This window comes from Polaromonas sp. C04, assembly GCF_002002705.1.
Classification (GTDB): Bacteria; Pseudomonadota; Gammaproteobacteria; order Burkholderiales; family Burkholderiaceae_C; genus Rhodoferax_A.
In genome coordinates, this window is record NZ_MUNS01000041.1 from 113333 (window position 1) to 167860 (window position 54528).

Annotated in this window: 60 protein-coding genes and 1 tRNA gene (2 of these 61 only partly in view); 40 read left to right on the forward strand and 21 right to left on the reverse strand. The window is 64.7% G+C overall.

Annotated elements, in window-relative coordinates; genetic code table 11:
* The 4 genes from B0E49_RS16950 to B0E49_RS16965 all read left to right on the forward strand — a co-directional run.
* Positions 1-224: the end of a YcnI family copper-binding membrane protein gene (locus B0E49_RS16950; RefSeq protein WP_077563559.1), read on the forward strand. Its footprint begins 325 nt before the window's first position; 224 of the gene's 549 nt are visible here — the last part of the coding sequence; its start codon lies beyond the left edge, outside the window; the stop codon is at positions 222-224.
* 43 nt (positions 225-267) lie between these two features.
* Positions 268-774 carry a copper chaperone PCu(A)C gene (locus tag B0E49_RS16955; protein WP_077563561.1) on the forward strand — a complete coding sequence of 169 codons (507 nt, stop codon included), beginning with the start codon at positions 268-270 and terminating at the stop codon, positions 772-774.
* Between the two features lie 84 nt (positions 775-858).
* Positions 859-1587, forward strand: coding sequence for a PhaM family polyhydroxyalkanoate granule multifunctional regulatory protein (locus B0E49_RS16960; RefSeq protein WP_077563563.1), 729 nt, complete (start codon positions 859-861; stop codon positions 1585-1587).
* Between the two features lie 20 nt (positions 1588-1607).
* On the forward strand, positions 1608-2858 hold the full coding sequence (locus B0E49_RS16965) for an FIST signal transduction protein (protein WP_077563565.1): 1251 nt from the start codon (positions 1608-1610) through the stop codon (positions 2856-2858).
* Positions 2859-2864: 6 nt separating this feature from the next.
* Here B0E49_RS16965 and B0E49_RS16970 read toward each other — a convergent pair whose 3' ends face one another.
* The 3 genes from B0E49_RS16970 to B0E49_RS16980 are packed head-to-tail and all read right to left on the reverse strand — an operon-like array spanning position 2865 to position 5676.
* On the reverse strand, positions 2865-3842 hold the full coding sequence (locus tag B0E49_RS16970; protein ID WP_077563567.1) for a Bug family tripartite tricarboxylate transporter substrate binding protein: 978 nt from the start codon (positions 3840-3842) through the stop codon (positions 2865-2867).
* A gap of 20 nt (positions 3843-3862) precedes the next feature.
* Positions 3863-4042: a hypothetical protein gene (locus B0E49_RS16975; RefSeq protein WP_077563569.1), complete on the reverse strand. Its 180-nt coding sequence runs from the start codon at positions 4040-4042 to the stop codon at positions 3863-3865.
* A complete protein-coding gene (locus B0E49_RS16980) occupies positions 4039-5676 on the reverse strand; it encodes an FAD-dependent oxidoreductase (protein ID WP_077563571.1) in 1638 nt (545 codons plus the stop codon). Before B0E49_RS16980 ends, B0E49_RS16975 begins: the two co-directional genes overlap by 4 nt.
* 108 nt (positions 5677-5784) lie before the next feature.
* On the opposite strand from B0E49_RS16980, the gene B0E49_RS16985 reads away from it, so the two are divergent.
* Complete coding sequence (locus tag B0E49_RS16985; RefSeq protein ID WP_077563573.1) at positions 5785-6099, forward strand: hypothetical protein; 315 nt, start codon at positions 5785-5787, stop codon at positions 6097-6099.
* A 90-nt stretch (positions 6100-6189) separates the two neighbouring features.
* Positions 6190-8358, forward strand: coding sequence for a TonB-dependent receptor (locus B0E49_RS16990; RefSeq protein ID WP_077563575.1), 2169 nt, complete (start codon positions 6190-6192; stop codon positions 8356-8358).
* A gap of 21 nt (positions 8359-8379) precedes the next feature.
* On the opposite strand, the gene fusA is transcribed toward B0E49_RS16990, so the two are convergent.
* Positions 8380-10488, reverse strand: coding sequence for an elongation factor G (fusA, locus tag B0E49_RS16995; protein ID WP_077563577.1), 2109 nt, complete (start codon positions 10486-10488; stop codon positions 8380-8382).
* Between the two features lie 124 nt (positions 10489-10612).
* Between fusA and B0E49_RS17000 the strand changes: the two genes are divergently transcribed.
* Positions 10613-11323: a haloacid dehalogenase type II gene (locus tag B0E49_RS17000; RefSeq protein WP_077563579.1), complete on the forward strand. Its 711-nt coding sequence runs from the start codon at positions 10613-10615 to the stop codon at positions 11321-11323.
* An 11-nt stretch (positions 11324-11334) separates the two neighbouring features.
* Here B0E49_RS17000 and B0E49_RS17005 read toward each other — a convergent pair whose 3' ends face one another.
* The 7 genes from B0E49_RS17005 to queA form a co-directional block, all read right to left on the reverse strand.
* Positions 11335-13365: a site-specific DNA-methyltransferase gene (locus B0E49_RS17005; RefSeq protein WP_077563581.1), complete on the reverse strand. Its 2031-nt coding sequence runs from the start codon at positions 13363-13365 to the stop codon at positions 11335-11337.
* 34 nt (positions 13366-13399) lie between these two features.
* Positions 13400-13816, reverse strand: coding sequence for a type II toxin-antitoxin system tRNA(fMet)-specific endonuclease VapC (gene vapC, locus B0E49_RS17010; protein WP_077563582.1), 417 nt, complete (start codon positions 13814-13816; stop codon positions 13400-13402).
* Between the two features lie 2 nt (positions 13817-13818).
* Complete coding sequence (locus B0E49_RS17015; RefSeq protein ID WP_077563584.1) at positions 13819-14049, reverse strand: antitoxin; 231 nt, start codon at positions 14047-14049, stop codon at positions 13819-13821.
* Between the two features lie 43 nt (positions 14050-14092).
* On the reverse strand, positions 14093-16570 hold the full coding sequence (locus B0E49_RS17020) for a DEAD/DEAH box helicase family protein (protein ID WP_217349261.1): 2478 nt from the start codon (positions 16568-16570) through the stop codon (positions 14093-14095).
* A 258-nt stretch (positions 16571-16828) separates the two neighbouring features.
* Positions 16829-17962: an ATP-binding protein gene (locus tag B0E49_RS17025; RefSeq protein ID WP_286138082.1), complete on the reverse strand. Its 1134-nt coding sequence runs from the start codon at positions 17960-17962 to the stop codon at positions 16829-16831.
* A 94-nt stretch (positions 17963-18056) separates the two neighbouring features.
* A complete protein-coding gene (gene tgt, locus B0E49_RS17030) occupies positions 18057-19247 on the reverse strand; it encodes a tRNA guanosine(34) transglycosylase Tgt (RefSeq protein WP_077563588.1) in 1191 nt (396 codons plus the stop codon).
* Complete coding sequence (gene queA / locus B0E49_RS17035) at positions 19234-20346, reverse strand: tRNA preQ1(34) S-adenosylmethionine ribosyltransferase-isomerase QueA (protein WP_077563590.1); 1113 nt, start codon at positions 20344-20346, stop codon at positions 19234-19236. The genes tgt and queA overlap by 14 nt, the downstream gene beginning before the upstream one ends.
* A gap of 68 nt (positions 20347-20414) precedes the next feature.
* Between queA and recG the strand changes: the two genes are divergently transcribed.
* From recG to ubiA, 7 genes are all read left to right on the forward strand, one after another.
* Positions 20415-22601 carry an ATP-dependent DNA helicase RecG gene (gene recG / locus B0E49_RS17040; RefSeq protein ID WP_144264610.1) on the forward strand — a complete coding sequence of 729 codons (2187 nt, stop codon included), beginning with the start codon at positions 20415-20417 and terminating at the stop codon, positions 22599-22601.
* A 108-nt stretch (positions 22602-22709) separates the two neighbouring features.
* Positions 22710-23168 carry a cupin domain-containing protein gene (locus tag B0E49_RS17045; RefSeq protein ID WP_077564176.1) on the forward strand — a complete coding sequence of 153 codons (459 nt, stop codon included), beginning with the start codon at positions 22710-22712 and terminating at the stop codon, positions 23166-23168.
* Positions 23169-23239: 71 nt separating this feature from the next.
* Complete coding sequence (locus B0E49_RS17050) at positions 23240-23782, forward strand: nucleotidyltransferase family protein (RefSeq protein ID WP_077564178.1); 543 nt, start codon at positions 23240-23242, stop codon at positions 23780-23782.
* Between the two features lie 144 nt (positions 23783-23926).
* Entirely contained in the window at positions 23927-24334 is a 408-nt protein-coding gene (locus tag B0E49_RS17055; RefSeq protein ID WP_077563593.1) for a GNAT family N-acetyltransferase, read from the forward strand.
* Between the two features lie 97 nt (positions 24335-24431).
* Positions 24432-24752 (forward strand): hypothetical protein, encoded by a 321-nt coding sequence (locus B0E49_RS17060; RefSeq protein ID WP_077563595.1) that lies wholly within the window; start codon positions 24432-24434, stop codon positions 24750-24752.
* A 156-nt stretch (positions 24753-24908) separates the two neighbouring features.
* The gene (locus B0E49_RS17065) at positions 24909-25862 is read left to right on the forward strand and encodes a LysR substrate-binding domain-containing protein (protein ID WP_077563596.1); all 954 of its coding nucleotides are present in this window, start codon (positions 24909-24911) and stop codon (positions 25860-25862) included.
* A 13-nt stretch (positions 25863-25875) separates the two neighbouring features.
* Positions 25876-26766 (forward strand): 4-hydroxybenzoate octaprenyltransferase, encoded by an 891-nt coding sequence (ubiA, locus tag B0E49_RS17070; protein WP_077563598.1) that lies wholly within the window; start codon positions 25876-25878, stop codon positions 26764-26766.
* On the opposite strand, the gene proC is transcribed toward ubiA, so the two are convergent.
* The gene (gene proC, locus B0E49_RS17075) at positions 26767-27606 is read right to left on the reverse strand and encodes a pyrroline-5-carboxylate reductase (RefSeq protein ID WP_077563600.1); all 840 of its coding nucleotides are present in this window, start codon (positions 27604-27606) and stop codon (positions 26767-26769) included. It abuts the gene before it with no gap.
* 125 nt (positions 27607-27731) lie between these two features.
* Here proC and glpK point away from each other — a divergent pair, with 125 nt between their 5' ends.
* The 24 genes from glpK to B0E49_RS17195 all read left to right on the forward strand — a co-directional run bounded on the left by glpK (position 27732) and on the right by B0E49_RS17195 (position 42446).
* Positions 27732-29306 carry a glycerol kinase GlpK gene (gene glpK / locus B0E49_RS17080; protein WP_077563601.1) on the forward strand — a complete coding sequence of 525 codons (1575 nt, stop codon included), beginning with the start codon at positions 27732-27734 and terminating at the stop codon, positions 29304-29306.
* A gap of 31 nt (positions 29307-29337) precedes the next feature.
* Positions 29338-30936, forward strand: coding sequence for a glycerol-3-phosphate dehydrogenase/oxidase (locus B0E49_RS17085; RefSeq protein ID WP_077563603.1), 1599 nt, complete (start codon positions 29338-29340; stop codon positions 30934-30936).
* 174 nt (positions 30937-31110) lie between these two features.
* On the forward strand, positions 31111-31479 hold the full coding sequence (gene rplN / locus B0E49_RS17090) for a 50S ribosomal protein L14 (RefSeq protein WP_048438475.1): 369 nt from the start codon (positions 31111-31113) through the stop codon (positions 31477-31479).
* Between the two features lie 9 nt (positions 31480-31488).
* Complete coding sequence (rplX, locus tag B0E49_RS17095; protein WP_077563604.1) at positions 31489-31809, forward strand: 50S ribosomal protein L24; 321 nt, start codon at positions 31489-31491, stop codon at positions 31807-31809.
* A gap of 2 nt (positions 31810-31811) precedes the next feature.
* A complete protein-coding gene (gene rplE / locus B0E49_RS17100) occupies positions 31812-32351 on the forward strand; it encodes a 50S ribosomal protein L5 (RefSeq protein ID WP_077564180.1) in 540 nt (179 codons plus the stop codon).
* Between the two features lie 8 nt (positions 32352-32359).
* Positions 32360-32665, forward strand: a complete 306-nt coding sequence (gene rpsN, locus B0E49_RS17105) for a 30S ribosomal protein S14 (protein WP_077563606.1) — start codon at positions 32360-32362, stop codon at positions 32663-32665.
* Positions 32666-32684: 19 nt separating this feature from the next.
* Positions 32685-33080: a 30S ribosomal protein S8 gene (gene rpsH, locus B0E49_RS17110; protein WP_077563607.1), complete on the forward strand. Its 396-nt coding sequence runs from the start codon at positions 32685-32687 to the stop codon at positions 33078-33080.
* 24 nt (positions 33081-33104) lie between these two features.
* Positions 33105-33638: a 50S ribosomal protein L6 gene (rplF, locus tag B0E49_RS17115; protein WP_077563608.1), complete on the forward strand. Its 534-nt coding sequence runs from the start codon at positions 33105-33107 to the stop codon at positions 33636-33638.
* A gap of 11 nt (positions 33639-33649) precedes the next feature.
* Complete coding sequence (rplR, locus tag B0E49_RS17120; RefSeq protein WP_077563611.1) at positions 33650-34015, forward strand: 50S ribosomal protein L18; 366 nt, start codon at positions 33650-33652, stop codon at positions 34013-34015.
* 17 nt (positions 34016-34032) lie between these two features.
* Positions 34033-34563, forward strand: a complete 531-nt coding sequence (rpsE, locus tag B0E49_RS17125) for a 30S ribosomal protein S5 (protein WP_077563613.1) — start codon at positions 34033-34035, stop codon at positions 34561-34563.
* 14 nt (positions 34564-34577) lie between these two features.
* Positions 34578-34760 (forward strand): 50S ribosomal protein L30, encoded by a 183-nt coding sequence (gene rpmD / locus B0E49_RS17130; protein WP_077563615.1) that lies wholly within the window; start codon positions 34578-34580, stop codon positions 34758-34760.
* Positions 34761-34771: 11 nt separating this feature from the next.
* Positions 34772-35203 (forward strand): 50S ribosomal protein L15, encoded by a 432-nt coding sequence (rplO, locus tag B0E49_RS17135; protein ID WP_077563617.1) that lies wholly within the window; start codon positions 34772-34774, stop codon positions 35201-35203.
* 24 nt (positions 35204-35227) lie between these two features.
* The gene (gene secY / locus B0E49_RS17140) at positions 35228-36547 is read left to right on the forward strand and encodes a preprotein translocase subunit SecY (protein ID WP_077563619.1); all 1320 of its coding nucleotides are present in this window, start codon (positions 35228-35230) and stop codon (positions 36545-36547) included.
* A 5-nt stretch (positions 36548-36552) separates the two neighbouring features.
* A complete protein-coding gene (gene infA / locus B0E49_RS17145) occupies positions 36553-36771 on the forward strand; it encodes a translation initiation factor IF-1 (RefSeq protein WP_077563621.1) in 219 nt (72 codons plus the stop codon).
* Between the two features lie 35 nt (positions 36772-36806).
* On the forward strand, positions 36807-36920 hold the full coding sequence (gene rpmJ / locus B0E49_RS17150) for a 50S ribosomal protein L36 (RefSeq protein ID WP_077563623.1): 114 nt from the start codon (positions 36807-36809) through the stop codon (positions 36918-36920).
* Between the two features lie 23 nt (positions 36921-36943).
* On the forward strand, positions 36944-37309 hold the full coding sequence (gene rpsM / locus B0E49_RS17155; protein WP_077563625.1) for a 30S ribosomal protein S13: 366 nt from the start codon (positions 36944-36946) through the stop codon (positions 37307-37309).
* Between the two features lie 19 nt (positions 37310-37328).
* Positions 37329-37733: a 30S ribosomal protein S11 gene (gene rpsK, locus B0E49_RS17160; RefSeq protein WP_077563626.1), complete on the forward strand. Its 405-nt coding sequence runs from the start codon at positions 37329-37331 to the stop codon at positions 37731-37733.
* Between the two features lie 80 nt (positions 37734-37813).
* On the forward strand, positions 37814-38437 hold the full coding sequence (gene rpsD / locus B0E49_RS17165) for a 30S ribosomal protein S4 (protein ID WP_077563628.1): 624 nt from the start codon (positions 37814-37816) through the stop codon (positions 38435-38437).
* A gap of 109 nt (positions 38438-38546) precedes the next feature.
* Positions 38547-39536: a DNA-directed RNA polymerase subunit alpha gene (locus tag B0E49_RS17170; protein WP_077563630.1), complete on the forward strand. Its 990-nt coding sequence runs from the start codon at positions 38547-38549 to the stop codon at positions 39534-39536.
* 86 nt (positions 39537-39622) lie between these two features.
* Positions 39623-40015: a 50S ribosomal protein L17 gene (gene rplQ / locus B0E49_RS17175; RefSeq protein WP_077563632.1), complete on the forward strand. Its 393-nt coding sequence runs from the start codon at positions 39623-39625 to the stop codon at positions 40013-40015.
* A 22-nt stretch (positions 40016-40037) separates the two neighbouring features.
* Positions 40038-40114: transfer RNA gene (locus tag B0E49_RS17180), tRNA-Met, on the forward strand.
* 101 nt (positions 40115-40215) lie between these two features.
* A complete protein-coding gene (locus B0E49_RS17185) occupies positions 40216-40605 on the forward strand; it encodes a DUF2946 family protein (protein ID WP_077563634.1) in 390 nt (129 codons plus the stop codon).
* 130 nt (positions 40606-40735) lie between these two features.
* On the forward strand, positions 40736-41770 hold the full coding sequence (locus B0E49_RS17190) for a hypothetical protein (protein ID WP_077563636.1): 1035 nt from the start codon (positions 40736-40738) through the stop codon (positions 41768-41770).
* Between the two features lie 85 nt (positions 41771-41855).
* Entirely contained in the window at positions 41856-42446 is a 591-nt protein-coding gene (locus B0E49_RS17195; RefSeq protein ID WP_077563638.1) for a TlpA disulfide reductase family protein, read from the forward strand.
* A 7-nt stretch (positions 42447-42453) separates the two neighbouring features.
* On the opposite strand, the gene B0E49_RS17200 is transcribed toward B0E49_RS17195, so the two are convergent.
* The 6 genes from B0E49_RS17200 to B0E49_RS17225 all read right to left on the reverse strand — a co-directional run bounded on the left by B0E49_RS17200 (position 42454) and on the right by B0E49_RS17225 (position 49677).
* A complete protein-coding gene (locus B0E49_RS17200; protein ID WP_077563640.1) occupies positions 42454-42849 on the reverse strand; it encodes a RidA family protein in 396 nt (131 codons plus the stop codon).
* 43 nt (positions 42850-42892) lie between these two features.
* Positions 42893-44527, reverse strand: coding sequence for an AMP-binding protein (locus B0E49_RS17205; protein ID WP_077563641.1), 1635 nt, complete (start codon positions 44525-44527; stop codon positions 42893-42895).
* Positions 44528-44530: 3 nt separating this feature from the next.
* Positions 44531-45721: an acyl-CoA dehydrogenase family protein gene (locus B0E49_RS17210; protein ID WP_077563643.1), complete on the reverse strand. Its 1191-nt coding sequence runs from the start codon at positions 45719-45721 to the stop codon at positions 44531-44533.
* A 149-nt stretch (positions 45722-45870) separates the two neighbouring features.
* A complete protein-coding gene (locus B0E49_RS17215) occupies positions 45871-46725 on the reverse strand; it encodes an enoyl-CoA hydratase family protein (RefSeq protein ID WP_077563645.1) in 855 nt (284 codons plus the stop codon).
* On the reverse strand, positions 46722-47198 hold the full coding sequence (locus B0E49_RS17220; RefSeq protein ID WP_077563646.1) for a MarR family winged helix-turn-helix transcriptional regulator: 477 nt from the start codon (positions 47196-47198) through the stop codon (positions 46722-46724). Before B0E49_RS17220 ends, B0E49_RS17215 begins: the two co-directional genes overlap by 4 nt.
* A gap of 40 nt (positions 47199-47238) precedes the next feature.
* Entirely contained in the window at positions 47239-49677 is a 2439-nt protein-coding gene (locus B0E49_RS17225; protein WP_077563648.1) for a bifunctional salicylyl-CoA 5-hydroxylase/oxidoreductase, read from the reverse strand.
* Positions 49678-49793: 116 nt separating this feature from the next.
* On the opposite strand from B0E49_RS17225, the gene B0E49_RS17230 reads away from it, so the two are divergent.
* Positions 49794-51092, forward strand: coding sequence for a class I SAM-dependent methyltransferase (locus B0E49_RS17230; protein WP_077563650.1), 1299 nt, complete (start codon positions 49794-49796; stop codon positions 51090-51092).
* Entirely contained in the window at positions 51058-51381 is a 324-nt protein-coding gene (locus B0E49_RS17235; RefSeq protein ID WP_077563651.1) for a DUF1840 domain-containing protein, read from the forward strand. Before B0E49_RS17230 ends, B0E49_RS17235 begins: the two co-directional genes overlap by 35 nt.
* A gap of 33 nt (positions 51382-51414) precedes the next feature.
* Here the strand turns inward: B0E49_RS17235 and B0E49_RS17240 are convergent, their stop codons facing one another.
* The 3 genes from B0E49_RS17240 to B0E49_RS17250 all read right to left on the reverse strand — a co-directional run.
* Positions 51415-52668, reverse strand: coding sequence for a phenylacetate--CoA ligase family protein (locus tag B0E49_RS17240; RefSeq protein ID WP_077563653.1), 1254 nt, complete (start codon positions 52666-52668; stop codon positions 51415-51417).
* 133 nt (positions 52669-52801) lie between these two features.
* Positions 52802-53611 carry an ABC transporter ATP-binding protein gene (locus tag B0E49_RS17245; RefSeq protein ID WP_077563654.1) on the reverse strand — a complete coding sequence of 270 codons (810 nt, stop codon included), beginning with the start codon at positions 53609-53611 and terminating at the stop codon, positions 52802-52804.
* 153 nt (positions 53612-53764) lie between these two features.
* Positions 53765-54528: the 3' portion of an ABC transporter substrate-binding protein gene (locus B0E49_RS17250; protein WP_077563656.1), read on the reverse strand. Its footprint extends 565 nt past the window's final position; the window shows 764 of its 1329 coding nt (coding positions 566-1329); its start codon lies off the right edge, out of view; it ends in the stop codon at positions 53765-53767.

Here is a 54528-nt window from a genome sequence, read left to right on the forward strand (position 1 = left end):
GCCAGAATGAGGCGCTGCCCAACGACTGGTACGACGAGTTCGTGCTGCGCGGCGCCCTCCCCGGCGAGGCGGGTGCCATGTGGTTCAAGGTGCTGCAAACCTGCGAAAAGGGCAGCATCGACTGGGTTCAGATTCCTGCCAGCGGCACCTCGACCCACGGCCTGCAGGCGCCTGCTGCCCTGCTCGAGATCATCCCCTCCGAGCATGTCGGGCATCGGCATTGAACGCATTTCTTGCTATCTTTCATCTTCCACAGGAGCCATCCCCATGAAATCCAGCATCCTTTCCCGCATCCTTGCCGCCAGCCTCGCGCTGGCGTGCGGTGCCCTGTACGCCCAGACCATCGATATCAAGGACGCCTGGGTCCGCACCTCGGTGCAGGGCCAGAAGGCGACCGGGGCCTTCATGAAAATCACCGCCAAAGAAAATGAGCGTCTGGTGGCGGTGGCCTCGCCCGTGGCGGGCGTGGCCGAAGTGCACCAGATGATGATGGAGGGCGACGTGATGAAGATGCGCGCCGTCGAAGGCGGGCTCGAGCTGCCCGCGGGCAAGACGGTGGCGCTCACGCCCGGCGGCTACCACGTGATGCTGATGGACCTGAAGGCGCCTTTGATGAAAGACAGCACGGTGCCGCTGACGCTGGTGTTCAAGAACGACAAGGGCGTGCAGAGCCGCGTCGAGCTCAAGGTGCCGGTGAGCACCGTCGAGCCCGGCGTGGCCAACGGCATGGGCGCGGACGGTGGCGGCACGATGATGGGCGGGCAGAAACACTGATAACTCCCATCGCCATCCATGGCGCGTTGGGGTAAGCTGGCACTGCCTTTCAGCCTTCCACCAACAACCCCAAGAGGAGAAGACATGAGCAGCCTGTTGCAGAACCCCAGTTTCGGCAAGTTGATCCCCGGTTTCGACTTTTTGCAGACCCTGGCCAAGGGCGCCACGCAAAGCATTCCGCAGTTGCCGAACCTGGGCAACTGGGTGGCGCCCACGCTCAATGTCGATGAGCTCGAAAAGCGCATCGACGAGCTCAAGGCGGTGCAGTTCTGGCTGGACCAGAACGCGATGGCGCTGAAGGCCACCATCCAGGCCCTCGAAGTGCAAAAAATGACGCTGGCCACGCTCAAGGGCATGAACTTCAACATGGGCGACGTGGCCAACGCCTTCAAGCTCAAGGCCGCCGACACGGTGATGTCGGGGGTGCAGAAGGCGGCGGAGAAGGTCGCCGAGAAGGCGGCGGAGAGCGCCAGGACCGTGGACACGGCGCCCGAAAAGACGACCGGAAAGGTGGCAGGCAAGGCGGACGCGAAGGCGGCGCCCGGCGTGGTGGACCCGGTGGCATGGTGGGGCTCGCTGACGCAGCAGTTCCAGCAGATTGCGGCCAATGCCATGAAAGAGGCGGCCAAGCAGACGGCCGTGAACACCACCAGGAACATGGCCACGGGACTGGCCAAGGGCGCGCTCAAAACCGCAAGCGACATGGCCACCAATGCCACCCGGGCCGCTACGAAATCGGTAGCGCCTGGTGCAGCCAAACCAAGGGCTCCCGCCAAAAAGGCGGCTAAAAAAGCGGCTCCCCGGAGTCGCTGAACCGATCGGAGGGCGCGCGCGTGAAATTGTTTCCTTATGGCCATGCCACGCATCCGCAATGGCGCATGGCGGCGGCGCTGGTGCTGGCGCAGCTGCGCGCCCACATGGCGCTGCCCGGCTATGCGCACATGCCGGCGCTGGGCCTGCTCTACATCACGGATCACTATGCACCCGCCGCGCAGGATATTCTGGAATTCCTCGGTGCCGAGCTGCCGCAGGTGACCGACTGGTCCGGCACCGTGGGGGTCGGCATCGCGTCCAACAACGTGGAGTATTTCGATGAGCCGGCGCTGGCCGTGATGCTGTGCGACCTGCCCAGCGACCAGTACCGAGTGTTCTCCGGCGTGGCGCCGCTGGGCCTGGGCTTCGAGGCGCACACGGCGCTGGTCCACGCCGACGCCGGCACGCCCGATGTGGCCGAGCTGATCGCCGAGATGGCGGCTCGCACGGCCACCGGCTACCTGTTTGGCGGCCTGGCGTCGAGCCGCACGCAAAGCGTGCAGTTCGCCGTCGGCGGCAACGGCAACATCAAGGGGCATGGCGCCGCCAGCGGCGTGTTCAGTGGCGGCTTGTCCGGCGTGGCCTTTGGCGAGGGCGTGCACCTGGTGTCGCGCGTGACGCAGGGTTGCCAGCCGGTGGCGCCGGTGCACGAGATCACCGGAGTCGACGGCAATGTGCTGACCGCGCTCGATGGCCGGCCCGCGCTCGATGTGCTGCTGGGGGATTTGGGCGTCTCGCTCGACCAGCCACGCCAGGCCCTGGCCAGGGTCCGCGCCACGCTGGTGGGCCTGAGCGATGCGGGCAGCGACTCGGTGAATCGCACCGGCAACTTCGGCAGCGACGTGATCGTGCGCCACATCGTCGGGCTGGACCCGGCGCGCAAAGGCGTCGCCATTGCCGAGACGGCCGAGGTTGGCATGCGGCTGGCGTTTTGCCAGCGCAATGCCACGGCGGCGCGGGCCGACCTGATCCGCATCTGCGCCGAAATCCGCGAAGAACTGGAGCCCGAGGAAATGCCCCTGAGCACCGCCACCGTGCTGGCCGCGGCCGAGGCCGATTCGGCGCCGAACGCGGCCCGGCGCATCGCCGGCGCCATCTACGTGAGCTGCTCGGGGCGCGGCGGCCCGCACTTTGGTGCGCCCAGCGCCGAGCTGCAGATCGTGCGGCGCGCGCTGGGCGACGTGCCGCTGGTGGGTTTCTTTGCGGGCGGCGAGATCGCCCGCCACCACCTGTACGGCTACACCGGCGTGCTGACGGTGTTCTGCATCTGAGCCCGTTCAATCCAGTTTGATGCCGCTGGCGCGGATCACGGCGCCCCATTTCTCGCGTTCACTCTTGGTGTAGGCCGCCATTTGCGCCGGCGTGCTGGGAATGGCTTCGAGGCCCAGGGTCTGGAAGCGCGCCTTCACCTCGGTCGAGTCCAGCGCCTGCACCAGTGCCTTGTTCAGCCTGGCCACGATGTCCGCCGGGGTGGCGGCCGGCACCACCAGCCCCTGCCAGGCATAGGCTTCAAAACCCTTGAGACCCTGCTCGGCGAGCGTGGGAATGGTGTCGAAGTTTTTCACACGCCGCGCGCTGGCAATGCCGATCGGGCGCAGTTTGCCGGCGGCGATGAAGGAGGAGCCGCTGGCCGTGTCGACGAACATGAAGGGCACCTGGCCTCCGACCACGTCCTGGATGGCGGGGGCGGCGCCGCGATACGGGATATGCGTCAGCTTCAAGCCGGCCTGCTGGGCGAACAGTTCCGTGGCCAGGTGGTGCGGACTGCCCGAGCCCGGCGTGGCGAAGTTGGCTCCGTGACGCTGGCTTTTGGCCCAGGCGACGAACTCCTTGAGGTTGTGCACCGGAACTTTAGTGTTCACCACCAGAATCATCGGGAAGCGCGCCATCAGTCCGACCGGGGCAAAATCCTTCTCCGCGCTGTAGTTGAGCTTGCTGTACAGCACCGGGTTGGCAGCCAGCGTCCCCGTGTCGGCGGACAGCAGCGTGTAGCCATCGGCCCTGGCATGCGCCACATAGTCCGCGCCGATGTTGGTGGCGGCGCCCGGCTTGTTGGTGATGATGAGGGTCTGGCCCAGCGTCTTGCCCATGGCGTCCGCCAGCATGCGCGCCACCACGTCGGTGCCACCGCCGGCCGGATACGGCACCACCCATTCAATTGGTCTGGTCGGGTAGGTTTGGGCGGATGCCGAGGCGGCGACGGCCAGCAGGCCAACGCACAGGAATTGCCGGATCAGGGTGGTGACAGGGTGCATGGGTTTCCTTCAAAAATGAATCAGGTGTTGGCGAGCCGCTCGGCCTGCAAAATGTGCGCGAGCGCGGTCTGGGCATCCGCCTGTTGGCTCAACAGATCCAGCGCCAGCGTCGCCAGCAGCAGGGAGGTTTTGCTTTCGCCCACACGGCCAATGCATTCTGCCAGTGCGGTGTAGGTCAGCTCAAGCTGGGTTTCACTCATGTCCGTTCTCCGGAAAAGACGCATGCAAGTGCTGCAGTGATAGGGGCGGGCGACGCTGCGGCGTCGCGCCAGCGGCCCATGACGTAGCCATCGGGCCGGATCAGATAGAGCGTGCCCTCGGCCGCGTCGCAGCGCTGCCAGGCCTGGCCGAGCGCATCGACGACCGTGTCGGCGTTCGCAGCGCCCCGGGCCGCCACGCGCAGCAGGCGCAGCGCGGCCACACCGGCGCGCCCGCTGCCGGCAAGCTGCTGCAAGGTCGCAGGCACATCGGGCTCGTTGGAGAAGTACAGCGCCACAAAACAGGTGCCGAACAGCGCTGTCAGGTGCCCCGGGCCTTGCAGGGTTTGCAGCGAGGCCTCGGGCGCCGGCAGGCCGGCATGGGCGCCGCCCGTGAATGCGCCGTCGCGCTCCGGCTGGTTCAGGGGCGAGCCCGCATACTCGATCGGCGCCGACTGGCGCGGGTTGATCAGCGGGCGCACGCCGGGTGCCACCGTGGCCAGGCGCAGCGCGGCCTCTCGCATCAGCGCAAAGCCGTGGTGCGGCGGCGCCATGAATTCGGTGCTCTTGGCGCCGTAGGCGATGTTCTCGCGCGTCGCCAGAACGCGCTCCATCGAGTAGCTGTCCAGCAGCGCTTCGCGGGCATGGCCCTGCTGCACCAGGGCCAGCTTCCAGGCCAGGTTGCCGGCGTCGTCCAGCCCCGAGTTGAGGCCGCGCACGCCAAAAATCGGCACCAGGTGCCCCGCATCGCCCGCAAACAGCACGCGGCCGTGCCGGTAGCTCGGCAGGGTCAGGCATTTGGCGTTGTAGATGGAGATCCACAGGGGCTTCCACGGCGCCGTCTCGCCGATCATGTCCAGGTGCGCCTGCACGCGCGGCAGCACGTTCTCGGGTTTGACCGCCTCCACCGGATTCTCGTGGTCGGCGACCTGGTAGTCGATGCGCCAGACGTTGTCGGGCTGGCGGTGCATCAGGATGGTGGAGCCCGGGTTGGACGGCGGGTCGAACCAGGCCAGGCGCTCCACCGCGCGCCGCGTGTCCTGCTCGATGTCCACGATCACATAGCGTCCCTCGTACTGCATGCCCTCGAGCTGCAGGCCCAGTTGCTCGCGCACCGTGCTGCGCCCGCCGTCGCAGGCGACCAGCCAGTCGGTGTGCACGCTGTGCGTGACGCCATCCGCCGTTTCAAAATCAACGTCCACGCCGTCGGCCTGCGCCCGCACGGTCGTCACGCGGGCCGACCAGCGCACATCGACCCCGCCGATGCGCGCCGCCGCCGCGTGCGCGTATTGCTCGATGTAGTACTGCTGGATGTTGAGCATCGGTGCGAAGCGCTCGCTGGGCTCGCTCGGCATTTTGAAATGCAGCACTTCGGTGCCCTGGAAGTAGCTGCGCCCGCCGACCCACGACAGGCCCTTGTCGACCAGGGGGCGGTCGGCACCGACCCAGCCGAGGATTTCCTGCGAGCGGCGCGCGATGCAGATGGCCCGGCTCCCCTCGCAGTACGACGCATCGGCCTCCAGCACGAGGCAGGCGACGCCGTGGTGTGCCAGCAGCGCCGCCAGCGACAGGCCAACCGGGCCGCCACCGGCAATGACCACCGGGACTTTGAGGGGAATGGAAGAAGCAGTGGCCATGGCTACCTGAGAGTTTGTTGAATGGGTTGCAAGGACTCCCTTGCGTTTATAGCGTTGATGGGGCCCGCGCGTTGCGGCCATAATTGGCGCGTGACTGAAAGTGCCCCGATGCCCGCGAACCCGCTCGACCTGATACGTCGGCGCCCCGGCGCGTGGCGCTGGCTGGCCGTGGTGGTGGCGCTCGCTTTTGCGCTGCTCGTCTCCACCGCGGCGACCCACCATCATCCGGCGGGCGAAGACCGCGACTGCGCCATTTGCGCCGCGGTCGTGCATGCGGTCTCCGACACGGTGCTTCCCGTCGCCGTCCCCGTTCCTTCGTACGTCCTGCTCTACGCGCTCGAGCGGACGCCCACGGCATCCCTGCACCACGCAGAGGCGGTGCCGTTCCCGTGCATCTGCGGACCTCCCACGCGAACCTTGTGACAGCGCCGGAAACGGCCATTCCTTGAGGTTTCCTGTCAGACGCCGGCGCAGCGCCGGTGTCCCGTTCGCCATGGTTTTGGAGGTTTGTTCATGCATTCGTTTAAATTGCGCCCGCTTGTTTTTTGTCTGTCGGGCATGTTGACCAGCCTGGGGGCGTGGGCCGCACCGCCCGACGCGGCGCCGGGCGCCCCGGCCGCGCCCGACGCCGCGGGCACGCTGTCCACGGTGGACGTCACCGTGCAGCAGTTGAAAAAGGCCCGTATCGACCTGTCGCCGCAGGTGGGCACCACGGTGTACCGGATCGATCGCACGCTCATCGACTCGCTGGGGCAGGGCGACGCCGCGCCGTTCGACGAGGTCCTGCTGCGCGTGCCCGGCGTCTCCAAGGACTCGACGGCTTCCGGCTCCATTCACGTGCGCGATGACCATGGCAATGTGCAGTACCGCATCAATGGGGTCGTGCTGCCGGAGAGCATTTCCGGCTTCGGCCAGTCGATCGATACGCGCTACGTGCAGTCGGTGGACTTTCTGACCGGCGCGCTGCCGGCGCAGTACGGCCTGCGCACGGCGGGCATCGTCGATATCCAGACCAAGGAAGGCCTGGCCAAGCCCGGCGGCTCGCTGGGGCTGGTGCTCGGCAGCCACAACACCCAGGAAGAGAATGCGTCGTTCTACGGCGCGAAAGGCAACCTGAGCTACTACCTGTCGGGCAGTCTGGTGTCGAACGACAACGGTATCGAGAATCCGCAGCCCACCCTGAACCCGCAAAACGACCACACGCGCCAGGGCAAGACGTTCGGCAATTTCTCGTACTTCGTGGACGACAGCACGCGCATCGGCTTCATGTTCGGCACCTACAACGGGAAGTTCCAGATCCCCACCAATCCCGGCCAGACGCCCAGCTACTCGCTGACGGGGTTCAGCGACACCGAGACGGGCTTCAACGCCCTGCCGTCAAGCGACGTGCGCGAGCAGCAAACCGAAGTCAACCGGTTCGCCGTGCTGTCGTTCCAGAAGTCCCTGGACAAGCTCGACTACCAGATCTCGGCGTTCCACCAGTACTCGGACCTGCACTATCTGCCCGATCCCGTGGGCGATCTGATCTACAACGGCGTGGCCTCCAACACGCTGCGCTCGAACACGGCCAACGGCCTGCAATTCGACGCGTCGTACAAGGCCAGCTCGGACCACACGCTGCGTTTCGGCTCCGCCTATACGCGCCAGGCCACGCGAAGCGACAACTCGGTGGCGGTTTTCCCGGTCGGTGCCGACGGCAGCCAGTCCAGCAGCGATCCGCTGACGATCACCGACAACTCGGGCAAGATCGGGCAGCTGTTCAGCCTGTACGCGCAGGACGAGTGGCGGCTCAATCCCAGGCTGACGTTGAACTACGGGCTGCGCTTCGACGCCGTGAACGCCTTCACGACGGAGCACCAGCTCAGCCCGCGCGTCAACATGGCCTACAAGCTGACGGAGGCCACCGCCCTGCATGCGGGTTACGCGCGCTACTTCACGCCGCCGCCGCAGGAACTGGCGTCGCAGGCCAGCATCAATCTTTATACGGGGACCACCAACCAGCCCGAGGTCGGCACCTCCGATCCGGTGAAGGCGGAGCGCACCGACTACTTCGATGTCGGCGCGTCGCACAAGGTGAACGACAGGCTCACGCTGTCGGCCGACGCCTACTACAAGAACATCCGTAATCTGCTGGATGAAGGCCAGTTCGGGCAGGCGCTGATTTTGTCCCCCTTCAACTACGCCAAAGGCTACGCGCGCGGACTCGAGTTGTCGGCCCGGTACAACGACGCGCACTGGGCCAGCTACGTGAATTTCGCGGTTCAAAAAGCGCAGGGCAGCAACATCATTTCCAGCCAGTCCCTGTTCGGCGCGGCCGAGCTGGCCTACATTGCCAGCCACTACATCTACCTCGATCACAACCAGACCTACACGCTGTCGGCGGGCACCAGCTACCGGTTCGGCGACAACCAGGTCAGCGGCGACCTGCTGTTCGGCAGCGGGCTGCGCAATACGCCCGAGGGGGGAGCGCCGAACAGCGGCACCTTGCCGGGCTACGCCGTGGTCAACGCGGCCTTCATGCACACCTGGAAGCAGGCCGATGGCGACCTGCAGGGGCGGGTCTCGCTGCTGAATGTGTTCGACAGAACCTACCTGCTGCGCGATGGCACGGGCGTCGGCGTCGGCGCGCCGCAATACGGTCTGCGGCGCAGCCTCTACGCGAGCCTGACCAAGCACTTTTGAGCGGGCGCGGACCGCAGCGGCCTACCGGCTGCTCTGCCCGCGAACGATCGCCTCCGAAATATTTGGAGGCGTCTCCGCGTAGTGCCTGAACTCCATGGTGTAGGTGGCGCGGCCCTGGGTGAGCGAGCGCAACGTGGTCGAGTAGCCGAACATTTCGGCCAGCGGCACCTCGGCGCGCACCAGCTTGCCGCCGCCGCCCGCGATGTCCTCCATGCCCTGGATCATGCCGCGGCGTGTCGACAGGTCGCCGATCACGTTGCCCATGAAGTCTTCCGGCACCTCGACCTCGACCGCCATCATCGGCTCCAGCAGGATGGGTCGCGCGCGGCGCATGGCGTCCTTGAACGCAATCGAGCCGGCCATGCGAAACGCGTTTTCGTTCGAGTCGACATCGTGCGACGAGCCGAACACCAGCGTGGCCTTCACGTCGACCACCGGGTAGCCCGCCAGCACGCCGGCCTTCAGACTCTCCTGGATGCCCTTGTCGACCGCCGGAATAAACTCGCGCGGAATCACGCCACCCTTGATCGCGTCGACGAACTCGTAGCCCTTGCCGGCAGGCTGCGGCTCCAGGTTCAGCACCGCGTGGCCGTACTGGCCGCGCCCGCCCGACTGCTTGATGAACTTGCCTTCCACATCTTTCACGGATTGCTTGATGGTTTCGCGGTACGCGACCTGCGGCTTGCCGACCGTGGCCTCGACGCCGAACTCGCGCCGCATCCGGTCCACCAGAATCTCCAGGTGCAGCTCGCCCATGCCCGAGATGATGGTCTGGCCCGACTCCTCGTCGGTCTGTACCCGAAACGACGGATCTTCCTGCGCGAGGCGGTGCAGCGCAATCCCCATCTTCTCCTGGTCGGCCTGGGTCTTGGGCTCGACCGCCTGCGAGATCACCGGCTCGGGAAAGATCATGCGCTCGAGGATGATGACTTTGTCCGGGTCGCACAGCGTGTCACCCGTGGTCACGTCCTTCAGGCCCACCGCGGCGGCGATGTCACCCGCCTGCACTTCCTTGATCTCCTGGCGCACGTTGGCATGCATCTGCAGGATCCGCCCGAGTCGCTCCTTGCGCGTCTTGCCCGGGATGTATACCGTGTCGCCGGTCTTGACCACGCCCGAATAGACGCGAAAGAAGATCAGTTGCCCGACGAACGGGTCCGTCATGATCTTGAACGCTAGCGCCGAGAACGGTTCGTTGTCGGCCGGGTGCCGCTCGATCTCCTTGTCGTCCTCGCTGTGACCCCGGATCGCGGGCACATCGATGGGCGAGGGCAGGTAGTCGAGGATCGCGTCGAGCAGCGCCTGCACGCCCTTGTTCTTGAACGCGCTGCCGCATAGCATGGGAACGATCTGGTTGCTCACCGTGCGCTGGCGCAGGCCCTGTTTGATTTCGTCCTCGGTCAAAGCCGTGCCGGCCAGGTATTTCTCCAGCAAGGCCTCGCTGCCTTCGGCGGCCGCCTCGATCATCTTGTCGCGCCACTGCGTGGCGCTGGCGAGCAGGTCGGCGGGGATGTCGGCGTATTCGAAATGCAGCCCCTGGCTGGTGTCGTCCCACAGGATGGCCTTCATCTTCACGAGGTCGATCACGCCCTGGAAATGCTCCTCGGCGCCGATCGGCAGCTGCACCGGCACCGCCACGCCCTTCAGGCGCTCGCTGATCTGGCGCTGCACGCGCAGGAAGTCGGCGCCCACGCGGTCCATCTTGTTGACGAAGGCGATGCGCGGCACCTGGTACTTGTTGGCCTGGCGCCAGACGGTTTCCGACTGCGGCTGCACGCCGCCGACCGCGTCATACACCATCACGGCGCCGTCGAGCACGCGCATGGAGCGCTCGACCTCGATCGTGAAGTCCACGTGACCGGGCGTGTCGATGATGTTGATGCGGTGCTCCGGGTAGTTGCCGGCCATGCCCTTCCAGAACGCGGTGGTCGCGGCCGAAGTGATGGTGATGCCGCGCTCCTGCTCCTGCTCCATCCAGTCCATGGTGGCCGTGCCCTCGTGCACCTCGCCGAGCTTGTAGTTGACCCCGGTATAAAAAAGGATGCGTTCGGTGGTCGTGGTCTTGCCGGCGTCGATATGGGCCGAAATGCCGATGTTGCGGTAGCGTTCGATGGGTGTTTTGCGGGTCATGAGAAGCTCCTTGCACGCCGCGCCCTGCGCGCCGTGCCCGTGGATTCTGCAACGGGCGGGCCGGCGCGTACAGGGCGCGTGTGTTTACCAGACAATACTCGCGTTCCACAGGCAAGGAGAAAATATGGCCATTGCGGGATGTGAATCGCTCAAGGTGCTGGCGTTCGACGTGTTCGGCACGGTGGTCGACTGGCATGGCGGCATCGCGCGCGAAGTCGCCGCGCTGGGGCTGGCCGTGGACCCCGGCGCATTTGCGCTGGCCTGGCGCGCCGGCTACCAGCCAGCCATGCGCCGCGTCATGTCGGGCGAGCTGGGCTGGACGCTGATCGACGACCTGCACCGCCTGATCCTGGACGACGTTCTCGACCAGTTCCACATCACGCACTTGACGCAAGCGCAGAAGCACCACCTCAACAAGGCGTGGCACCGGCTCGACGCGTGGCCCGATGCGGTCGAAGGATTGCGTCGGCTCAAGTCGAAATGCATCATTTGCACGCTGTCCAACGGCAATATCGGCCTGCTGACCGACATGGCAAAACGGGCCGGCCTGCCGTGGGATTGCATCCTGTCCGCCGAGGTCTTCAGGAAGTACAAGCCCGACCCGGCCGTTTACCTCGGAGCCGCCAAGGTCTTCGACGTCACGCCTGACGAGGTCATGCTGGTGGCGGCGCACCATGACGATCTGGCGGCGGCGCGCGCCTGCGGCCTGAAGACGGCTTACATCGAACGACCGGCGGAGTTGGGACCGGCCACGCCGAAGGATGTCTCGCCCGACCCGCGCAATACGCTGCATGCGCGCGACTTTCTGGCGCTGGCAGACCAACTGGGGTGCTGACTGCGGGACGCTCAAGGTGCCTGGAGTAACGTCACCCGCTCTTCGCCCAGCATGTCGATGACCTTCACCGCTACCGTGGCGCCCGCAGGCGGGGCCGGCAATTCGTAGCGGCCCGTCACCAGATCCTGTTTGCGCGCGGGTACGTCAGCCAGCGCCACGTTGAACACCTCGCCGTCGTGGTTCGTGTCGATCAGCACACAATCCACCACGGCGCGCCAGTCGGGAATCTGCGCGCGGAAGATGCCCTCCTGCAGGTCCAGCCGCGCAATGATGCTGGGTGACACCACATCGTCGATCTGCACCACGAGTTTGTCGCCGTTGCGTGTTGCGCTGGCCCGCACCGACATCGGCTCGTGCTTGATGAAGCCGCCCGCCTTGCGGTCGGTGCGCAGCTCGATCAGGTGGATTTTGTTGATGGGCCGGTTGTGGTTGTAGTGCTCCACCCACTCGCGTGCCTTGTGCTCCTGGCCCAGGCTGACGATCAGAATGTCGCGCTCTTCCTCGGGCCGGGTTTTGAGTTCGGCGCGCAGGGCTTCCAGGTCGAGCGGCGTAAGTGGGTGGTTCAGCGGAATGATCTTGGTCAGCATCTGCCCGCGCGTGCCGTCAAAGAACGGGTCGGTGCGCGTGCGCGTGATACCCAGATGCTCGCAGGCCAGCTCCACCGCCTCGTTGTGCTGGATCTGCAGGTCGTAGTCGTTCACGCGCCAGGTGCTGAAGGACAGCTGGCAGGGCGCGGGCGGCGCGTCGTCCTGCGCGACGAGTTCGCCTTGCCTGGTGTTGGCCAGTGCGGCCGCCTGCTCGCGCATCACGCCCTGCAGTCGTTTGGCCGTGGTCTGGATGGCGCCCTTGTTGATGTCGCAGCCAATCCAGCGGCGGCCGAGTTTTTGGGCCACGGCGGCCGTGGTGCCGGAGCCGATGAAGCAATCGAGCACGAGGTCGCCGGGGTTGGTGGAGGTGGCGATCAGCCGTTCCAGCAAGGTTTCTGGCTTCTGTGTCGGGTATTCAGAGCGTTCATCGGCCTGGCTGTTGACCGGGTTGATGTCGGTCCAGATGCTGCGAAGTGGGACACCTTCAGCTTCATCCAAGTAGCGAATCAGCTGTGGACGCTTTTGTTTGTCGCTCGGATACCAGATTCGTCCTTCTTCGTGAAGACGCTGCATTGTTTCTTTTGAATAACGCCAACCTTTTTCGGGTGGTGGATGACCCATCCAGTCGTAGGTCATGTTTGGGCGCGGATTGGGGCTGGTGATGTTGTCCAAACGATAGCGACGACCCGCAGCGTCCTTGCGTGCGTACTTGACCTCCAAGTAGTCTTCGCTATACGCATGGTATTGCTGGTTCCAGACAAAATCCGGCCCCTTGGTGCAATACATCACGACGTCGTGAATGTGGTTGTAAGTGGTTGAGTCGCTGCGCGCCGCTACCCGCTGCCAGATGATTTCGTTGCGAAAGCCATCCGGTCCAAACACTTCTTCCAGCAGGCAGCGCAGGTGGTGCGCCTTGTTCCAGTCACAGTGCAAATACAGCCCGCCATCCTCGCTCAGCAGCTCTTTTAGCATCAGCAGCCGCTCATACATGAACTGCAAATAGTTGTCGTTGCTCCAGATGTCGGTGTACTGCACCTGCTCGCCCAGCGCGTAGTCCTCACCGTCGATCTTCAGCGTGCCCCTGGGGCCGCGCAGCTGAACCTTGCGCACGTAGTCGGCGCCGCTGTCGAACGGCGGGTCGATATAGATCAGCTTGACCTGGCCGCGAAAGCCGTTGGCCAGCAGATGGGCCAGCACTTCCTTGTTGTCGCCGTGGTACAGCAGTCCGCCCTGGGGCAGGTCCGGCGGCCACTTCGACCAGTCGGCCGCGCCCAAACCCTGCACGAGCTGGGTATCGGTGGCGCTGAAGCGCTCGATGGCCTGCGCCGGAAACGCTGTGACGCGGCCCAGCGGCTTCTTGCCGACCCAGCTCAGCATGGGGCGGCCCTTGGCGCGGGTGATGGTCACGTCCGTGGGATTCTTGTTGGCTTTGGTGGTTGGGGAGGTGTCGTTCATGGCGGGCAATGTGCCGGGCGGTGGGCGTGGCGGGTCATTCGACCCAGTTTTCGACGTGAAGGCCTGGTACGCGCGCGAATTCGCGGGTGTTGTTGGTGACCAGAATCCAGCCCTCGGCGCGCGCGTGCGCGGCCAGCCAGAGGTCGTTGTTGCCAATCGGCAGCCCCTGTTTTTGCAGCGTGGCGCGAATGTCGCCATAGTGCTCGGCGGCGGCCAGCGGCAGCGGGCAGGGCTGGAGCAACTGGACCAGTTGTCCGATGGTGGCCAGGGCGCGTTCGCGGGCCTGGCTTTTCTCGGCGCCAAAGTGCAGTTCTCCCACGGTGATGACCGAGAGGGTCAGCTCATTCAGCGCGTGACGCGCAAAGCGCTCGCGCACCGCCGTCGGGTGTCCCTTGGCGATGTAGATGCAGATGTTGGTGTCCAGCAAGTAGCGAACGGGTGCGTCGGCCATGCTCAGAAAGCCTCGCGCTCTTGCGGCGGCGTGTCGTCCCGGCCCTGCGCCAGGAAGTCGGCGGGCAGGTCGGTCAGCAGGTCGAACACGGCTGCGGCATTGGCGGGCGTCTGGCGCAGCACGATGTCGTCGCCCTGGCGGAAGATTTCAACCTGTTCGACGTTCAGCCGAAACTCCTTGGGTAACCGCACCGCTTGGCTGTTGCCGGACTGAAAGACGCGGGCGTAAGTCATGGCATCTCCTTGCGAGAAATGTATATATTTGAAGTATATACGTTTATCCGACAATGAAGTCGCGCACGGCTCTCTTGCCTTCGTCATGCAGGGTGATGTTGGCAAACATGACGTGGTAGCTCAGCCGGTCGGGATTCAGGTCTTCCCAGCGTTTGAGCGCCACGGCCTTGCGGCCTTCCAGGGTTTGCGGGGCCTTGCCCTCTGAATGGCGGGCCAGGTCGGCGGCGATGTCGGGGCTGAGTTTGTCGTTCTTGACTTCTACAACGAGGTGCTTGCCGTCGGCGCGGCGCAGCACAAAGTCGGGCGTATAGGTATGCCAGCGGCCGTCGTCGCCCAGGTATTCGGCGCGCAGGTCGGTCTTGCCGGCATCGGTCAGGCCGCCGGTGAACCACAGGCCCTCGATCTGGTGCGGGTGGGCCTGCAGCAGGCCCAGCGTCCAGTCCAGAAACTCGGCTTCGGGACCGGAGTCGAAGTTGTAGCCTTCGTAATGGAAGCTGCTTTGTAGCGCCAGGGCGGCGTGGGCCGTGTCCTGTGCTGTTTTGTAGAGGGCTTCGCGCTCTTTGGCAAAGCTGATGCGGGCGGTGTAGACGGGTTGTCCGTCTACTTCGACCCGATCGAAGCCTTCGGCCTTGACCAGCGCCACGGCGACTTCGATTTCGTCCCAGGCTTCCTCATACTGGCCACGCTGGGATTCGATCTGCATGCCCAAGGCGTCGAGGTGATGCTCCGGAATTTGTAGCTGCTCACGCCCGTCCTGTATGGGTTGAGTGCCGTTTTCTCCATATGCGCAGCGCAGCGTGGCCAGCAGCTCGGGCGTGGGCAAGTGGTGGCTGGCGGCGAGACGGGCGGCGGCGGTGTAGGCGTCTAGCGTCGGCGTAAAAGACTCCAGCAGCACATCGGCTGCATCGAGCCGTTGCAGGCGCGCGTCGCCGCTGGCTGTGAGCACGGGACTCCAGGTTTGCACCACCGGGCCTTGGGGTGCGGGCACATCGGGCATGCGCAAGACCAGCGGCGCGGCGCTGGCGGCATCGGCCTTGCGCTGGATGCGCAGCACGCGTTTTTTGATCAGCAGCGGGGGCAGGTGGGGCTGGCGCAGGTGGATGGTTTTTTCCACGCGCTCGGCATGTGCGCCGTCCAGCGCTGTCAAGCTGGTGCCATAGGTTTCAGTCAACTGGTCTTCCAGCGTTTTCTTGTTGCTGGCCGTGAGGTAGACGCGGGCGGGCAGGGTGTTGCCGGGCACTTGGCGCAGGCAGCGGGTGGCGGCCTGCAGCACAAAGTTGTTGCTGCTGGCGAGCTTGCGCACCAGCGCGCAGGCAAACAGGCTGGGGCAGTTCCAGCCCTCGGTGCCCATGTTGACCAACAGCAGTATCCGGTGCGGTGCGGCAGGGTCGGAGCCCACGGCTTCGAAGGCGCGGCGCGTGGCGTCGCTGGATTTGTTGTCCACGGCCAGCAGTGTGTCGGTGCCAATGCCGTGCGTCAGCAGTGCCGATTCAATCGCGGAGCGCAGCTCATCGCGCGTTTCGAGGTTGGGAAAGTACAGCGCCAGCCGGGCCGGTGCGCCGTTGGGCAGTCGCGAAGCCCAGTAAGCCTGCACAAAATCGTCAACGACGTTTTGCACCATCTGCGCCGCTTCCCCATCGCCCAGCTCCAGTACCTTGATGCCGCCGGCCAGCTCCTTTAGCACGCCATCGCGGATGCCCTCGCCCAAGCCGTACCAGACCACCACGTCGCGCAGCGGCTGGCGCTCGAAGTAGGGCGTGCCGGTGGCGTTGATGGTGACGATGAGGTTGGTTTCCTGCGCCAGGTAGTCGATGGTGCGGCGCACCTTTTTGATGCCATCGTCCTTGAACACGGGCTCGCCGGTGTCCTTGTCCTTCTCCCACTTGCCCAGCAGCTTCTGGCCGTAGGTGTGGTGCGCTTCGTCGGAGAAAACGGCCAGGTGCGGCAGCGAGGCAATGGCCTGCAGGCGCAGGTTGGCAAGGGCCGTGGCTTCCTCCTCCTTGGTGCCGGCAAACAGGCGACTTTGCCCGGCGTTGCGCACGGTGGCCTTCTGGATGCGGATTTTTTCGGTGTTGGTGACGATGACGTTGAAGCTGCTGCCCAGCGTGATGGGAATGTTCTTGTCGCCGTCGCGCGTGAAGGTGAGCTTGAAGCTGGCGGCAAACGGTTTGTGCAGGCGCGCGGGCAGCACGCGCTCGAACGGAATGTCGGCCAGCTCACGCAGCGCGCTGAGAATGGTCTTGCCGGGCGCGAACACCAGCGCGTTCTGCACGAACGGGCCATCGGGGTATTCCAGCGCCATGGCGAATTCGGTGGCGACGATGCTGCCCATCAAGATGGTCTTGCCCGCGCCCATGGCCAGCGCCAGGATGTAGCTCGGGTAGTCCAGCGCGAAGGTTTCGCGCAGAGACTCCAGCCCGTGTTGGCGCACGAAGGCGTTGTCGGTTTGTAGCCGCTCGATGACGGCGTCCAATCCATCGTCCGCAATCATGCTCACGATTTCGGTTGATGTCAGGCCCATGGCTTCGCGCCTGTCTTTGGGCTTGGGGAACAGTGCGGTGTACAGGGTCGGGGACGCGTGGCGTGTTCAGTATCAGCCGCAGGTACCAGTAGGTTTCCAGCGCCCGGAATTGCGCGCGCCGCAGATAGCGCAACTGGTCGGTGGCGGGGTCTTCCAGCGCGAAGTCCAGGATTTCGCCGATGGCGGGGAAGTCCGGGCAGTCGTAGCGGGCGGCACGCCATGCGTCCACGCGTTCGGTCAGTGCTTGAAAGAGATGGCTCATGAAGGTTCTTTCATTGCAAGTTCCTGGCACAGCGCCAGCAGCGGCACGGCGTGTACCTCGTGGCCGAGCGGAAACGAGTCCTGCCCAGGGTAGACAACCAGCTTGCGTGCTGGCGCGAGGTCATCGCAGGCTGCATGAAAGCCGCGCTCCACTTTGGGTGCGAGGCTGCGCTTTATCTCTATGGCCCAGAGGGCGCCACCCGGCCATGCCAGCAGCAGGTCGATCTCGGCCCCGCCACTGGTGCGATAAAAATAAGCCTGCACGGTGGACGGAGCGCAGGCCAGCAGGTTTTCAATGACAAAACCCTCCCAGCTGGCACCCACCACCGGGTGGGACAGCAGGGTCTCTTTGTCGGCGATGTCCAGCAGGGCATGCACCAGGCCGCTGTCGCGCACGTAGACCTTGGGCGACTTGACCAGTCGTTTACCGATGTTCGCGTGCCACGGGGGCAGACGCCGTACCAGCAGCAGGTCGCACAGCAGGTCGATGTAGCTTTGGGCCGTCTTCACATCCACACCCAGGTTGCGGGCAAGGCTCGCCACATTGAGCAGGCCGCTCTGGTGGTGCGCCAGCATGGTCCAGAAGCGGCGCAGGGTCTCTGCCGCAATGCGCGGGCCAAATTGCGGAATGTCGCGTTCCAGGTAGGTGCGGATGAAGTTTTGCCGCCAGCGCAGGCTGCGCGCGTCGCTGGGAGCCGTCAGGCTGTCGGGAAAACCGCCGCGCAGCCAGAGCGCGTCAATAGGTTCTGCCCCTGTTTCCAGCACGTTGAGGGGGCCGAGCTCCAGGTAGGCGATGCGGCCGGCCAGCGTTTCGCCCGACTGCTGCAGCAGGTCGAGCGAGGCGGAGCCCAGCAACAGGTACTGGCCCGCTCGCCTGCCCTCGCGTCGGGCCTGGTCAATCAGACCGCGCAGCACGGGGAACAAACCGGGCGCGCGGTGCACCTCGTCGAGGATGACCAGCTTGTCCAGATGGTCCGACAAGTAGAGCTCGGGCACGGCCAGCCTGGCGCGATCGTGCTCCGACTCAAGGTCCAGGTAAAGGCTGGCTCGTCCCTTCGCAATCTCCAGCGCCAGCGTGGTCTTGCCGGACTGGCGTGGACCCAGCAGAGCGACGGCCGGCGAATGCTCCAACTCTTCAATGAGTCGGTGTTGGAGATGGCGAGGAAACATCCTTGCAATTATGGAGTTTCATTCCATGATTTGCAAGGTTAAATTTCCCGGCTCATCACACCCCGCGCGCCCGGTCCGCCTTGAACTGCTGGACGAATTCACCAAACCGCCCCGTATCGAGCGCCTCGCGCACCTCGCGCATCAGGTTCAGGTAGTAGTGCAGGTTGTGGATGCTGGCCAGCATGGGGCCGAGCATTTCACCGCAGCGGTCCAGGTGGTGCTGGTAGGCGCGGGAAAAGCCCTCGCGGCCGCCGTCGGCCCAGGCGACGCCCGAGCTGCCGGCGCAGGCATGGCAGGTGCAGCTCGGATCCAGCGGCTGGGGGTCGGTCTTGTGGCGCGCGTTGCGGATCTTCAGGTCGCCGAAGCGCGTGAACAGCGTGCCGTTGCGCGCGTTGCGCGTGGGCATTACGCAGTCGAACATGTCCACGCCCTGCGCCACGCCTTCCACCAGGTCTTCGGGCGTGCCCACGCCCATCAGGTAGCGCGGCTTGTGCGCCGGCAGCCTGTGCGGTGTGTGCGCCATGATGCGCAACATCTCGTCCTTGGGCTCACCCACGCTGACGCCGCCGATCGCATAGCCGGGGAAATCCATCGCGACGAGCCGCTCCAGCGATTCTTCGCGCAGGTTCTCGAACATGCCGCCCTGCACGATGCCGAACAGTGCGTTCGGGTTTTGCAGCCGCTGGAACTCATCCCGACTGCGCGCGGCCCAGCGCAGGCTCATTTCCATCGACGCTCGCGCCTCGCGCTCGGTGGTGATGTGGCCCTTGGTCTCATACGGCGTGCACTCGTCGAGCTGCATCGCAATGTCGCTGTTCAGCAGCGTCTGGATCTGCATGCTCACCTCGGGCGACATGAACAGCTTGTCGCCATTGACGGGAGAGGCAAAGTGCACGCCCTCCTCGGTGATCTTGCGCATCTCGCCCAGCGACCAGACCTGGAAGCCGCCCGAGTCGGTCAGGATCGGCCGGCTCCATTTCTCAAACTGGTGCAGCCCGCCAAAACTCGCCATCACGTCCTGCCCCGGACGCATCCACAAATGAAAGGTGTTGCCCAGGATGATCTGCGCGCCCATCTCTTCGAGACTGCGTGGCAGCACGCCCTTGACGGTGCCGTAGGTGCCGACCGGCATGAAGATGGGCGTCTCGACCACGCCGTGGTTCAGGGTGAGGCGCCCGCGGCGCGCGTGCGAGCCGGGGTGGGTGCCAGAGGCGTCGTCGGTCTTGAGCAGTTCAAATTGCAGCATGGTCGGGGGCTTGTCGGGTGAGCAGCATGGCGTCGCCATAGCTGAAAAAGCGGTAGCGCGATTCAATCGCGTGGCGGTACAGCGCCATGATGTGCTCGTAGCCGGCAAACGCGCTCACCAGCATCATCAGGGTGGACTTGGGCAGGTGGAAGTTGGTGATCAGGCTGTCAACCAGCTTGAAGTCAAACCCCGGCGTGATGAAGATGCGCGTGTCGCCTCTAGCCTGGCCGCTGGCGGCCATGGATTCCAGCGTGCGCACCGTGGTCGTGCCGACCGCGATGAGGCGGCCGCCGCGCGCACGGCACTGTTCAATAGCGCGCTGCGTGGCCTCGGGCACGTCGTACCACTCGCTGTGCATCTGGTGCTCGGCCAGGTCCTCGGTCTTCACCGGCTGGAAGGTGCCCGCGCCCACGTGCAGGGTCACGCTGGCACGCTGCACGCCGCGCGCGTCGAGTGCGGCCAGCAGTGCTTCGTCGAAGTGCAGCGCGGCCGTCGGCGCCGCCACCGCGCCCGGGTTCTTGGCGAACACCGTCTGGTAGCGCCGTTCGTCCTCTTCCGAATCGGTGTGGGTGATCGCGGCGCCTTGGTGCCGCTTGATATACGGCGGCAGCGGCACGTGGCCGTGGCGCTCCATCAAGGCGTAAGGGTCGTCGCCCGCATCGTTGGACAGCACAAAGCGGAACATGGCGCCTTGCTCGTCGGGCCAGCGCCCCAGCAGCGTGGCGCGAAAACCGCCACCGCCCGCCAGCACCAGCGTGGTGCCCGGCTCCGGCTTTTTGCTGACCCGCATATGGGCCGCGACCTGGTTGCCGGACAGCACGCGCTCGACCAGCAGCTCCACCTTGCCGCCGGTCGGCTTCTCGCCGAACAGGCGTGCCTTGATGACCTGCGTGTCGTTGAACACCATCAGATCGCCGGGGTTGAGCAGCGCGGGCAGGTCGTGAAAGATGCGGTCCACCGGCGCCGCGCCGCGGCCGTCGAGCAGGCGTGAGGCGCTGCGCTCGGGGGCCGGGTGCTGGGCAATCAGTTCGGGGGGCAGTGCGAAATCGAAATCGCCAAGCAGGAAGGTGCGCGGCGCGCCTGGGAGTGAGTGGTGCATGGTGCTTGAGGGCTGGACGAACCCGTGCCAAGTAAAAAATGGGGCAGAAGTGCAGGCAGAATTGTCCCATGCTAGACGCGCCGTCCGCCCAACCGACCACGAGCCCGGCTCAAAAAGCCCTGCTCAAGCTGGGTTTGCGGCGCGACATCGACCTGGCGCTGCACCTGCCGCTGCGCTACGAGGACGAAACCCGCATCGCGCGGCTGGCCGACGCGCGCGAGGGCGACACGCTGCAGATCGAGGCGACCGTCACAGCCTGCGAGGTCAGCTTTCGCCCGCGCCGCCAGCTGCTGGTGACGGTCGATGACGGCTCCGACACCTGCCTGCTGCGCTTTTTCAACTTTTATCCGTCACAGCAAAAAGCGCTGGCGGTGGGCGCGCGCATTCGTGTGCGCGGCGAGGTCCGCGGCGGCTTTGGGGGGCTGACGATGATGCACCCCTCGTTCCGCGCGGCCGGCGGCGAACTGCCCACGGCGCTGACGCCGGTCTATCCCACCGTGGCCGGCCTGCCGCAGGCGTATTTGCGCAAGGCCGTGCTGGGCGGGCTGGCGCATGCGGACCTGTCGGATACGCTGCCCGCGCCGGCGTTGCCGGGCTCATGCGAAAATTTAAGCGAAATCGGCCCAAAGCCCTTATGGAGCCTGCGAGAGTCGCTATCGTTTTTGCACCACCCCACGCCCGACGTCGCGTTGGCCACGCTGGAAGACCACAGCCACCCGGCCTGGCAGCGACTCAAGGCCGAGGAGTTGCTGGCGCAGCAGTTGTCGCAATTGCAGGCCAAGCGCGCGCGCGAGCATTTGCGCGCGCCGGCGCTGCGCCCGCAGCGCGGCGGCCTGCACGAACAGCTGCTGGCCGTGCTGCCGTTTGCGCTGACCCGCGCCCAGCACCGCGTGAGCGAGGAAATCGCGCGCGACCTGGCCCAAGCCGTTCCCATGCACCGCCTGCTGCAGGGCGATGTCGGTTCCGGCAAGACCGTGGTCGCTGCGCTGGCCGCCGCCATCTGCATCGACGCGGGCTGGCAATGCGCGCTGATGGCGCCGACCGAAATCCTGGCCGAGCAGCACTTTCGCAAACTGATCGGCTGGCTCGAGCCCCTGCTCGCGCCGCTGCGCCTGCGCACCGCCTGGCTGACCGGCAGCCAGAAAGCGAAAGAGCGGCGCGAGATGCTGGCGCTGATCGAGAGCGGCGAGGCGGCGCTGGTGATCGGCACCCACGCGGTGATCCAGGACAAGGTCGTGTTCAAGCGCCTCGCGCTGGCCATCATCGACGAGCAGCACCGCTTTGGCGTGGCGCAGAGATTGGCCTTGCGCAGCAAGGCCAACTCTGCGCCTGGCGCAGTGCATGTGCCCGCCCCCACCCCGGCCCTCCCCCGCGCGGGGGAGGGAGAGCCGCAGCGCGAACCTCATCTGCTGATGATGACGGCCACCCCGATCCCGCGCACGCTGGCCATGAGCTACTACGCCGACCTGGAGGTCTCGACCCTGGACGAGCTGCCGCCGGGGCGCACGCCCGTCATCACCAAGCTCGTGCACGAATCGCGCCGCGACGAGGTGATAGAGCGCATCCGCGCCCAGTTGGCGCAGGGCCGGCAGGTCTACTGGGTCTGCCCGCTGATCGAAGAGAGCGAAGCGCTCGACCTGGTCAACGCCACGCAGACCCACGCGGCGCTGAGCGAGGCGCTCGCCGGCGCGCGCATGAACGGCGGCAAGGCCACCATGGTCGGCCTGCTGCATTCGCGCATGCCGGTGGCCGAGAAAAGGGCGGTGATGGCGCTGTTCACGGGTGGCCAGATGGGCGTGCTGGTCAGCACCACCGTGATCGAGGTCGGCGTGGACGTGCTCAACGCCTCGCTGATGGTGATCGAGCACGCCGAGCGCTTTGGCCTGTCGCAGCTGCACCAGCTGCGCGGGCGCGTCGGGCGCGGCGCGGCGGCGTCGGCCTGCGTGCTGCTGTATTCCACCGGCGAGGCGCCGCGCCTCGGGGAGACCGCCAGGGCCCGCCTCAAGGCCATGGTCGAGACCAGCGACGGCTTTGAAATTGCGCGGCGCGATCTGGAGATTCGCGGGCCGGGCGAATTCCTCGGCGCCCGCCAGTCCGGTGCGCCGCTGCTGCGCTTTGCCGACCTCGCGCTCGATGCCGACCTGCTGGACTGGGCGCGGAATCTGGCGCCGCAGATGCTGGATCAGCACCCCGAACTGGCCGACAAGCACGTGCAGCGCTGGCTGGGCGGCAGGGCGGAATACCTCAAGGCCTGAGGCGCTGGCGACCACTGGCGACACCTCGCCGGCCCTGTTTCATAATGACCACGCGCACCGATGCGCGCCAGTTCCAACGTAGATTTCAACGTACACAAGGAGATTCACATGCGACGTTTATCTCTTCTGGTGGCCGTGGCGGCTGCCTTCTCGGCCGGACTGTTCAGCGCGCGCTGGGTGCCCACCGCCACCGCCCAGTCCGACGTGCCGCTGGTGCCGATGATCATCCACGTGACGCAGCTGAGCGACAACGACATCGGCCCCCCGCTGCCGGGGCTGGACTTGCGTTCGCACACCTATGTCAGCCGGCCCGGCGCCACCGTGGCGGTGCAGTCAGGCAACGTCTTCAAGCACTACCACAGCGGCTCGGACGAGATCCAGTACATCGTCGAAGGCAGCGGCACCTTCTGGCTCGGCGACAAGCAGCAGCAGATCGGCCCCGGCGACCTCATCATCATTCCCAAGGGCACAGTGCATGCCGGCTCGATGGCCACCACGGGCCGCTTCAAGGCCATCGCCATCAAGACCCCGCCACAGGCCGCGGATGATACGCACCGGGTGGATTGAGCGCCCCCAAGATGCATCGTCCAAGCATGAATCCAAGCCCTGAACCAGACCTCATGCAGAGACTTGTCGCGATGGTGGAGTCGTCGGACGGGCTGATGTCCGCGCTGAGGGCTGTCCGTGCGCTTGGGCTTGGCTCTTGGTGTATCGGCGCGGGTGCCGTTCGGTCGTTGGTATGGGACCACCTGCATGGCTTCAAAGAACCTTCGGCCGTCGAAGACGTGGATGTCGTTTACTTCGACGCCAGGATTGACGATCCCGAGCGGGATGCCAATCTCGAACACCGACTTCGCTCGGCCATGCCCGAACTGCATTGGGAGGTCACGAATCAGGCTGTCGTGCATCAATGGTTTGCCGCGAACCTCGGGCAGGTCGTGCCATCTCTCGTCTCCCTCGAAGAGGGTGTTGCGACATGGCCGGAATTTGCCACTTGCGTCGGCGTGTACCTGAACTGCGATGAATCGATAGGCGTTGTTGCTCCACACGGTCTCGACGACCTGTTTGGTCTCCGGGTTCGGCATAACCCGCGCAGAGCGAGCGTTGCGACCTACCGGCAGCGCGTGGAGTCGAAACGGTTTGGCGAGCGGTGGCCAATGCTTTCGATCAGTGCCGGCTGAAGGCAGAGTTCAGCCAATACCTGACGGTTGCCACGGTGCTCCAGTTTCGATGCTATGCGTCACCGTTACGCAAACGTTCGCCTCTATAGTCAGGCATGTCAACCCTGATGACCCGTGACATCCAATAAATAGAAGGAGACATTTGTGCAAGTTGACATTTCGCTTTCTGACAGCGTCCAAGAGGGGGAAGTACTCTGCCTGTATCGCGCAAACCAGTGGTCTTCGGCTGAAAAGCCGACACAACTCATGGCCGCACTGCGCGGCTCTCACTCCCTTGTCACTGCGCGCGTCTCCGGCGAACTCGTGGGGTTAGGAAACGCAATTTCGGACGGACACCTGGTTGTCTACTTCCCCCACATGCTCGTGCTTCCGCGGCTTCACGGGAAAGGGGTGGGCAGGAAGATGATGCAAGCCTTCCTCGAGAAATATTCCGGTTTCCACCAGTTGATGCTTACGGCTGATGGAGGAGCCGTCGAGTTCTACAAGGCGCTTGGGTTTGAGCGAGCTGGCAAGACAGAGCCCATGTGGGTCTACGCTGGGACAGAACATTGAGCAGACAGGTCGAGTACGGCTGTCGACCAAAACCCGACCTTCCGACCAGCTGCGAAAATTCGTTCATCCGGTGATCCTCAACTGAAAAGGCAAAGAAATGTTCAAGGTACTGGGAAAGGAAGGCCGCACAGTTCCGCTCATCTGTTGCGACGTGTGCGGAAGTTGGATCGACGACATCGGCCACGGAGCAGCGGTCTTCGAATCGCCTCGTGCTGAGGGTGAATCCCAAGCGGTCACCATGGTTCACAAGGGCGCATGCCACGACAAAGCCGAGCAGCAACTTCGCGCCCATAGCAAGGTGACAGGGTGGCAGGAGCTTGGACGCTACCTGATGGACGCTTTGCACAACGGCGGCCTCACACTCGACGCCATGAATGCAGCCAAGGACCGAGATGATGAGTTCGGCGGCCCTCTATAGGACCCGTAGCAACCAAATCTTACTGTGCAGTGTCCGCTTTCGAGCCGAGACCAATGTCGGGCGCATAGCGGTAGTCAGTTCTCAAATGGCGGTTGAGCGGTTTCTCAGAAAGTTGTTTCGCTGACAGGCCCGCACCGGTGGACGCACAATAGCGTCATGACCTTGACCGAACTCAAATACATCGTGGCCGTTGCCCGCGAAAAGCACTTCGGCAAAGCCGCCGAGGCCTGCTATGTCTCGCAGCCGACGCTGTCGGTCGCCATCAAGAAGCTCGAGGACGAGCTCGAGGTCAAGCTGTTCGAGCGCGCTGCCGCCGAGGTCACGGTCACGCCACTGGGCGAGGAGATCGTGCGCCAGGCGCAAAGCGTGCTGGAGCAGGCCGCCAACATCAAGGAGATCGCCAAGCGCGGCAAGGACCCGCTGGCGGGCGCGCTGGGCCTGGGCATCATCTACACCATCGGCCCCTATCTGTTGCCGGACCTGGTGCGCCAGGCCATCGCCCACACGCCGCAAATGCCGCTGATGCTGCAGGAGAATTTCACGGTGAAGCTGCTGGAGATGCTGCGCACCGGCGAGATCGACTGCGCCATCATGGCCGAGCCGTTTCCCGACACCGGGCTGGCGATCGCGCCGCTGTACGACGAGCCGTTTTTCGCGGCCGTGCCGTACAACCACCCGCTGGCCGCGCAAAGCACCATCACGTCGGAAGCGCTCAAGAAGGAGACCATGCTGCTGCTGGGCACGGGCCACTGCTTTCGCGACCACGTGCTCGAGGTCTGCCCCGAGTTTGCGCGCTTCTCCAGCGATGCCGAGGGCATCCGCAAGAGCTTCGAGGGCTCGTCGCTGGAGACCATCAAGCACATGGTGGCGTCCGGCATGGGCGTGACGCTGGTGCCGCGCCTGTCGATCCCGAAGGAGGCGTTGCATCCCGGGTCGAAACGCAAGCACCTTGACCAGGCCTACGTCAAGTACCTGCCGTTCGATGGCGACCCGCCCACGCGCCGCGTGGTGCTGGCCTGGCGCCGCAGCTTTACGCGCTACGAGGCCATCGCCGCGCTGCGCAACGCCATCTACGCCTGCGAACTGCCGGGCGTGAAACGTTTGTCCTGAGGAGAGTGCGACCATGACGCCTGCACAAGCCGGCACTCCGGCGCCGCTGCGCCGCAAGATCGGCCTGTACCTGGACCTGATCCGCTGGAGCCGGCCCGCGGGCTGGCTGCTGCTGCTGTGGCCGACCCTGAGCGGCTTGTGGATCGCGGCCGGCGGCTTCCCGGGCTGGCATTTGCTGGGGGTGTTCACGCTGGGCACCATCCTGATGCGCAGCGCCGGCTGCTGCATCAACGACGTGGCCGACCGCGAGTTCGACCGCCACGTCAAGCGCACGGCGCAGCGGCCCGTGACCACCGGCGCGATATCGGTAAAAGAGGCGCTGGGCTTTGGCGCGCTGCTGGCGCTGCTGGCCTTCGCGCTGGTGCTGACCACCAACACCGTCACGGTCTTGTGGTCGTTTGCCGCGCTCGCCATCACGCTGGTCTATCCCTATGCCAAGCGCTTTGTCTCGATGCCGCAGGCGGTCCTGGGCGTGGCCTTCAGCTTTGGCATTCCGATGGCCTTTGCCGCCGTGCAGTCGCGGGTGCCGCCACTGGCCTGGGTGCTGCTGCTGGGCAACCTGTTCTGGGTGCTGGCGTACGACACCGAGTACGCCATGGTGGACCGCGACGACGATCTCAAGATCGGCATGAAGACCTCGGCCATCACGCTGGGGCGCCTCGACGTGCCGGTGGTCACCACGAGTTACCTGATTTTTATGCTTATTTGGGCTGTAGCCCTTGCTGGGTATTCGCTAGGCGCTATTTTTTATATAGCGATCGGACTGGCGCTGGTGCAGGTCGTCTGGCACTACACGCTGATCCGCACGCGCTCGCGCGACGGCTGCTTCAAGGCCTTCCGGCTCAATCACTGGCTCGGCTTGACCATGTTCGCTGGCATCGCCTTGTCTTATGCACTGCGCTGATCAATCCGCGCCGAACTCGTCGCCCAGTTCGCGCGCGCGCTGCTGGGCCGCGTGCATGGCGCGCATGAACAGCGTCTTCACCTTGTCCTGCTCCATCGAAGTGATCGCGGCGTAGGTGGTACCGCCCTTGGAGGTGACGCGCTGGCGCAGCACCTCGGGCGGCTCGCCCCCGGCACGCGCCAGCTCGGACGCGCCCACAAAGGTGCCAACGGCCAGCTGCTGCGCCTGTGCGTGCGGCAGGCCCATGTCAACCCCGGCCTGCGTCATGGCCTCGATGAAATAAAACACATAGGCCGGCCCCGAGCCCGACAGCGCCGTCACGGCATCCAGTTGCACCTCCTGCTCGACCCACAGGCACTCGCCGGTCGGGGCCAGCACGCGCTCGACTTGCTGCCGGTCCGCGCTGGTGGCGGCGGCGCGCGCGAACAGCGCCGTCATGCCCTTGCCCACCAGCGCGGGTGTGTTGGGCATGGCGCGCACCACGCGCTCGGTGCCGAGCCAGCGCGCGATGCTGTCCGAGCGAATACCGGCCGCCACGCTCAGGTGCAAGGCATTTTGGGTATGGGGGGCCGTCTGCAGTGCGGCCTCCTTGAAGGTCTGCGGCTTGACGGCCCAGACTACCAGCGCGGCCTGTTCGAGCTTTGCCGTGGGCGCGGCCTGCGCCGTCAGGCCGAACTGGCCCCGCAGCTTGTCGCGCGCCTCGGGAAATGGTTCCACCACGTCGATCTGGCCGGGCGCGAGGCCCTGCTTGATCAGGCCGCCGATGATGGCGCTGGCCATGTTGCCGCCGCCGATGAAGGCGATGCGGTCGCTGCCGGGGGTGGAGGTGCTGGTGGTCATAACTGTGTCATCCAAAAAAGTTCGGGGCCGCCATCACATCGGCGGGATCGGGCCGCCGTTGAACGGGGCGTTGCTGGCAAACACCAGTGCGCGGCGGCCCGGCCTTGCGCTACCCTCGTCTCCTTATGGACTATATCCTCGCACTCGACCAGGGCACGACCAGTTCGCGGGCCATTTTGTTCGACCGGGCCGGCCAGGTGGCGGCGCTGGCGCAACAGGAGTTCAAGCAGCATTTCCCGCAGCCCGGCTGGGTCGAGCATGACGCGCGGGAGATCTGGACGTCGCAACTGGCCGTGGCACGCGAGTGCATCAAGAAAATGGCGGTAGCCCAATCGGGATATGCACAAGTCGCTCCTAATATCGTAGCAATCGGCATCACCAACCAGCGCGAAACCGCGGTGCTGTGGGACCGCGAAACAGGCCAGCCCGTGGCGCCGGCCATCGTCTGGCAGGACCGGCGCACGGCCGGGCGTTGCGACCAGCTGCGCGGGCTCGGCCACGCAAAGCGGATCCTGCGAAAAACCGGACTCGTGCTGGACGCCTACTTCTCGGGCACCAAGCTCGAATGGCTGCTGGACCACGTGCCCGGCGCCCGCGCCCGGGCCGAGCGCGGCGAGCTGGCGTTTGGCACCATCGACAGCTGGCTGATCTGGAACCTGACCGGCGGGCGGGTGCATGCCACCGACGCCAGCAACGCCTCGCGCACGCTGCTGTTCAACCTGCACACACTCCAGTGGGACGACGAGTTGCTGGCGCTGCTGCATATTCCGCGCAGCGTGCTGCCGCAGGTGCTGCCGTCGAGCGGGGTGCTGGGCGAAACCGAGGCCGCGCTGTTCGGTGCGCCGATCCGCATTGCCGGCGTGGCGGGCGACCAGCAGGCCGCCACCTTCGGCCAGGCCTGCTTTGCGCCCGGCATGGCCAAAAATACCTATGGCACCGGCTGCTTCATGCTGATGAACACCGGCACGGCCGCCGTGCCCAGCCGCAACCAGCTGCTGACCACCGTGGCATGGTGTGGCCCGTCGAGCCCCCTCCCCCGCGAGGGGGAGGGCTGGGGAGGGGGCGGGCGTAAAGCCGTGGCGAAGCCTTCCAGGGCGTGTTACGCCCTGGAAGGCTCGGTCTTCATGGCCGGCGCCACGATCCAGTGGCTGCGCGACGGCTTGCAGATGATTGCCTCGGCCGACGAGGTGGAGGCGCTGGCCGCCAGCGTGCCCGACACCGGCGATGTCTATTTGGTGCCAGCCTTCGCCGGACTCGGCGCGCCCGACTGGGACGGCCACGCGCGCGGCACGCTCATCGGCATGACGCGCGGCACCACCCGCGCCCACATTGCGCGGGCCGCCCTTGAATCGATCGCGCTGCAGGTCGCCGACATGTTCGGTGCCATGGCCCGGGACGCGGGCTTTGCGCTGAAGGAGCTGCGGGTGGACGGCGGCGCCTGCCGCAACAACCTGCTGATGCAGATGCAGGCCGATTTTCTGGGCGTGCCCGTGGTGCGCCCGCAGGTGACCGAAACCACGGCGCTGGGCGCGGCCTACCTGGCCGGACTCGCCACGGGGTTCTGGTCGGGCGCCGACGAAATCACCGCGCAGTGGGCGGTTGAGCGCCGCTTCGAGCCCGCCATGGCGGATGGACACCGCGCCGCCAAGCTGGCGCGCTGGCGCCAGGCGGTGGCGCGCTCCAGGGCGTGGGCCCAATGAATTACCCCGGACTGCAGGGACAATCGCGCCCATGACCGCTGCACCCCCGCCCCTGGCCACCCGGCGCGAAGACCTGATGGCCCGCCTGGCCGAGCCGCACCAATACGATGTGGCCGTCATTGGCGGCGGTGCCACCGGGCTGGGTGTGGCGCTGGATGCCGCGGCGCGTGGCTTCAGCGTGGTGCTGGTCGAGTCATACGATTTCGCCAAGGGCACATCGTCGCGCGCCACCAAGCTGGTGCATGGCGGCGTGCGTTACCTGGCGCAGGGCAATATTTCACTGGTGCGGGAGGCGCTGCACGAACGCACCCGGCTGCTGCACAACGCTCCGCACCTGGCCACGCCGCTGCCGTTCGTGATGCCGTCCTACAAATTGTGGGAAACCCCGTTTTATGGCGCCGGCCTGGTGATCTATGACGCGCTTGCCGGCCAGGCCGGTCTGGGCAAGACAGAATTTTTGAGCCGCGCGAAAACCCTGCGCTACCTGCCCACGGCGCAGCCGCGCGGCCTCAAGGGCGGCGTGATGTACTGGGACGGCCAGTTCGACGACGCGCGGCTGGCGCTGGCGCTGGCGCGCACGGCGGCACAGCGCGGCGCCTTGCTGGTCAACTACTGCGCGGCGACCGATCTCATCCACGAGGACGGCAAGGTGGCAGGGCTGACCTGCGAGGACCGCGAGACCGGGCGCCGCTACACGCTGCGCTCGCGCTGCGTGATCAATGCCGCGGGCGTCTGGGTGGACGAACTGCGCCAGAAGGATGGCGAAGCGATCGGGCGCCTCGCCAAACCCATGGTGGCGCCCAGCCAGGGCGTGCACATCGTGGTGGACCGTGCGTTTTTGCCGGGCGACCACGCGCTGCTGGTGCCGCGGACCGCCGATGGCCGCGTGCTGTTCGCCGTGCCGTGGCTGGGCCAGGTCATTCTGGGCACCACCGACACGCCGCGCCAAGACCTGGCGCGCGAGCCCGAGCCGTTCAGGGAAGAGGTCGAGTTCATCCTGCGCGAGGCGGCCCGGTACCTGAGCCGGGCGCCGACCCGCGCCGACGTGAAAAGCATCTGGGTCGGCCTGCGCCCGCTGGTCAAGCCGCCCGATGACGACGGCGACAACACCAAGGGCCTGAGCCGCGAACACACCGTGCTGGTGAGCCGCGGCGGCCTGGTGACGGTGACGGGCGGCAAATGGACCACGTACCGCGCCATGGCCGAAGATGTGCTGGAAAAATGTTTCGACGCCTCCCTGCTGGCAAGGAAAAGATCGGGAGTAACTGCTGACTTGCTGCTGGTGGGCGGCGACGGCGTGGCCCGGACGAAGCGCCCCAGCATCAGCGATCCGCCCGGGCTGCACGCCTATGGCAGCGAGCAGGGCGCCGTGCTGTCCCTGCCCGGTGCGGATGTACCGCTGGGCGGCGGCCTGAGCGAAGCCATGGTGCGCTTTGCCGCCCGTTATGAGTACGCGAGAGTCGTGGAAGACGTGCTGGCACGGCGCTCGCGCCTGCTGTTTCTGGATGCCCGGCTGGCCGGCTCCATGGCCCAAACCGTCGGCGCCATCCTGGCGCAGGAGACGGGAATCGACCCCCGGATCGGGGCGTTTACGGAGCTGGCGCAACATTATTTGCATCTGCCCGACTAAGCGTGTTTGACGGCGCCTGAAAAGACGTGCATAATAGCAGGCTTCGCTTGAAAAGGCGAAGCTTCTGCCCAGCATAAGCGCCGTGAGTGGTTCATGGTGCGAACGACGGGCCCAAGACTGATCGGGGTGTTTTTGGCTGTCAAAGACCCCCTGGTGCAAGTTGGGAATATTGAAATGATCCAGACTGAATCACGGTTAGAAGTTGCCGACAATACCGGCGCGAAATCCGTCCTGTGCATCAAGGTGCTGGGCGGGTCCAAGCGTCGCTATGCCAGCGTTGGCGACATCATCAAGGTGAGCATTAAAGAAGCTGCTCCGCGCGGCCGCGTCAAAAAAGGCGAGGTGTACAGCGCGGTGGTGGTGCGTACGGCCAAGGGCATTCGTCGCAGCGACGGCTCCCTGGTCAAATTCGATGGCAACGCGGCTGTGTTGCTGAACAACAAGCTGGAGCCCATTGGCACCCGCATCTTCGGCCCGGTGACGCGTGAACTGCGCACCGAGAAGTTCATGAAGATCGTGTCCCTGGCTCCTGAAGTTCTGTAAGGACTCGCCATGAACAAGATTCGCAAAGGCGACCAGGTCATCGTGCTCACGGGGCGCGATAAAGGCAAGCGTGGCACGGTATCGCTGCGCAAGGATGACTCCCATCTGCTGGTCGAGGGCATCAACCTGGTGAAAAAACACACCAAGCCCAATCCCCTCAAGGGAACGACAGGCGGCATTGTTGAAAAAGTAATGCCGATTCACCAGTCCAATGTGGCCATTTTCAATGCCGCCACGGGCAAGGCGGATCGTGTGGGCATCAAGCTGCAGGCCGATGGCAAACGCGTGCGCGTTTACAAGTCCAGCGGCGAAGAAATCAAGGTGGCATGACCATGGCACGACTCCAACAACATTACCGCGAAAAAGTGGCCCCCGAGCTGATGGCCAAGTTTGGCTACACCTCGCCCATGCAGGTGCCGCGCCTGACCAAGATCACGCTCAACATGGGCGTGAGCGAGGCGGTCTCCGACAAGAAGGTCATGGACAGCGCGGTCAGCGACCTGTCCAAGATTGCGGGCCAGAAGCCCGTGGTGACCGTGGCCAAGAAGGCGATCGCGGGTTTCAAGATCCGCGAAGGCCAGGCCATCGGCTGCATGGTCACGCTGCGCGGCGTGCAGATGTACGAGTTCCTGGACCGTTTCGTCACCGTGGCCCTGCCGCGCGTGCGCGACTTCCGCGGCATTTCCGGGCGCGCGTTCGACGGCCGTGGCAACTACAACATCGGCGTTAAAGAGCAGATTATTTTCCCTGAGATCGAGTACGACAAGGTCGATGCCTTGCGCGGTCTCAATATCAGCATCACCACGACGGCCAAGAACGACGAAGAGTGCAAGGCACTGCTCGCGGGCTTCCGTTTCCCGTTCAAGAACTGAGGTGACGTGTGGCTAAAATGGCTTTGATCGAGCGCGAGCTCAAGCGAGACAAACTGGTCGCCAAGTACGCGAAAAAACACGCGGAACTGAAGGCTATCTCCAACGACGCCAAGCGCAGCGATGAAGAGCGCGCGGCGGCCCGTCTGGGTCTGCAAAAACTCCCGCGCAATGCGAACCCGACGCGCCAGCGCAACCGCTGCGCGATCACGGGTCGTCCGCGTGGAACATTCCGCCAATTCGGTCTGGCTCGCGCCAAGATCCGTGAAATGGCTTTCGCTGGCGATATCCCCGGTATCGTCAAGGCGAGCTGGTAAGCAAGGCAGGAGATTAAACATGAGCATGAGTGATCCCATTGCCGATCTGCTGACCCGCATCCGCAATGCACAAATGGTGGCCAAAGTCACCGTGTCGGTGCCTTCTTCCAAGGTGAAGGTGGCCATTGCGCAGGTCTTGAAAGACGAAGGCTACATCGACGGCTTCCAGGTGAAAACCGAAGCCGGCAAGAGCGAACTTGAAATCGCCCTGAAGTACTACGCCGGTCGCCCCGTGATCGAGCGTATCGAGCGCGTCAGCCGTCCTGGCCTGCGCGTGTACAAGGGCCACGACGCCATTCCACAGGTCATGAATGGCCTGGGCGTGGCGATTGTCACCACGCCGCAAGGGGTGATGACGGACCGCAAGGCGCGCGCGACCGGTATCGGTGGCGAAGTGCTGTGCTACGTAGCTTAATCGCGGCATTGAGGAGAAACTGAAATGTCTCGTGTAGGAAAAATGCCGGTGATCGTCCCCGCAGGTGTGGATGTGTCGATCAAGGAAGACCAGATCAGTGTCAAGGGCACGGGCGGCACTTTGCTGCTGGCACAGAACGCGCTGGTCAAGATTGCAAGCGACGCGGGCAAACTGAGTTTTGCCCCGGCGAACGACTCGCGTGAAGCGAATGCCATGAGCGGCACCATGCGCCAGCTCGTGAACAACATGGTGGTTGGCGTGACCAAGGGTTTCGAGAAGAAACTCAGTCTCGTGGGCGTTGGCTTCAAGGCCCAGGCGCAAGGCGCCAAGCTGAACCTGTCGGTGGGTTTTTCCCATCCGGTGAACAAGGATATGCCGGCCGGTATTACGGTGGCGACGCCGGTTCCCACGGAAATCGTGATCAAGGGTGCCGACCGTCAGCGCGTCGGGCAGGTGGCTGCCGAGATTCGTGCGATTCGTCCGCCCGAGCCCTACAAGGGCAAGGGCATCCGTTATGCGGATGAGAAGATCACGATCAAAGAAACCAAGAAGAAATAAGGAGCTGCAACATGTTGACCAAAAAAGAGCAGCGTCTTCGCCGGTCCCGCCAGACCCGGATTCGTATTGCAGCCCAGGGCGTGGCACGTTTGACGGTGAACCGCACCAACCTGCATATCTATGCCAGCGTCATTTCCGGCGACGGCACCAAGGTTCTGGCGACCGCATCGACGGCACAGGCCGAAGTTCGCAAATCCCTCGGCGGCGCCGGCAAAGGTGGCAATGCGGCCGCGGCCCAGACCATCGGCAAGCTGATTGCCGAGAAGGCCAGGGCGGCTGGTGTTGAAAAAGTAGCCTTTGACCGGGCCGGGTTTGCATACCACGGCCGCGTCAAGGCGTTGGCTGATGCGGCACGCGCGGCCGGCTTGCAGTTCTAAGCGGATCGGAATTAAAAATGGCTAAAGTTCAAGCAAGAATGCAGGGTAAGGGTCAGAACGACGGCCCCGAAGACGGCCTGCGCGAAAAGATGATCGCGATCAACCGCGTGACCAAGGTGGTCAAGGGCGGTCGTATTCTCGGCTTTGCTGCGTTGACGGTGGTGGGCGATGGCGATGGCCGCGTCGGCATGGGCAAGGGCAAGTCAAAAGAAGTGCCGGCTGCCGTGCAAAAGGCCATGGAAGAAGCGCGCCGCAACCTGACCAAGGTGTCGCTGCGCAATGGCACGATTCACCACAAGGTGAACGGCCACCATGGTGCCGCAAACGTGATGATGGCGCCAGCCCCCAAGGGTACCGGCATCATCGCGGGCGGCCCGATGCGCGCCGTGTTCGAGGTCATGGGTGTCACCGACATCGTGGCCAAGAGCCATGGCTCGTCCAATCCCTACAACATGGTTCGCGCCACGCTGGATGCGCTCGCCCACTCCACCACTGCGTCGGACGTGGCGGCCAAGCGCGGCAAGACCGTCGAAGAACTCTTCGCTTAACCGGGAGTTTCACTATGACAACGCTACAAACAGTCAAGGTCCAGCTGGTGCGCAGCCCGATCGGTTGCAAGGAATCGCACCGCGCCACGGTGCGCGGCCTGGGTCTGCGCAAGGTCAACAGCACGAGCGAGTTGAAGGACACGCCCGAAGTTCGCGGCATGATTAACAAGATCAGTTATCTGGTCAAAGTGCTCTGAAGGGCAAGACGATGGAACTCAATGGCATCAAGCCCGCAGAGGGCGCAAAGCACGCCAAGCGGCGTGTCGGACGTGGGATTGGATCGGGCCTGGGCAAGACCGCGGGTCGTGGCCACAAGGGTCAGAAGTCGCGCGCCGGTGGCTATCACAAAGTGGGCTTTGAAGGCGGCCAGATGCCGCTGCAACGCCGCCTGCCGAAACGCGGCTTCAAATCCCAGCTTTTGCAATTCAATGCCGAGATCACTCTCGGCGCGCTCGAGCGCCTGGGCGCCGCCGAAGTGGACCTGCTGTCCCTGAAGCAGGCGGGCCTCGTGGGTGAGTTGATCAAGGTGGTCAAGGTGATCAAGTCGGGCTCGATCGACAAGGCTGTCAAGCTCAACGGGATCGGTGCCACTGCGGGTGCCAAGGCTGCGATCGAAGCGGCCGGCGGCAGCGTCGCCTGAATTCACGCTTGAAAGAGATCATCAGTGGCAACTAGCAGCGCAAAAATTGCAAAAACCGGGAAATTCGGCGACCTGCGTCGCCGTCTGGTCTTTTTGCTGCTCGCGCTCGTGGTGTATCGCGTGGGCTCGTATATCCCGGTGCCTGGTATTGACCCGAATCAACTCGAGCAGTTGTTCAAGGGTCAGCAAAATGGCATCCTGAGTCTGTTCAACATGTTCTCGGGTGGGGCGCTGTCACGCTTCAGCGTGTTTGCGCTCGGCATCATGCCGTATATCTCGGCATCGATCATTATGCAATTGATGACGTATGTGGTCCCTACTTTCGAGCAGATCAAAAAAGAGGGCGAATCGGGCCAGCGCAAGATTACCCAGTACACCCGCTACGGTACGCTGGGGCTTGGCCTGTTTCAGTCGCTGGGGATTTCCGTGGCGCTGGAGAGCTCTCCAGGCCTCGTGATGGACCCTGGCCTGGGATTTCGCCTGACCGCCGTGGTCAGTCTGACGGCGGGCACCATGTTCTTGATGTGGCTCGGCGAACAAATCACCGAACGTGGATTGGGCAACGGGATATCGTTGTTGATTTTTGCCGGCATTGCCGCCGGCTTGCCCAGGGGCATTGGCAGCCTGCTAGAGTTGGTGAGCACGGGTGCCATGAGCATATTGGTCGCCCTGTTGATCGTAGTGATCGTGGGGTTGGTAACCTATTTCGTTGTGTTTGTTGAACGTGGCCAGCGCAAGATTCTCGTGAATTACGCGCGTCGGCAGGTGGGAAACAAAGTTTACGGCGGGCAGTCGTCGCATCTGCCGCTGAAGCTGAACATGTCGGGCGTCATTCCGCCGATCTTCGCTTCCTCCATCATCCTGTTGCCTGCGACCGCTGTGAGCTGGTTCAGCACCGGCGATTCGATGCGCTGGCTCAAGAACATTGCCAGTGCACTCACGCCAGGTCAACCAATTTACGTCATGCTGTATGCGGCGGCCATCATATTTTTCTGCTTCTTCTATACCGCGCTGGTCTTCAACAGCCGCGAGACAGCCGACAACCTGAAAAAAAGCGGCGCGTTCATTCCCGGAATCCGGCCGGGCGAACAATCGGCACGCTATATCGACAAGATCCTGGTGCGCTTGACGCTGGTCGGTGCGATCTACATTACCGTCGTGTGTCTTCTGCCAGAGTTTCTGATATTGAAATACAACGTGCCGTTTTACTTTGGCGGCACATCCTTGCTGATTATTGTGGTGGTCACCATGGACTTCATGGCCCAGGTGCAGAACTACATGATGTCCCAGCAGTATGAGTCGCTGTTGAAGAAGGCGAACTTCAAGACTTCACTGGGCGGTTAAACGGAATGTCAAAAGACGATGTCATCCAGATGCAGGGGGAAGTGGTTGAAAACCTGCCCAATGCAACGTTTCGTGTGAAGCTGGAAAACGGCCATATCGTGTTGGGCCACATCTCGGGAAAAATGCGGATGCACTACATCCGGATTCTGCCGGGGGACAAGGTCACGGTTGAGTTGACGCCCTACGATTTATCGCGGGCTCGCATTGTGTTCCGGGCTAAATAGGCCGGGGCTGGACGGAAAAGTTTTAGGAGAATGAAATGAAAGTTTCGGCTTCGGTCAAAAAAATTTGCCGCAACTGCAAAATTATCCGCCGCAGGGGCGTGGTTCGCGTGATCTGTACCGATCCGCGGCACAAGCAGCGCCAAGGTTGATTAAAGAGTTTTAGAGGACGAACATGGCACGTATCGCTGGCATTAATATTCCGCCGCATCAGCACGCTGAAATCGGCTTGACCGCCATTTTTGGCATTGGTCGCACCCGCGCTCGCAAGATTTGCGAAGCTTGTGAGATCGCCTATTCCAAAAAGGTCAAGGATCTGACGGATGGCGACCTTGAGAAGATCCGCGATCAGGTCGCGCAACTCACCATCGAGGGCGATCTGCGCCGCGAAACGACCATGAACATCAAGCGATTGATGGACATTGGCTGCTATCGCGGTTTCCGCCACCGTCGTGGCTTGCCGATGCGCGGTCAGCGTACGCGCACGAATGCGCGTACTCGCAAGGGCCCGCGCAAAGCAGCAGCGGCATTGAAGAAATAATTGGGATTGAGAGATCACTATGGCCAAGGCTCCCGCCAATAACGCCGCACAACGTGTGCGCAAGAAAGTCCGCAAGAATGTTTCGGACGGCGTTGCACACGTTCACGCGTCGTTCAACAACACCATCATCACGATCACTGACCGTCAAGGCAATGCCCTTTCCTGGGCGTCCTCGGGTGGTCAGGGATTCAAGGGCTCGCGCAAGTCCACGCCTTTCGCCGCACAGGTGGCGTCGGAAGTGGCCGGACGCGCTGCGCTTGAGCAGGGGATCAAGAACCTTGATGTAGAGATCAAGGGTCCGGGCCCCGGCCGTGAATCTTCGGTTCGTGCGCTCGCAGCGCTGGGTATCCGCATCACGTCGATTGCCGACGTGACGCCGGTGCCGCACAACGGCTGCCGCCCGCAAAAACGCCGTCGTATTTAATTTTTTCAAGCCCACCGCCATCAGCGACAGCTTGATGGCTCCCGCAATCCATTGCGGCAGATGACATAAAGGACGTTCAAGTGGCACGCTATCTCGGCCCCAAGGCCAAACTCTCCCGCCGTGAAGGCACGGACCTTTTCCTCAAGAGCGCACGCCGCGCCATCGGGGACAAGGCGAAATTCGACTCCAAGCCCGGTCAGCACGGACGCACCTCGGGTGCCCGTACGTCCGACTACGGCCTGCAATTGCGCGAAAAACAAAAAGTAAAGCGCATGTATGGCGTGCTGGAGCGCCAGTTCCGCCGCTACTTTGAAGAGGCGGATCGCCGCAAGGGAAATACCGGCGCCAATCTGCTGTTCCTGCTGGAATGCCGTCTGGACAACGTGGTGTATCGCATGGGTTTCGGCTCCACGCGCGCCGAAGCACGCCAATTGGTGTCGCACAAGGCCATCACGGTCAACGGCCAGTCGGTGAACATTCCGTCGTACATGGTCAAGACTGGCGATGTTGTTGCAGTGCGCGACAAGTCCAAGAAGCAGAACCGTGTCGTCGAAGCCCTTCAATTGGCGCAACAGGTGGGCATCCCCGCGTGGGTCGATGTCAACGCCGACAAGGGCGAAGGCACCTTCAAGAAGGTACCTGATCGCGACGAGTTCGCCGCCGACGTCAACGAGTCGTTGATTGTCGAGCTGTACTCACGCTGATCGCATTAGTTTTCAATCGTTTTCGTTCCTGACTCGCCGGGTGCCGCGAATCAGGCGCTTCACCAGCCTTACCGGTGTAACGAGCCGGGGGTATTGAGAGGAAGTCTGCATGCAAACCAATCTGCTAAAACCAAAAACAATCAACGTGGAGCAACTCGGGCTCAACCGGGCCAAAGTCACACTGGAGCCTTTCGAGCGCGGCTATGGCCACACCCTGGGCAACGCCCTGCGCCGTGTGTTGTTGTCGTCCATGGTGGGTCACGCTGCGACCGAAGTCACCATTGCCGGCGTGCTTCACGAGTACTCCTCCATCGATGGCGTCCAGGAAGATGTCGTCAATATCCTGCTGAACCTCAAGGGTGTGGTATTCAAACTGCACAATCGCGACGAAGTCACGCTGAGCCTGCGCAAAGATGGCGAAGGCCTCGTGACGGCAGCGGACATCCAGACTCCGCACGATGTCGAGATCATCAATCCGAACCATGTCATTGCCACGCTGTCGCAAGGCGGCAAGCTGGACATGCAGATCAAGATTGAAAAAGGCCGTGGCTACGTTCCGGGCAACATGCGCCGGTATGGCGACGAGCCCGCAAAGTCCATCGGCCGGATTGTTCTGGACGCGTCATTTTCTCCGGTCAAGCGCGTCAGCTACATCGTGGAGAGCGCCCGCGTCGAGCAGCGCACGGACCTCGACAAGCTCGTGGTGGAAATTGAAACCAACGGCGCCATTTCGGCCGAAGATGCGGTTCGCGCCTCGGCCAAGATCCTGGTGGAACAACTGGCCGTGTTCGCGCAACTCGAAGGCGGTGAGCTGGCCATGTTCGACACGCCGACGCCGCGCAGTTCACAGCAGTTCGACCCGATCCTGCTGCGTCCGGTCGACGAGCTGGAGCTGACGGTGCGTTCCGCCAACTGCCTGAAGGCCGAAAACATTTACTATATCGGCGATTTGATCCAGCGCACCGAAAACGAGCTGCTCAAGACGCCGAATCTGGGCCGCAAATCGCTCAACGAGATCAAGGAAGTTCTGGCCTCGCGCGGTTTGACACTCGGCATGAAGCTGGAAAGCTGGCCGCCGGCCGGTCTGGACAAACGCTGATTTTTTGAGAGACCCCCAATGGCGGGGGCCAGTGCACCGGGCAGTACCTGATACGGCTGCCTGTTTTATAAGGAAAGGAAAGCACCATGCGCCACGGACACGGACTCCGTAAACTGAACCGCACCAGCGAGCACCGTCTCGCCATGCTGCGCAACATGATGAACTCGCTCATCGAGCACGAGGTCATCAAGACCACGCTGCCCAAGGCCAAGGAATTGCGCCGCGTGGTCGAGCCCATGATCACCCTGAGCAAAGAGCCCACGCTGGCCAACAAGCGCCTGGCGTTCGACCGCCTGCGTGACCGCGATAGCGTCGTCAAGCTGTTTGCCGAGCTCGGCCCGCGCTTCAAGGCGCGCCCCGGGGGCTACACCCGTATTTTGAAAATGGGATTTCGCGTGGGCGACAACGCCCCCATGGCCCTGGTCGAACTGGTTGACCGTCCGGCCGAGATGGATTCCTCCGACGCCGCGAAGGCTTAATAGGTTATAATAGCCTTCTTACCGCGCGATGGAGCAGCCTGGTAGCTCGTTGGGCTCATAACCCAAAGGTCGCAAGTTCAAATCTTGCTCGCGCAACCAAAAAAGCAGCGGTCTATCGCTGATAGCAAAACGTCCACTTTCAGTGGACGTTTTGCTTTTGGGGCTGGCCTTCGCGCCGTCGGCCATCCTACAATCCTCGTATGCTCAAACGCGTGACGCATCCGCTGACCAGATGGCTCGCCGTGGCGTCCATTGCGTTGCTGACGCTGGCGCCTGCCGCGTTGCGGACCCTTAGTCTGGCGCTGCCTTCCGCGTCGTCCTGGCTGCAAATCTGCACATCACATGGCGAACAATCGATCCATCTGCAGGGCGCTCCGGGAACGCCGCAGCAGGACGATTCCGGCAGCGCCGGCGGCGATTGCCCGCTCTGCGCCCTGTGTCACATCGGCTGGGCTCCCGTCCCTTCAACCATCCTGGCCATTGCCGTTCCCTTGGGCAGGCTGCCCCAGCTGGCCGCTGTCCCGCGCCTGCCCCGCCCGGTTCTGAGCTGGACGCTGCAGAACCCGCGCGCACCGCCCGACTTTTCCTGACGCCCCCGCGACAGATACTCTCCCGGCTGCGCTTCGGCTCGAACGGGAGAGTCGGCCCGGCTGCTGCCGCAGCCCCATCACCCCCAATTTTCCGCGTAGGAGTGACAACTCCCGCGCTTGCGAGATACCCATGAAAAAACATTATTCAATTCTTGTCGCGCTGCTGGCCACCGTGCCCGCCAGCGCCGTTTTTGCCTGCGCCACCTGCGGCTGCTCCCTGTCCTCCGATGCCGCCATGGGCTATTCGGCCTCCACCGGCTGGATGGTCAGCCTGCAATACGACTACCTCAACCAGAACCAGCTGCGCCTGGGCTCGAGCAGTATTTCCCCCGCGCAGGTGGCGGCGATCAACAACGCCGGCGGCAACCAGGAGGTGGAGAACGGCACCATCAACCGTTACGTCACCTTGGGCCTCGGCTACGCGCCCAGTGCGGACTGGAATTTCAAGCTCATGGTGCCGTACATTGACCGCAGCCACACAACGTACGGCTCCGCAAGCAATCCGCTCAGTTCGGGCGACCTCAGCGGCGCCACCGTCTCCAGCCTGGGTGACATCAAATTCATCACCAGCTACCAGGGCCTGCTGCCGACGCACAACCTCGGATTTCAGCTCGGCGTGAAACTGCCCACTGGTAACTACGGCGGACCCAACGCCGCCGGCACGGGCACGGTCGGGCGCGACCCTGTCTCCTTTACCTCGGGCCCCGGCACAGGCAGCCTCCTCGACACCAGCCTGCAGGCTGGCACTGGCAGCACCGACCTGATCGTGGGCGCCTACTATTACCAGCCGGTGAGCCAGAATTTTGACGCCTTCGTGAACGGCCAGTTCCAGGCCGCGGTGATGCAGCGTCTCGATCAGGCCGGTGCCGACTACCGGCCCGGGAACCTGGCCACCGTGAGTTTCGGCCTGCGCTACGAGGCCAACCCGGATATCGTGCCGCAGCTGCAGATGAACATCACGCGCAAGAGCCAGGACCAGGGCGCGCTGGCCGATACCGCGGACACGGCGGGCACGGTGGCCTACCTGAGCCCCGGCGTCACTGTGGCTGTCGCCAAAGACACGCATCTCTATGCCTTCCTGCAACTGCCGGTGTACAGCAAGCTCGCGGGCTACCAGCTGTTTCCGCGCTGGGTGGCCACGGTTGGCCTCACGCATGCATTCTGACCCGTTCCGTCACCGTTTTGGGGCGCGCCGGGCGCGCGCCGGCGGTTCCGGCGACAATCATGATCTGCACGCACCCACCCCTGAAATGACTCGCCAGATTCACATCCGAAGTGTCGCCGTTCATCGGTCAGAGCCGGCAGCGGACCTGCAGCGCCGCGCCCTGCTGCGCGGTGCGGCAGTGCTCGGCATCGTGGGCGCTGGCGGCTTGTGCGCATCGCGGGCGCGCGCGGCCGATCTGAAGACCGGCCAGCCGGCGCCGCCCCTGGTACTGCACACGCTGGACGGGCGCAGCATCGCCACGCGCGATCTGCTCGGGCAGGTGGTGATTGCCACCTTCTGGGCGACCTGGTGCGTGCCCTGCCGCGAGGAGCTGCCCCTGCTCTCGGCCTACGCCACGCGCCATGCGCCGCAAGGCCTGCAGGTGCTGGGTTTCAGCCTGGACGAGGCCCAGAATCTGCCCAAGGTGCGCACGGTCGCGGCAGGCCTGAGTTTTCCGGTGGGGCTACTGGAGAGTCCCTGGGTCCCGGCTTACGGGCGTATCTGGCGCCTGCCGGTGAGCTTCGTCATCGACCGTGCCGGCCGGCTGGCCGACAACGGCTGGGATGCCGATCCGCCCGAGTGGACGGCGCAGCGGCTGCAGCGCGTGGTGGACCCGCTGCTGGCGCGCAGCGGGTGATCCGGTTTCAATCCGGCAGCACGGCCGTCACCTCGATCTCGACCCTGGCGCGCGCTTCCATCAGTGCGGCCACCTGCACGCAGGTCATGGCCGGGAAGTTGCGGCCCAGCACCTCGCGATAGACCGCGCCCAGCTCGGGCAGGCGGCTGTTGTATTCCACCCGGTCCAGGACGTACCAGGTCATGCGCACCATGTGCTCGGGTCCGGCGCCCGCTTCTTTCAGCACGGCCACGATATTGCGCAGGGTCTGCGCGGTCTGGGCGATAAAGTCGTCCGACTCGAACTGCTGCTGCGCATTCCAGCCGATCTGGCCGCCCACGAAAATCTGGGTGCCGCGCGCGGCGATGCCGTTGGCATAACCCCTGGGCGCGGTCCATCCCGCTGGCTGTAAAAGGGTTCTCATTGGATTTCCTCGTTTGTAGGGGCTCGCTGGCGCCGGCCGGTGCTCAGGCCTGGCGCAGCTTGAAGCGCTGCAGCTTGCCGGTCTCGGTGCGCGGCAGGCTGGCCACGAACTCGATCTCGCGCGGGTACTTGTAGGGCGCGATCTCGGCCTTGACATGGTCCTGCAGCGCCTTGACCAGCGCAGCGTTGCCTGTCTGGCCGGGCTTGAGCACACAAAAGGCCTTGACCCGCATGCCGCGCTCCGCGTCGGGCTTGCCGATCACCGCGCATTCGGCCACCGCGGGATGTTTGAGCAGCGCGTCTTCCACCTCGGGGCCGCCGACGTTATAGCCCGCCGTGATGATCATGTCGTCGTCGCGCGACTGGTAGAAGAAGTAGCCATCGGCGTCCTGCATGAACGCGTCGCCCGAGTAGTTCCAGCCGTCCCGGACGTAGTTGGCCTGGCGGGGGTCGCCCATGTATTTGCAGCCGGTCGGGCCCTTTACCGCCAGCTTGCCGATGGTGCCGCGCGGCACTTCCTGGCCGTTGTCGTCCACCACCTTCGCGGTATAGCCCGGCACCACCTTGCCGATGGCGCCACGCCGCACCTGGTCTCCGGCGCTGGAGATGAAGATGTGAAACATCTCCGTGGCACCGATGCCGTCCAGCATCTCGATGCCGGTGGCGTCCTTCCAGAGCTGGCGCGTCGCGTCCGGCAGGGCTTCGCCGGCGCTTGCGCAGGTATGCAGCCTGGGCAGGCCATGCTGCTTGGCGTACGGCGCCATCTGCCGGTAGAACGTCGGTGCGGTGTAGCAGATGGTGGCGCCTACTTCGTTGATGAGCTTGACCATGCCTTCGGGGGTGTAGGCCACATCCGGGAAATACACCGAAGCGCCGGCCCACATCGGGAACACCAGCAGCCCGCCGAGTCCGAACGTGAAGGCCAGCGGCGGCGAGCCCATCACGATGTCGTCGGGGCTGGCCTTGAGCACATGGCGCGGCCACGCCTCGCAGGCCGCCAGGATGTCGCGATGCGTGTGCACGGCCGCCTTGGGTTTGCCCGTGGTGCCCGAGGTGAAGGCCAGGATGGCAATGTCGTCGGCGGCCGTGGGGCAGGGCGCGAAATGACCGGGTTTCGCGGCGCACAGCGCGCCCAGGTCCTGCGGATCGCCGGGCGCATTGAACTTCACGATGCTGCGCAGCACCGGATGCTGCTGCTGTGCCATTTGCAGTTCGTCCAGCAGTTTGGCATCGCACAGCGCCACGCTGGGCTGCGCCTTGTCGATGACGGCGCCCAGCTCCTTCGCGCGCAGCAGCGGCATGGTCGCCACCGCAATCAGTCCGGCCTTGACCACCGCCAGCCAGGCCAGCGCCATGCCGATGGAGTTGCCGCCGCGCAGCAACACACGGTTGCCCGGAACCAGGCCCAGGTCCTCGGTCAGGACACGGGCAATGCGGTCCACGCGCCCCTGCACGTCGGCGTAACTGAACGTGATGTGGGGCGAGCGCAGCAGGGGCCGGTGCGCCCAGCTTTTGCCGGCCGCCTTGTCCAGCAGCTCCTCCACCAGGTTGAGCCGGTCGGGCAGCTGCAGCTCGGGCAGATCGTAGCGCAGCTCGGGCCACTGCGCCGGTGGCGGCAACTGGTCATGCACGAAGCGGTCGGATTGAGCGCTGACACTTTGCGTCAGATGAGCAGACATGATTTACCCCTGTAAAACAGATTTACCAATGATCAGCTGCTGCACCTCGGTGGCGCCTTCGTAGATACGCAGCGAGCGGATGTCGCGGTACAGACTCTCCACCTTGACGCCGACCTTCACGCCCAGGCCGCCGTGCAGCTGCAGCGCCATGTCGATCACGCGCTGGGCGTTCTCGGTCGCCGTCATCTTGGCCATGGCGGCTTCCATCGTGACGCGCACGCCACCCCGCTTTTCGCCCTCGTCGCGCAGCCAGGCGGCGCGGTAGGTCAGCAGCGCGGCCGCATCGACCAGCGCCGCCATCTCGCCAAGCCTGGCCTGCGTGAGCTGGAAGTCGGCCAGCGTCTGGCCGAACATCTTGCGTTGTTTTGCGTGCGACACGGCCTCAAACAGCGCGCGCCGCGCCATACCCAGCGCGGCGCCCGCCACGGACGCGCGGAAGATGTCCAGCGTTTGCATGGCGAGCTTGAAGCCGCCGTTCAGGGCGCCGAGTTGCGCGCTCGCGGGAATGGTGCACTGGTCGAACTTGAGCGTGGCCAGCGGATGCGGCGCCATCACGGCGATGTGCTCCGACGTGTCCAGCCCTGGGGTGGCGGCATCGACGATGAAGGCGGTGATGCCGCGCGTGCCGGCCGCAACATCGGTCTTGGCGAAGACGCAGTAGAAGTCGGCGATACCGCCGTTGCTGATCCAGGTCTTGGTGCCGTTCAAGATATAGGAGTCAAATACGCCTTCAGCCCTTGTTGGGTCTGCGCAAGTAGCTTCTGTTTTCATAGCGCCCGCGTCGGAGCCGGCATCGGGCTCGCTCAGCGCAAAGGCGGCGATCTTGTCGCCCCGGGCCACCGCGGGCAGATAGGCTGCCTGCTGCGCCGGAGAGCCCGCCAGCGTGATGGCGCCACTGCCCAGGCCCTGCATGGCAAAGGCAAAGTCGGCCAGTGGCGAGTGGAATGCCAGGGTCTCGCGCAGGATCACCAGCGCGCGCGAGTCGAGCCGCTCCAGCGCGCCGCCGTGCTTGGCCGGCACGCAGTAGCGCAGCCAGCCGTGCGCGCCGAGCAGCGCGACCCACTCCTTGCAGGCGCGCCGGTCGTCCGACTCGTCCACGCGCTGCTGCGGCGCCCAGTCCGCCAGGCGTTCGCCCAGCGCGCGGTGCGCGTCGTCGAAAAACGGCAGCGCCAAATGTTGTGTGGGAGATCTCATCTTAGTTGCTCCACCGCGCCTGGCGTGAGCCGCGACGCATGAAACCGGCGCAACCAGATGCCAGGGATACTGCGGAACCGGCTTTGCCGGGCCGCTGGCATCGCACCCTTGAGGGGGAGGCGCCGCAGGCGCTTCGGGGGTGTTTCATTTCAGTCTCCACCGAACACGGGTTTTTGCTTCGCCGCAAACGCCTCATAGGCGCGCCGGAAGTCGTGCGTCTGCATGCAGATCGCCTGGGCTTGCGCCTCGGCCTCGATCGCCTGCTCGATCGTCATGGCCCATTCCTGCTGCAGCATGGTTTTGGTCATGGCGTGCGCAAAGGTGGGTCCTTGCGCCAACTCGCGTGCCATCGCCTGCGCCTGGGGCAGCAGGTCGCCTGGGGCGTGCAGCGTGTTGAAGAAGCCCCAGGCCAGTCCTTCGGTGGCCGTCATGGCGCGGCCCGTGAACAGCAGTTCGCTGGCGCGGCCCTGGCCGATCACGCGCGGCAGCAGGGCGCAGGCGCCCATGTCGGCACCGGCCAGGCCGACGCGCGTGAACAGGAACGCGGTTTTGGCCTGTGCCGTGCCGTAGCGCAGGTCGCAGGCCAGCGCCATCATGGCGCCCGCGCCGGCGCAGATGCCGTCGATCGCGCCGATCACCGGCTGCGGGCAGTTGCGCATGGCCTTGACCAGGTCGCCCGTCATGCGCGTGAACTCCAGCAGCTCGGGCATGCTCATCTTGGTGAGCGGGCCGATGATCTCGTGCACGTCGCCGCCCGAGCAGAAGTTGCCGCCCGCGCCGGTGACCACGACCGCCTTGACGTCGGTCGCGGATTTGAGTGCGTGGAACAGGTCGCGCAACTCGGCGTAGGACTCAAACGTCAGCGGGTTCTTGCGCTCGGGCCGATTGAGCGTGAGTGTGCCGACGCCGGCGTCGAACTGCCAGGCAAAGTGCCGGGCCACGTAGTGGGCCAGCGGGTTGAACTGGGCGCGCATGGGATTGCCCGCGACTATGTAGTGCTTCATGTGATCTCCAGAAAATCGGTACTGACGTGGTCCTTGACCTTGCCCAGCAGCCTGTGCAGCGTGGCGATTTCTTTGGCGCCCAGGCTCGCGAAAGCGTCCACGATCCAGCCCTCGTGCCGCTGCGCCATCTCGTGGAACTGCTTGCGGCCCTTGGGCGTCATGCGCACCAGGAAGGCGCGGCGGTCGCCGGCCACCTCGAGCCGCTCCACCAGGCCCTCGGCCACCAGCTGGTCGGTGATGCCGGTGACGTTGCCGCCCGTGACCATCATGCGGCGCGACAGCTCATTCATCTTCATGCCGCCCTCCGTGCGTTCCAGCTGGGCCATCAGGTCGAAGCGGGGCAGGGTGGTGTCGAACTGCTCGCGCAGGCCGCTGCGCACCTGCTTTTCGATCAGCTGCGTGCAGGTCAACAGGCGCAGCCACAGGCGCAGCGCTTCGGGGTGTTCACTGTGGGCGCGTGCTTCGAGGTCCATGATTCAGTCTTTCAGTTGCTATTAATTTAATAGCTGTAAGTCAATGTATCTCAAGGGCTGCAGCCTGTTTTTGCTTGAGAACTTCGCGGTACAGCTGATCGCGCCCGCTCAGGTACTGCTTGGGCCAGTCGACCGCGCGGCTTTGCAGTTTGGCGGCTTCATGCAGCGTCCAGGCCGGGTCCGCCAGATGCGGGCGCGCAATCGCGCACAGATCGGCGCGGCCGGCCGCGATGATGCTGTTGGCGTGGTCGGCCTCGGTGATGGCGCCGACCGCGATGGTCTGGATGCCCACCTCGTTGCGGATGCGGTCCGCAAACGGGGTCTGGTACATGCGCCCATACACCGGTTTGGCCTGGCGCGTGGTCTGGCCCGAAGATACGTCGATGAAGTCGCAGCCCGCCGCCTTGAACAGGCGCGCGATCTGCACCGCGTCGTCGCCCGTGATGCCGCCCGGCGCCCAATCGTGCGCTGAAATGCGCACACTCATGGGCAGGTGCGCGGGCCAGGCCGCGCGCATGGCACGGAACACTTCGAGCGGGTAGCGGCAACGGTTCTCCAGGCCGCCGCCGTACTCGTCGCTGCGCCGATTCGTCAGCGGCGTGATGAAGCTCGACAGCAAATAGCCGTGCGCGCAGTGCAGCTCCAGCCAGTCGAAGCCGGCCGCGGCCGCGCGCCGGGTGCTGTCGACAAACTGCCGGGTGAGCAGATCCATGTCGGCGCGTGTCATGGCGTGCGGCGTCTGGTTCTGCGCGCCATAGGGCACGGCGCTGGCGCCCAGCAGCGGCCAGTTCGGCGCTGCATCGGGGCGCCCTGCGGGCGCGGGCAGCGGCTCGTCGGTGGTTTCCCAGCCCAGCTGCGTGGAACCCTTGGGACCGCTGTGGCCGAGCTGCATGCCGATCTTGGCGCTGCTCTGGCCGTGCACGAAATCGACGATGCGCTTGAACGCGGCCTCTTGCGTGTCGTTCCACAGCCCGGTGCAGCCGGGCGTGATGCGGCCCTCGGGCGTCGGGCTGGTCATCTCGACAAACACCAGGCCGGCGCCGCCCAGCGCTCGTGCGCCCAGGTGCACGAGGTGGAAGTCCTGCGGCACGCCGTCCACCGCGCTGTACATGGCCATGGGCGAGCACACGATGCGGTTTTTCAGTTCCAGTTCGCGCACCTGGAGCGGCAGCAGCATCGGCGGTACGGGATGGCCCCCACGCTCAGCAAAGTTGCCTGCTGCGCTGCCCCCCGAGGGGGCTACCCCGCCTTGGGACGGCCCGGCGTCGGGGTGGCCGCCCGCCAGCCAGGCTTCGTAGCCTTCGAGCCACTTCGCATCGCGCAGGCGCAGGTTCTCGTGGCTGATGCGCTGCGAGCGCGTGAGCAGCGAGTAGGCGAACTGCTCCACCTCCATGCCCGTGTAGCGGTTCACGTTCTCGAACCATTCGGTCGAGTTGCGCGCGGCGTTCTGGATCTTGAGCACCTCGACGCTGCGGCGCGCCTCGTAGCCCTGCAGCACCGCCGCCAGATCCTGGTGGGTGGAGAAGGCGCCGGCGTGCGCGCTGAACTCGTGCGCCAGGTCGATTGCATCCTCCAGCGCAAGCTTGGTGCCGCTGCCGATCGAGAAATGCGCGGTATGCGCAGCGTCACCCATCAGCACCACCGGCACCGGCGCGCCGCCTTCCTGCTTCTGCACCCAGTGCACCCAGTGCTCGCACACCACGCGCGGAAAGCGGATCCAGATGGCCGAGCCGCGCAGGTGTGTGGCGTTGCTCACCAGCGCGTGGCCGTCCAGGTATTTGGCGAACAGCCGCTGGCAGAACGCAATCGCCTCCTCCTGCGGCATGGTGTCCAGTCCGTGCGCCTTCCAGACCGCCTCGGGCGTTTCCACGATGAAGGTGGAGGTGCTGTCGTCGAACTTGTAGGCGTGGGCCTGGAACCAGCCGTGTTCGGTCTGCTCGAAGGCGAAGGTGAAGGCGTCGAAGGTCTTTTTCGTGCCGAGCCAGACAAAGCGGCACTGGCGCGTGTCGATGTCGGGCTGGTAGGTGTCGGCGTAGCGCGTGCGGATGCGGCTGTTCAGGCCGTCGCTGGCGATCACCAGGTCGGCCTGGTATTGCTGCGCCAACGCCTGGTCGTCGGTGACGTCGGTTTCGAACACCAGCTCCACGCCCAGCGCCAGGCAGCGCTCCTGCAGGATGTTGAGCAGCCGCTTGCGCCCGATGCCGCAAAAGCCGTGGCCGCCCGAGCGCACGCTGCGGCCCTTGAAAAACACCTCGATGTCGTCCCAGTGGTTGAAGGCGTCGCCGATCAGCCGGGCCGAGACCGCGTCGGCCGCCCGCAGGTTGCCCAGCGTCTGGTCGGACAGCACCACGCCCCAGCCGAAGGTGTCGAACGGGCGGTTGCGTTCGACTACGGTGATGCGGTGCTGCGGGTCTTGCTGCTTCATCAGCAGTGCGAAGTAGAGGCCGGACGGGCCGCCGCCGATGCATAGGATATTCATGGAAGAATAGTTTAGGCTTAAATTAAAAAATGTCAAACTGCCGATCTGGAAGATGTGACGGGATGTGAATGGCCGTCGCGGGTTGACGAGAATGGTTTTCGAGCCAAAATCAACGCATGCATAGCTTGTTTGAAAAAATCGAGTCCCGCCTGGCGGATTTGCCTGTGCCGGTTGCGCTGCGTTTGCCGGGGGGGCAGTTGCTGGGTTCCGCACAGTCGCTGGTGACGCTGGCGTTCAACCGGTGGTCGGCCGTAGCCACGTTTGCCAGCGGCAAAATCGGTGCGCTGGCGGAGGGGTATGTCGAGAATCGGGTTCAGATTGAAGGCAATATGCGCGACCTGATGGCCGTCGCGGCGGGCCTGCTGCCGGGCAACCCCGTGGCGTCCGACACGCGCTGGTGGGACGCCCTGCTGCGACGCGCCCGTTCGCGTGCGTCGCACACGCAGGAGCGCGACGCGCGGCAGATCCAGTTCCACTACGATGTCAGCGATGACTTCTACTCACTCTGGCTGGACCCGCTGCGGGTGTACTCCTGTGCCTATTTCCGCGACCCCGCGATGACGGTGGCGCAGGCGCAGCAGGCCAAGCTCGATCACATTTGCCGCAAGCTGATGCTCAAGCCGGGCGACCGCTTCCTGGACATCGGCGCGGGTTGGGGCGGGCTGCTGATGTGGGCGGCCGAGCATTACGGGGTCGATGCGACGGGCATCACGCTGTCGAAAAACCAGCAGGCCTACGTGCAGCGCCTGATCGGGGAAAAGGGCTTGCAGGGCCGGGTGCGCATGGAGCTGCGCGACTACCGCGAGCTCGACGAAGCGCAGCCCTTCGACCGCATTGCCTCGGTGGGCATGGTCGAGCACGTCGGCTACGCCAATTTGCCGGCCTATTTCGGCAAGATCCAGCGGCTGCTCGCGCCCGGCGGCCTGGCCCTGAACCACGGCATCACGGCCGGCGGCCTGGAGAACGACCGGGTTGGTGCCGGCATGGGGGATTTCATCGAAAAATACATCTTCCCCGGTGGCGAACTGGTGCATATCAGCCACATGCTCAGGGTCGCCGCCACGGCGGGCCTGGAGATGGTCGATACCGAGAATCTGCGGCCCCACTATGCGCGCACGCTGTGGGCCTGGTCGGACGCGCTGGAGCAGCATCTGGACGAGGCGCGCAAGGTGCTGCGGGCAACCAGTGACGACACACGGGCCGAGCGCATCCTGCGGGCTTACCGGCTGTACCTCGCGGGCAGCGCCATGGGCTTTGAGCAGGGCTGGGTGTCGCTGCACCAGATGCTGCTGGCGAACCCCGCGAACGATCTTCCATCTGAGGCGATGAAAGGAGCACAATCCGTCTTCCCGTTTAACCGTGACTACATTTATCGCAGCCATGATTTACAAATTCAAGTCCAGAGCGACCGGTGACCTCATCATGCTGGAGCCTGACGGGCGGCGCGTGCTCGAGATCATTGGCAAGACCCCGGGTCCGCAAGGCATCATCGTGGTGGAGCAGATGCTGCCCGCCGTGGCGGCACTGAATGCGGCCATCGCCAAGGCCGAAGCCGACTTCAAGGCGGCGGCCGAGGCGGCCGGCGGGGTCGACAATGTGCCGACGCCGCATGACGCGGTCACGCTGCGCCAGCGCGCCGTGCCGTTCATCGAGATGCTCAAGGAATGCGCGAAGGCGGAGCGGGAGATCGTCTGGGGCGTGTAGGCCGCCCGGGGCGAAGCTGCTGCTCTACAGCTGCTACCGATAGCTGCGCGCGTCCTCGATCACCTTGCCATCGTTCGGCAGGCTGCCGGGTGCGAGCAGTTGCACATCGCCGCGCAGCTTGGTGACATCGCGGATCGCCTCGCCGATCCTTGCGGCCAGCTCGGGCGGGTTTGACGCGGTTTCCACCTGCAGCGTCATGCGGTCATGGGCCATCTCGCCGGCCACCACCAGCCGCGCCTTCAGCACCTCGGGAAAGCGCCGGGCGATGTCCGCCACCTGCGCTGGGTGCACAAACATGCCGCGGACCTTGGTGGTCTGGTCGGCCCGGCCCATCCAGCCCTTGATGCGCGTGTTGGTGCGCCCGCTCGGGCAGGCACCGGGCAGGATGGCCGACAGGTCGCCCGTGCCGAAGCGGATCAGCGGGTAGTCCGGGTTCAGCGTCGTGACGATCAGCTCGCCGACCTCGCCCTCGGGCACCGGCTCGCCCGTGCCGGGGCGCACGATCTCCACGATCACGCCTTCGTCGAGCACCAGTCCCTCGCGCGCCTCGGTCTCGTATGCGATCAGGCCCAGGTCGGCGCTCGCGTAGCACTGGTAGCCGGCAATGCCGCGCTCGGCCAGCCAGTCGCGCAGGCTCGGTGGAAAGGCCTCGGCCGAGACCAGCGCCTTGCTGACCGTGGGCAGCGCGATGCCCATCTCGGCCGCCTTGTCCACAATGATCTTCAAAAAACTCGGCGTGCCGATGTAGCCCGCGGGCTTGAGCTCGGCCATGGCCTGCACCTGCTGCTCGCTCTGGCCGGTGCCGCCCGGAAACACGGTGCAACCCAGTGCATGCGCGCCGCTCTCCATCATCGAGCCTGCCGGCACGAAGTGGTAGCTGAAACAGTTGTGAATCAACTCGCCCGGCCGAAAACCGGCCGCGAACAGCGCGCGCGCCAGCCGCCAGTAGTCCCGGCGTGTCCCCTCAGGTTCGTAGATGGGCCCAGGGCTGGCGAACACGCGCGGCATGGCGGCACCGGGCGCCAGAGTGCAAAAACCGCCGAAGACGTCGCCACCCGCCGCGCGCGCGGCCTGCTGCCGCTCCAGCAACGCGTGCTTGCGGGTCACCGGCAGCCGCGCCAAGGCGGCGCGCGAGGTGACCGCCGCGGCCTGCACGCCTTGCAGGATGCCGGCAAACGCGGCAGAGTGGGCTTGCGCGTTCGCGACCTGCCGGGGCAGCGCTGCCAGCAGCGCGGCTTCGCGCTCAGTGGGGGTGCGGGTTTCCAGTGTGTCGTAGAAAGAATTCATGACGATGGTCGATAGGGTTGGGTGCTTGTGGAGGGTCTATGCAGGGGCGTGATCCGAGCGTCGCCGGGCCGCCCCAAGACGGTCGGGGCCCCCTCGGGGGGCAGCGACCACACGCAGTGAGGGAGCGTGGGGGTCATGCCAGCCAGCGTTTGCGGCGCCTGTAGCTCTTCACGTCCTTGAAGCTCTTGCGCTCACCGCCACCGACGCCCAGGTAGAACTCCTTCACGTCCTCGTTGTTGACGAGGTCGCTGGCCGCGCCGTCCATCACCACACGGCCCGACTCCATGATGTAGCCGTAGTCGGCGTATTTGAGCGCCATGTTGGTGTTCTGCTCGGCCAGCAGGAAGGTGACCTTCTCGCGTTCGTTGAGGTCTTTCACGATGTTGAACACCTCCTCGACAATCTGCGGCGCCAGTCCCATGGAGGGCTCGTCGAGCAGCACCATGCTGGGGTTGGCCATCAGGGCCCGGCCGATGGCGCACATCTGCTGCTCGCCGCCCGAGGTGTAGGCCGCCTGCGAGGTGCGGCGCGTCTTCAGGCGCGGGAAGTAGTTGTAGACCTTCTCCAGGTTGGCCGCGATCTCGGCCTTGTCGCGGCGGGTATAGGTGCCCGTGAGCAGGTTCTCCTCGATGGTCAGGTGGGCAAAGCAGTGCCGCCCCTCCATCACCTGCACCACACCGCGCTGCACCAGGTCGGCCGGCGAGAGGTTCTCGATGCGCTCGCCGCGCAGCTCGATCGAGCCCTTGGTGACCTCGCCGCGCTCGCCGCGCAGCAGGTTCGAGATGGCGCGCAGCGTGGTGGTCTTGCCCGCGCCGTTGCCGCCCAGGATGGCCACGATGCGCCCCTGCGGCACCTGCAGCGAGACGCCCTTGAGCACCAGGATCACATGGTTGTAGATGACCTCGATGCCGTTGACGTTGAGAACGATGTTTGGACTGCTCATGTGGTGTATCCGTGTGAACCAACCGAAAGGCCAGCGTGCTGCCCTTTCGGTTGGCGGCTCGATGGAGCCGCTCTCCCTCCCGCTCGGCGGGAGGGGGTTGGGGAGGGTGTCGTCAATACCGGCAGGCACTGCCAACCTGATTCGCCGGGCGAATCAGGATTGGCAGTCAGCCGGCGTGCGGCGCGTCATCTTCTTGTCCGCCAGGTATTTGTCGGCGCCGGCCTTCACCATGGGTTTGATGATCTGCTCATCGGCCTCGATGTAGTCCGACGTGATGTCCCATTTTTTGCCGTCCCAGGTCTCGATGCGCGCCGCGGTCGAACCCATGTGGTCGGCACACGAGGTGCTGATCGGGCGCATCACGCCATTGAAGCCCAGCGCGTCGAGCCTGGCCTGCGTGAGGTTCAGGTTTTCCAGGCCCCAGCGGACCTGCTCGCCGCTCATGACCTTGCCCTTGCCAAAGCGCTCCTGCGCGCGGCGTACGGCCTCGTTCGAGAGCATCTGGATGATCACGCCGCGCGTGTACAGCACCGAGCCCACTTCGTCCTTCGGCCCCGTGCCCTGGCCCTTGGCATGCACGTACTTCAGGATGTCCTGCATGACCTTGGGTTGCTGGCCCGAGGTGTTGAGCGCCAGCGCGTGGTAGCCCTTGGCGCCTTCGCCCACATCCTTCACGTCAGGCTCGGCGCCGGCCCACCATACGCCGTACATCTTGTCGCGTGGGTAGCCGGTGGCTTGCGCCTCCTTGAGGGCCGTGGAGTTCATGACGCCCCAGCCCCACAGCATGACGTAGTCCGGGCGGCTCTGGCGCACCTGCAGCCAGGTGGCCTTTTGCTCCACGCCGGGTGCCGTGACCGGCAGCAGCTGCAGCTCGAAGCCGTTCATCCGGGCACGCTCCTGCAGCAGCGGGATCGGCT

Bases quoted from the DNA above. Each gene is read 5' to 3' on its own strand.
- B0E49_RS16955 (WP_077563561.1), top strand. From the start codon at position 268: ATGAAATCCAGCATCCTTTCCCGCATCCTTGCCGCCAGCCTCGCGCTG.
- B0E49_RS16960 (WP_077563563.1), top strand. From the start codon at position 859: ATGAGCAGCCTGTTGCAGAACCCCAGTTTCGGCAAGTTGATCCCCGGT.
- B0E49_RS16970 (WP_077563567.1), bottom strand. From the start codon at position 3,842: ATGCACCCTGTCACCACCCTGATCCGGCAATTCCTGTGCGTTGGCCTG.
- B0E49_RS16975 (WP_077563569.1), bottom strand. From the start codon at position 4,042: ATGAGTGAAACCCAGCTTGAGCTGACCTACACCGCACTGGCAGAATGC.
- B0E49_RS16980 (WP_077563571.1), bottom strand. From the start codon at position 5,676: ATGGCCACTGCTTCTTCCATTCCCCTCAAAGTCCCGGTGGTCATTGCC.
- B0E49_RS16985 (WP_077563573.1), top strand. From the start codon at position 5,785: ATGCCCGCGAACCCGCTCGACCTGATACGTCGGCGCCCCGGCGCGTGG.
- B0E49_RS16990 (WP_077563575.1), top strand. From the start codon at position 6,190: ATGCATTCGTTTAAATTGCGCCCGCTTGTTTTTTGTCTGTCGGGCATG.
- fusA (WP_077563577.1), bottom strand. From the start codon at position 10,488: ATGACCCGCAAAACACCCATCGAACGCTACCGCAACATCGGCATTTCG.
- B0E49_RS17000 (WP_077563579.1), top strand. From the start codon at position 10,613: ATGGCCATTGCGGGATGTGAATCGCTCAAGGTGCTGGCGTTCGACGTG.
- B0E49_RS17005 (WP_077563581.1), bottom strand. From the start codon at position 13,365: ATGAACGACACCTCCCCAACCACCAAAGCCAACAAGAATCCCACGGAC.
- vapC (WP_077563582.1), bottom strand. From the start codon at position 13,816: ATGGCCGACGCACCCGTTCGCTACTTGCTGGACACCAACATCTGCATC.
- B0E49_RS17015 (WP_077563584.1), bottom strand. From the start codon at position 14,049: ATGACTTACGCCCGCGTCTTTCAGTCCGGCAACAGCCAAGCGGTGCGG.
- B0E49_RS17020 (WP_217349261.1), bottom strand. From the start codon at position 16,570: ATGGGCCTGACATCAACCGAAATCGTGAGCATGATTGCGGACGATGGA.
- tgt (WP_077563588.1), bottom strand. From the start codon at position 19,247: ATGCTGCAATTTGAACTGCTCAAGACCGACGACGCCTCTGGCACCCAC.
- queA (WP_077563590.1), bottom strand. From the start codon at position 20,346: ATGCACCACTCACTCCCAGGCGCGCCGCGCACCTTCCTGCTTGGCGAT.
- recG (WP_144264610.1), top strand. From the start codon at position 20,415: ATGCTAGACGCGCCGTCCGCCCAACCGACCACGAGCCCGGCTCAAAAA.
- B0E49_RS17045 (WP_077564176.1), top strand. From the start codon at position 22,710: ATGCGACGTTTATCTCTTCTGGTGGCCGTGGCGGCTGCCTTCTCGGCC.
- B0E49_RS17050 (WP_077564178.1), top strand. From the start codon at position 23,240: ATGGTGGAGTCGTCGGACGGGCTGATGTCCGCGCTGAGGGCTGTCCGT.
- B0E49_RS17060 (WP_077563595.1), top strand. From the start codon at position 24,432: ATGTTCAAGGTACTGGGAAAGGAAGGCCGCACAGTTCCGCTCATCTGT.
- B0E49_RS17065 (WP_077563596.1), top strand. From the start codon at position 24,909: ATGACCTTGACCGAACTCAAATACATCGTGGCCGTTGCCCGCGAAAAG.
- ubiA (WP_077563598.1), top strand. From the start codon at position 25,876: ATGACGCCTGCACAAGCCGGCACTCCGGCGCCGCTGCGCCGCAAGATC.
- proC (WP_077563600.1), bottom strand. From the start codon at position 27,606: ATGACCACCAGCACCTCCACCCCCGGCAGCGACCGCATCGCCTTCATC.
- glpK (WP_077563601.1), top strand. From the start codon at position 27,732: ATGGACTATATCCTCGCACTCGACCAGGGCACGACCAGTTCGCGGGCC.
- B0E49_RS17085 (WP_077563603.1), top strand. From the start codon at position 29,338: ATGACCGCTGCACCCCCGCCCCTGGCCACCCGGCGCGAAGACCTGATG.
- rplN (WP_048438475.1), top strand. From the start codon at position 31,111: ATGATCCAGACTGAATCACGGTTAGAAGTTGCCGACAATACCGGCGCG.
- rplX (WP_077563604.1), top strand. From the start codon at position 31,489: ATGAACAAGATTCGCAAAGGCGACCAGGTCATCGTGCTCACGGGGCGC.
- rplE (WP_077564180.1), top strand. From the start codon at position 31,812: ATGGCACGACTCCAACAACATTACCGCGAAAAAGTGGCCCCCGAGCTG.
- rpsH (WP_077563607.1), top strand. From the start codon at position 32,685: ATGAGCATGAGTGATCCCATTGCCGATCTGCTGACCCGCATCCGCAAT.
- rplF (WP_077563608.1), top strand. From the start codon at position 33,105: ATGTCTCGTGTAGGAAAAATGCCGGTGATCGTCCCCGCAGGTGTGGAT.
- rplR (WP_077563611.1), top strand. From the start codon at position 33,650: ATGTTGACCAAAAAAGAGCAGCGTCTTCGCCGGTCCCGCCAGACCCGG.
- rpsE (WP_077563613.1), top strand. From the start codon at position 34,033: ATGGCTAAAGTTCAAGCAAGAATGCAGGGTAAGGGTCAGAACGACGGC.
- rpmD (WP_077563615.1), top strand. From the start codon at position 34,578: ATGACAACGCTACAAACAGTCAAGGTCCAGCTGGTGCGCAGCCCGATC.
- rplO (WP_077563617.1), top strand. From the start codon at position 34,772: ATGGAACTCAATGGCATCAAGCCCGCAGAGGGCGCAAAGCACGCCAAG.
- infA (WP_077563621.1), top strand. From the start codon at position 36,553: ATGTCAAAAGACGATGTCATCCAGATGCAGGGGGAAGTGGTTGAAAAC.
- rpmJ (WP_077563623.1), top strand. From the start codon at position 36,807: ATGAAAGTTTCGGCTTCGGTCAAAAAAATTTGCCGCAACTGCAAAATT.
- rpsM (WP_077563625.1), top strand. From the start codon at position 36,944: ATGGCACGTATCGCTGGCATTAATATTCCGCCGCATCAGCACGCTGAA.
- rpsK (WP_077563626.1), top strand. From the start codon at position 37,329: ATGGCCAAGGCTCCCGCCAATAACGCCGCACAACGTGTGCGCAAGAAA.
- B0E49_RS17170 (WP_077563630.1), top strand. From the start codon at position 38,547: ATGCAAACCAATCTGCTAAAACCAAAAACAATCAACGTGGAGCAACTC.
- rplQ (WP_077563632.1), top strand. From the start codon at position 39,623: ATGCGCCACGGACACGGACTCCGTAAACTGAACCGCACCAGCGAGCAC.
- B0E49_RS17185 (WP_077563634.1), top strand. From the start codon at position 40,216: ATGCTCAAACGCGTGACGCATCCGCTGACCAGATGGCTCGCCGTGGCG.
- B0E49_RS17190 (WP_077563636.1), top strand. From the start codon at position 40,736: ATGAAAAAACATTATTCAATTCTTGTCGCGCTGCTGGCCACCGTGCCC.
- B0E49_RS17195 (WP_077563638.1), top strand. From the start codon at position 41,856: ATGACTCGCCAGATTCACATCCGAAGTGTCGCCGTTCATCGGTCAGAG.
- B0E49_RS17200 (WP_077563640.1), bottom strand. From the start codon at position 42,849: ATGAGAACCCTTTTACAGCCAGCGGGATGGACCGCGCCCAGGGGTTAT.
- B0E49_RS17205 (WP_077563641.1), bottom strand. From the start codon at position 44,527: ATGTCTGCTCATCTGACGCAAAGTGTCAGCGCTCAATCCGACCGCTTC.
- B0E49_RS17210 (WP_077563643.1), bottom strand. From the start codon at position 45,721: ATGAGATCTCCCACACAACATTTGGCGCTGCCGTTTTTCGACGACGCG.
- B0E49_RS17215 (WP_077563645.1), bottom strand. From the start codon at position 46,725: ATGAAGCACTACATAGTCGCGGGCAATCCCATGCGCGCCCAGTTCAAC.
- B0E49_RS17220 (WP_077563646.1), bottom strand. From the start codon at position 47,198: ATGGACCTCGAAGCACGCGCCCACAGTGAACACCCCGAAGCGCTGCGC.
- B0E49_RS17225 (WP_077563648.1), bottom strand. From the start codon at position 49,677: ATGAATATCCTATGCATCGGCGGCGGCCCGTCCGGCCTCTACTTCGCA.
- B0E49_RS17230 (WP_077563650.1), top strand. From the start codon at position 49,794: ATGCATAGCTTGTTTGAAAAAATCGAGTCCCGCCTGGCGGATTTGCCT.
- B0E49_RS17235 (WP_077563651.1), top strand. From the start codon at position 51,058: ATGATTTACAAATTCAAGTCCAGAGCGACCGGTGACCTCATCATGCTG.
- B0E49_RS17240 (WP_077563653.1), bottom strand. From the start codon at position 52,668: ATGAATTCTTTCTACGACACACTGGAAACCCGCACCCCCACTGAGCGC.
- B0E49_RS17245 (WP_077563654.1), bottom strand. From the start codon at position 53,611: ATGAGCAGTCCAAACATCGTTCTCAACGTCAACGGCATCGAGGTCATC.